Annotated in this window: 52 protein-coding genes, 2 tRNA genes, 2 rRNA genes and 2 pseudogenes; 10 read left to right on the top strand and 48 right to left on the bottom strand. The window is 36.7% G+C overall.

From position 1 onward, the window contains the following. Window positions 1-35: 35 nt before the first annotated feature. Window positions 36-893 (bottom strand): chemotaxis protein, encoded by an 858-nt coding sequence (locus BV906_RS15895; protein ID WP_087974610.1) that lies wholly within the window; start codon window positions 891-893, stop codon window positions 36-38. 345 nt (window positions 894-1,238) lie between these two features. Then, entirely contained in the window at window positions 1,239-2,099 is an 861-nt protein-coding gene (locus BV906_RS15890; protein WP_087974609.1) for a manganese catalase, read from the bottom strand. Between the two features lie 571 nt (window positions 2,100-2,670). Between BV906_RS15890 and BV906_RS15885 the strand changes: the two genes are divergently transcribed. Continuing rightward, window positions 2,671-3,489, top strand: coding sequence for a manganese catalase (locus BV906_RS15885; protein ID WP_087974608.1), 819 nt, complete (start codon window positions 2,671-2,673; stop codon window positions 3,487-3,489). A 308-nt stretch (window positions 3,490-3,797) separates the two neighbouring features. Here BV906_RS15885 and BV906_RS15880 read toward each other — a convergent pair whose 3' ends face one another. The 11 genes from BV906_RS15880 to BV906_RS15830 form a co-directional block, all read right to left on the bottom strand. Further along, the gene (locus BV906_RS15880) at window positions 3,798-4,955 is read right to left on the bottom strand and encodes a pyridoxal-phosphate-dependent aminotransferase family protein (protein ID WP_087974607.1); all 1,158 of its coding nucleotides are present in this window, start codon (window positions 4,953-4,955) and stop codon (window positions 3,798-3,800) included. A 1,212-nt stretch (window positions 4,956-6,167) separates the two neighbouring features. Further along, the gene (locus tag BV906_RS15875) at window positions 6,168-6,602 is read right to left on the bottom strand and encodes a Zn-ribbon domain-containing OB-fold protein (protein ID WP_087974606.1); all 435 of its coding nucleotides are present in this window, start codon (window positions 6,600-6,602) and stop codon (window positions 6,168-6,170) included. Next, entirely contained in the window at window positions 6,602-7,771 is a 1,170-nt protein-coding gene (locus BV906_RS15870; RefSeq protein WP_087974605.1) for a thiolase family protein, read from the bottom strand. Before BV906_RS15870 ends, BV906_RS15875 begins: the two co-directional genes overlap by 1 nt. Beyond that, on the bottom strand, window positions 7,771-9,738 hold the full coding sequence (locus tag BV906_RS15865; protein WP_087974604.1) for an acetoacetate--CoA ligase: 1,968 nt from the start codon (window positions 9,736-9,738) through the stop codon (window positions 7,771-7,773). The genes BV906_RS15870 and BV906_RS15865 overlap by 1 nt, the downstream gene beginning before the upstream one ends. A gap of 77 nt (window positions 9,739-9,815) precedes the next feature. Then, a complete protein-coding gene (locus tag BV906_RS15860; RefSeq protein ID WP_087974603.1) occupies window positions 9,816-11,327 on the bottom strand; it encodes a sodium:solute symporter family protein in 1,512 nt (503 codons plus the stop codon). 232 nt (window positions 11,328-11,559) lie between these two features. After that, entirely contained in the window at window positions 11,560-12,726 is a 1,167-nt protein-coding gene (locus BV906_RS15855) for an acetyl-CoA C-acyltransferase (RefSeq protein WP_087974602.1), read from the bottom strand. Window positions 12,727-13,143: 417 nt separating this feature from the next. Further along, entirely contained in the window at window positions 13,144-13,806 is a 663-nt protein-coding gene (locus BV906_RS15850) for a carboxymuconolactone decarboxylase family protein (protein WP_087974601.1), read from the bottom strand. A 191-nt stretch (window positions 13,807-13,997) separates the two neighbouring features. Continuing rightward, window positions 13,998-15,281, bottom strand: a complete 1,284-nt coding sequence (locus BV906_RS15845; protein ID WP_087974600.1) for an O-acetylhomoserine aminocarboxypropyltransferase/cysteine synthase family protein — start codon at window positions 15,279-15,281, stop codon at window positions 13,998-14,000. Window positions 15,282-16,149: 868 nt separating this feature from the next. Further along, complete coding sequence (locus BV906_RS15840) at window positions 16,150-16,338, bottom strand: hypothetical protein (protein WP_140322013.1); 189 nt, start codon at window positions 16,336-16,338, stop codon at window positions 16,150-16,152. Continuing rightward, a complete protein-coding gene (locus BV906_RS15835) occupies window positions 16,326-16,709 on the bottom strand; it encodes an MDR/zinc-dependent alcohol dehydrogenase-like family protein (protein ID WP_087974598.1) in 384 nt (127 codons plus the stop codon). Before BV906_RS15835 ends, BV906_RS15840 begins: the two co-directional genes overlap by 13 nt. Before the next feature lie 538 nt (window positions 16,710-17,247). After that, window positions 17,248-19,074, bottom strand: a complete 1,827-nt coding sequence (locus tag BV906_RS15830) for a V4R domain-containing protein (RefSeq protein ID WP_087974597.1) — start codon at window positions 19,072-19,074, stop codon at window positions 17,248-17,250. Between the two features lie 658 nt (window positions 19,075-19,732). Here BV906_RS15830 and BV906_RS15820 point away from each other — a divergent pair. From BV906_RS15820 to dmpG, 5 genes are read left to right on the top strand one after another with little or no spacing between them, the layout of a single operon-like run. Then, complete coding sequence (locus BV906_RS15820) at window positions 19,733-20,209, top strand: flavin reductase family protein (protein ID WP_087974595.1); 477 nt, start codon at window positions 19,733-19,735, stop codon at window positions 20,207-20,209. Window positions 20,210-20,232: 23 nt separating this feature from the next. Continuing rightward, complete coding sequence (locus BV906_RS15815) at window positions 20,233-21,069, top strand: FAD synthetase family protein (protein ID WP_087974594.1); 837 nt, start codon at window positions 20,233-20,235, stop codon at window positions 21,067-21,069. 19 nt (window positions 21,070-21,088) lie between these two features. After that, the gene (locus BV906_RS15810) at window positions 21,089-21,862 is read left to right on the top strand and encodes a 2-keto-4-pentenoate hydratase (RefSeq protein ID WP_087974593.1); all 774 of its coding nucleotides are present in this window, start codon (window positions 21,089-21,091) and stop codon (window positions 21,860-21,862) included. An 11-nt stretch (window positions 21,863-21,873) separates the two neighbouring features. Next, a complete protein-coding gene (locus tag BV906_RS15805; protein WP_087974592.1) occupies window positions 21,874-22,755 on the top strand; it encodes an acetaldehyde dehydrogenase (acetylating) in 882 nt (293 codons plus the stop codon). Window position 22,756: 1 nt separating this feature from the next. Further along, window positions 22,757-23,785, top strand: a complete 1,029-nt coding sequence (gene dmpG, locus BV906_RS15800; protein ID WP_087974591.1) for a 4-hydroxy-2-oxovalerate aldolase — start codon at window positions 22,757-22,759, stop codon at window positions 23,783-23,785. Between the two features lie 352 nt (window positions 23,786-24,137). Here dmpG and BV906_RS15795 read toward each other — a convergent pair whose 3' ends face one another. The 15 genes and pseudogenes from BV906_RS15795 to BV906_RS15725 all read right to left on the bottom strand — a co-directional run bounded on the left by BV906_RS15795 (window position 24,138) and on the right by BV906_RS15725 (window position 38,182). Continuing rightward, entirely contained in the window at window positions 24,138-25,025 is an 888-nt protein-coding gene (locus BV906_RS15795; RefSeq protein WP_245844219.1) for a fumarylacetoacetate hydrolase family protein, read from the bottom strand. 194 nt (window positions 25,026-25,219) lie between these two features. Next, on the bottom strand, window positions 25,220-26,800 hold the full coding sequence (locus BV906_RS15790; protein ID WP_176330377.1) for an MFS transporter: 1,581 nt from the start codon (window positions 26,798-26,800) through the stop codon (window positions 25,220-25,222). Window positions 26,801-27,112: 312 nt separating this feature from the next. Further along, a complete protein-coding gene (locus BV906_RS15785) occupies window positions 27,113-28,108 on the bottom strand; it encodes a VOC family protein (RefSeq protein WP_087974588.1) in 996 nt (331 codons plus the stop codon). Window positions 28,109-28,146: 38 nt separating this feature from the next. Continuing rightward, window positions 28,147-29,310, bottom strand: a complete 1,164-nt coding sequence (locus BV906_RS15780; RefSeq protein ID WP_087974587.1) for an acyl-CoA dehydrogenase family protein — start codon at window positions 29,308-29,310, stop codon at window positions 28,147-28,149. Next, complete coding sequence (locus BV906_RS15775; protein WP_176330376.1) at window positions 29,307-30,167, bottom strand: alpha/beta fold hydrolase; 861 nt, start codon at window positions 30,165-30,167, stop codon at window positions 29,307-29,309. Before BV906_RS15775 ends, BV906_RS15780 begins: the two co-directional genes overlap by 4 nt. Window positions 30,168-30,612: 445 nt before the next feature. Then, entirely contained in the window at window positions 30,613-30,891 is a 279-nt protein-coding gene (locus tag BV906_RS15770; RefSeq protein ID WP_087974586.1) for a recombinase family protein, read from the bottom strand. Between the two features lie 20 nt (window positions 30,892-30,911). Continuing rightward, a complete protein-coding gene (locus tag BV906_RS20290) occupies window positions 30,912-31,031 on the bottom strand; it encodes a recombinase family protein (protein WP_087974585.1) in 120 nt (39 codons plus the stop codon). Window positions 31,032-31,043: 12 nt separating this feature from the next. After that, window positions 31,044-31,262, bottom strand: a complete 219-nt coding sequence (locus BV906_RS15760; RefSeq protein WP_087974584.1) for a hypothetical protein — start codon at window positions 31,260-31,262, stop codon at window positions 31,044-31,046. 308 nt (window positions 31,263-31,570) lie between these two features. Beyond that, window positions 31,571-32,254 (bottom strand): DUF421 domain-containing protein, encoded by a 684-nt coding sequence (locus BV906_RS15755; protein WP_087974583.1) that lies wholly within the window; start codon window positions 32,252-32,254, stop codon window positions 31,571-31,573. Window positions 32,255-32,277: 23 nt separating this feature from the next. Then, window positions 32,278-32,856, bottom strand: a complete 579-nt coding sequence (locus BV906_RS15750) for a CBO0543 family protein (RefSeq protein ID WP_087974582.1) — start codon at window positions 32,854-32,856, stop codon at window positions 32,278-32,280. Between the two features lie 153 nt (window positions 32,857-33,009). Next, window positions 33,010-33,879, bottom strand: a pseudogene (locus BV906_RS15745) (phospholipase D-like domain-containing protein); the annotation flags it as partial. A 170-nt stretch (window positions 33,880-34,049) separates the two neighbouring features. After that, entirely contained in the window at window positions 34,050-35,162 is a 1,113-nt protein-coding gene (locus BV906_RS15740) for a Ger(x)C family spore germination protein (protein WP_087974581.1), read from the bottom strand. After that, window positions 35,149-36,252 carry a GerAB/ArcD/ProY family transporter gene (locus BV906_RS15735; protein ID WP_087974580.1) on the bottom strand — a complete coding sequence of 368 codons (1,104 nt, stop codon included), beginning with the start codon at window positions 36,250-36,252 and terminating at the stop codon, window positions 35,149-35,151. Before BV906_RS15735 ends, BV906_RS15740 begins: the two co-directional genes overlap by 14 nt. Then, window positions 36,230-37,720, bottom strand: coding sequence for a spore germination protein (locus tag BV906_RS15730; RefSeq protein WP_087974579.1), 1,491 nt, complete (start codon window positions 37,718-37,720; stop codon window positions 36,230-36,232). The genes BV906_RS15735 and BV906_RS15730 overlap by 23 nt, the downstream gene beginning before the upstream one ends. Before the next feature lie 219 nt (window positions 37,721-37,939). Further along, the gene (locus BV906_RS15725) at window positions 37,940-38,182 is read right to left on the bottom strand and encodes a DUF3953 domain-containing protein (protein WP_087974578.1); all 243 of its coding nucleotides are present in this window, start codon (window positions 38,180-38,182) and stop codon (window positions 37,940-37,942) included. A 257-nt stretch (window positions 38,183-38,439) separates the two neighbouring features. Between BV906_RS15725 and BV906_RS15720 the strand changes: the two are divergent. After that, window positions 38,440-39,838, top strand: a pseudogene (locus tag BV906_RS15720) (aldehyde dehydrogenase family protein). A 995-nt stretch (window positions 39,839-40,833) separates the two neighbouring features. Here the strand turns inward: BV906_RS15720 and BV906_RS15715 are convergent. From BV906_RS15715 to groES, 9 genes are all read right to left on the bottom strand, one after another. Continuing rightward, window positions 40,834-41,043 carry a hypothetical protein gene (locus tag BV906_RS15715; RefSeq protein WP_087974577.1) on the bottom strand — a complete coding sequence of 70 codons (210 nt, stop codon included), beginning with the start codon at window positions 41,041-41,043 and terminating at the stop codon, window positions 40,834-40,836. Further along, on the bottom strand, window positions 41,044-41,274 hold the full coding sequence (locus tag BV906_RS15710) for a helix-turn-helix domain-containing protein (protein WP_087974576.1): 231 nt from the start codon (window positions 41,272-41,274) through the stop codon (window positions 41,044-41,046). It abuts the gene before it with no gap. Window positions 41,275-41,372: 98 nt separating this feature from the next. Further along, window positions 41,373-41,552 carry a hypothetical protein gene (locus BV906_RS15705; protein WP_140322012.1) on the bottom strand — a complete coding sequence of 60 codons (180 nt, stop codon included), beginning with the start codon at window positions 41,550-41,552 and terminating at the stop codon, window positions 41,373-41,375. A 284-nt stretch (window positions 41,553-41,836) separates the two neighbouring features. Further along, window positions 41,837-43,402: an LPD25 domain-containing protein gene (locus tag BV906_RS15700; RefSeq protein WP_176330375.1), complete on the bottom strand. Its 1,566-nt coding sequence runs from the start codon at window positions 43,400-43,402 to the stop codon at window positions 41,837-41,839. Window positions 43,403-43,490: 88 nt separating this feature from the next. Continuing rightward, window positions 43,491-43,730 carry a hypothetical protein gene (locus tag BV906_RS15695; RefSeq protein WP_087974574.1) on the bottom strand — a complete coding sequence of 80 codons (240 nt, stop codon included), beginning with the start codon at window positions 43,728-43,730 and terminating at the stop codon, window positions 43,491-43,493. Window positions 43,731-43,742: 12 nt separating this feature from the next. Beyond that, window positions 43,743-44,030: a hypothetical protein gene (locus BV906_RS15690; RefSeq protein WP_087974573.1), complete on the bottom strand. Its 288-nt coding sequence runs from the start codon at window positions 44,028-44,030 to the stop codon at window positions 43,743-43,745. A 53-nt stretch (window positions 44,031-44,083) separates the two neighbouring features. Further along, window positions 44,084-44,458, bottom strand: coding sequence for a hypothetical protein (locus BV906_RS15685; RefSeq protein ID WP_087974572.1), 375 nt, complete (start codon window positions 44,456-44,458; stop codon window positions 44,084-44,086). A gap of 389 nt (window positions 44,459-44,847) precedes the next feature. Continuing rightward, on the bottom strand, window positions 44,848-46,482 hold the full coding sequence (groL, locus tag BV906_RS15680) for a chaperonin GroEL (protein WP_087974571.1): 1,635 nt from the start codon (window positions 46,480-46,482) through the stop codon (window positions 44,848-44,850). Window positions 46,483-46,555: 73 nt separating this feature from the next. After that, window positions 46,556-46,840, bottom strand: a complete 285-nt coding sequence (groES, locus tag BV906_RS15675) for a co-chaperone GroES (RefSeq protein ID WP_087974570.1) — start codon at window positions 46,838-46,840, stop codon at window positions 46,556-46,558. 516 nt (window positions 46,841-47,356) lie between these two features. Here groES and BV906_RS15670 point away from each other — a divergent pair. Next, window positions 47,357-48,061: a CPBP family intramembrane glutamic endopeptidase gene (locus tag BV906_RS15670; RefSeq protein ID WP_087974569.1), complete on the top strand. Its 705-nt coding sequence runs from the start codon at window positions 47,357-47,359 to the stop codon at window positions 48,059-48,061. 3 nt (window positions 48,062-48,064) lie between these two features. Then, a complete protein-coding gene (locus BV906_RS15665) occupies window positions 48,065-48,262 on the top strand; it encodes a YdiK family protein (RefSeq protein WP_087974568.1) in 198 nt (65 codons plus the stop codon). Window positions 48,263-48,300: 38 nt separating this feature from the next. Here BV906_RS15665 and BV906_RS15660 read toward each other — a convergent pair whose 3' ends face one another. Then, window positions 48,301-48,930 carry a redox-sensing transcriptional repressor Rex gene (locus tag BV906_RS15660; protein WP_087974567.1) on the bottom strand — a complete coding sequence of 210 codons (630 nt, stop codon included), beginning with the start codon at window positions 48,928-48,930 and terminating at the stop codon, window positions 48,301-48,303. A 154-nt stretch (window positions 48,931-49,084) separates the two neighbouring features. Here BV906_RS15660 and BV906_RS15655 point away from each other — a divergent pair, with 154 nt between their 5' ends. Beyond that, on the top strand, window positions 49,085-51,010 hold the full coding sequence (locus BV906_RS15655; RefSeq protein WP_087974566.1) for an ABC-F family ATP-binding cassette domain-containing protein: 1,926 nt from the start codon (window positions 49,085-49,087) through the stop codon (window positions 51,008-51,010). Between the two features lie 662 nt (window positions 51,011-51,672). On the opposite strand, the gene BV906_RS15650 is transcribed toward BV906_RS15655, so the two are convergent. The 10 genes from BV906_RS15650 to BV906_RS15605 form a co-directional block, all read right to left on the bottom strand. Beyond that, a complete protein-coding gene (locus BV906_RS15650) occupies window positions 51,673-52,935 on the bottom strand; it encodes an FtsW/RodA/SpoVE family cell cycle protein (protein ID WP_245844216.1) in 1,263 nt (420 codons plus the stop codon). A gap of 154 nt (window positions 52,936-53,089) precedes the next feature. Continuing rightward, window positions 53,090-54,100 carry a tRNA (adenosine(37)-N6)-threonylcarbamoyltransferase complex transferase subunit TsaD gene (tsaD, locus tag BV906_RS15645; protein ID WP_087974565.1) on the bottom strand — a complete coding sequence of 337 codons (1,011 nt, stop codon included), beginning with the start codon at window positions 54,098-54,100 and terminating at the stop codon, window positions 53,090-53,092. Beyond that, entirely contained in the window at window positions 54,097-54,546 is a 450-nt protein-coding gene (rimI, locus tag BV906_RS15640) for a ribosomal protein S18-alanine N-acetyltransferase (RefSeq protein ID WP_087974564.1), read from the bottom strand. The genes tsaD and rimI overlap by 4 nt, the downstream gene beginning before the upstream one ends. 1 nt (window position 54,547) lies before the next feature. After that, the gene (gene tsaB, locus BV906_RS15635) at window positions 54,548-55,246 is read right to left on the bottom strand and encodes a tRNA (adenosine(37)-N6)-threonylcarbamoyltransferase complex dimerization subunit type 1 TsaB (RefSeq protein ID WP_087974563.1); all 699 of its coding nucleotides are present in this window, start codon (window positions 55,244-55,246) and stop codon (window positions 54,548-54,550) included. Window positions 55,247-55,258: 12 nt separating this feature from the next. Beyond that, entirely contained in the window at window positions 55,259-55,708 is a 450-nt protein-coding gene (gene tsaE, locus BV906_RS15630; RefSeq protein ID WP_087974562.1) for a tRNA (adenosine(37)-N6)-threonylcarbamoyltransferase complex ATPase subunit type 1 TsaE, read from the bottom strand. A 9-nt stretch (window positions 55,709-55,717) separates the two neighbouring features. Beyond that, the gene (gene thiL, locus BV906_RS15625) at window positions 55,718-56,683 is read right to left on the bottom strand and encodes a thiamine-phosphate kinase (RefSeq protein ID WP_087974561.1); all 966 of its coding nucleotides are present in this window, start codon (window positions 56,681-56,683) and stop codon (window positions 55,718-55,720) included. A 393-nt stretch (window positions 56,684-57,076) separates the two neighbouring features. Next, a tRNA-Asp gene (locus tag BV906_RS15620) sits at window positions 57,077-57,153 on the bottom strand. Between the two features lie 68 nt (window positions 57,154-57,221). Continuing rightward, window positions 57,222-57,298 (bottom strand) — tRNA-Met (locus BV906_RS15615). A 27-nt stretch (window positions 57,299-57,325) separates the two neighbouring features. Further along, window positions 57,326-57,441 (bottom strand): 5S ribosomal RNA (gene rrf, locus BV906_RS15610). Window positions 57,442-57,560: 119 nt separating this feature from the next. Beyond that, a 23S ribosomal RNA gene (locus BV906_RS15605) occupies window positions 57,561-57,671 on the bottom strand; the annotation flags it as partial.

Genomic DNA, 57,671 nt, shown 5'->3' with positions numbered 1-57,671 from the left:
CTAACTTAATCTTCAAGAAGTACTCCTATATACTATCATTTATAGTTAATAGCTTTCCATGTTTTTACCAAACTATCGACAATCGGGATAATCACCTTATCGTCACTATCATAGTAAAGATGTGACAACGGATTCCAACTCGTTAATAAACCTCCAGCATTCACGGCAATATCTTTCGTAACCGCTTTTTTATATGCATCATTTACTCCTTTTAACGGAAAGGCTAGTACATCATCTTTATCATAAAAGTTCAGCCACTCACCTTGGATATTCGGATAATATTTAGGTATCATTGGTGATGGAACTGTAATTGGAGATCCAAAATCAATGTAGCGTAATGACCATAAAGCCATAGGGCTACCTAGTGTATAAAAATGAGTTAACGTTTCACATTGTTCTATAGGTGAATTACTTGTACGCTTTACTGTTTCGCTTCCCATGTTTTCACGCTTGTATTGCAGATCATAAAAGTAATTGCTTGCAACAATAGATCCTAGACTGTGGCTGATAATACATAAGGGTGCATTTGCTCCAGCCTTTTGTCGGAGTTTATGAATCGATGCAGCTACAATAGAATGCACTTTATCATAATTTTGATTCCCTAAGGCGGTTGGTTGATATGCTACGGCATCTGCTAAAAACTCAATCACGAACCGTCGCAATCTTGAATAATTTAAGTGCCTGTTATCCTGCAATCTTTTCCATAATTCCTCTTGTTCGGGTTCAAAAATGGATGACCAGAATACCGGTTCAAACACTAACTCCTTTTCTGCGTTGTTAATGGAAAGTTTTTTTGTAAAACCTTTAGAGATATGTGTAATTATTTCATCTGCAAAATTTTCAGTTGGAGTACCTGCACCATGAATAACTGCAACAGCAATTTTTTGAGTCACCGGACAACCTCCTCTGGAATTGTTATATTAATCGTACTTGAAACAAAGTCTAATTTTAAGATGAAAATGACCTATTTATTCATGTTAAAAATAAAAGCTCCACGATTATAGATAAGCAAATTTAGCCTGATAATCAGACACACGAAAAAGACCTCTCAAAAGTTCAGTGAACTAATGAAAGGTCTTTTTTAAGGTTTTACTATATAATCTATCAAAAAAGTGGGAGTTAGCAATCCGCTAATAAACAAACATTAAAGCTCTACCTTCAAGACTTTAAGGCGGTTATTACATCATGCCGCCCTTAAAAAGACTATCCTCGGGTAGCATTGGATAGCCTTTCCCTTTCTACTTCATGTCTGGATCTGGCAGATCGTCTGATTTTCTCAATGCCCAGAGGGGTGTGTTGAAGATATAAGGTGGTGCAGGTTTTAGAACAGGCGCAGGTGCGAATGGAACCGGATTTGCCACATAATTAAATTGTCCACATCCATCCATACTTGGTCCATGAGCCCAGCGTCCTTCAGCACTTTGATCACCACGTGAGAAATTAAATAGCGTATAGGAAACTTCCTGTTTTTCCAATTCTCTCGGGAAGGTGCTTGGAACGACAATATTTTCTTTTTCTTCCAGCTCACGTATTGCTGCATACCACTGATTCTGGTGCATTGTATCCCGTGCAAGCAGCCAGGAGAGCATATCTTTGACACCGCGGTCATTGGTCATCTCGTATAAACGGGCCACCTGCAGTCTTCCCTGGGATTCGGCATTTAAATTGGCTCTAAAATCTGCTAACAGATTCCCGCTGGCAATAATATAATCTGCCGTCCAGCGATTCCCAACACTGTCTGCCGGCATGGCGCCAAGACCTGAAACAATTTTATGCTGGACATTTTCTCCGCCTAAAATCGCAGCAACAATTGGATTTTGTGCTGCATCCTCTAATTCAACATCTGGAGCACCTTCAAGCAGTCTGGCAATCATCGTTGCAAGCATTTCGACATGCGCGATTTCCTCTGTTCCAGTATCCATTAATAAATCTTTATATTTCCCGTCTCCACGAACACTCCAGCCTTGAAATAGGTACTGCATGGCAACTGATATTTCCCCAAACTGTCCCCCAAGAACTTCCTGTAATCTTGCTGCATAAGTTGGATCTGGCCGCTCTGGTTTCGCATGATACTGTAATTCCTTTACATGAAAAAACATGAGTTCACATCCTTTTTTATGTTCTAGGTGAGTTATCTACCTCTTGTATTGATATTCACCTGAAACATGAAATATGTGTTCACATAAAAGGAAGTTATTGAAACGGCCTTTAATTTTTTTCTTTCAATAGTCCTATGAAAACAGTAAAGATGTCTAGTCTAAGTGGGCTATACAATGAAACCGAACGCATCGGGATATCCTGAAATATAATGATACCCTTATAATAATTCACTTACATAATGTCATATTACTAAGTGTAAGGAAAGAGGATAGAGAAGTCAGAAGAGCTTTAAGCTATATTAGAAGAAATAGAAATTGCGAATAGATAGAAAGCCTAATAAAAAGCGCGGAAAGCTGCTTTCCCGTCCCTCTGGTAACTCTACTTTTATTAGTCCATCACTACTCCACCAGGTTACTCTTTATATAGCAGTTGGCTTTACCCTTTGTAGTAAATGAGATAACAGCTATATTTGCTTTTTCTCCTCTGTTTTTAGAAATTACCTTTGTCTCTATTATTGAAAGAATAATTTATAGGTTGTTGGTTATTTTAAAAGGTAAAGGAGTGATTAGAATGTTTTTTCATATGAAAGAATTGCAGTACAATGCAAAACCTGATCGTCCCGACCCTGTCTATGCCAAAAAGCTGCAGGAAGTCCTGGGAGGACAATTTGGGGAGATAACGGTTATGATGCAGTACCTGTTTCAAGGTTGGAATTGTCGTGGAGAAGAAAAGTATCGTGATATGCTACTAGATATTGGTACAGAAGAAATTGCCCATGTAGAGATGCTGGCAACGATGATTGCGCAGTTACTGGATGATGCACCTGTTGAGGAACAGGAACAAGCTGCTAAAGATCCGGTTATCGGAGCTGTAATGGGAGGTATGAATCCCCAGCATGCCATCGTTTCGGGACTTGGGGCAACTCCCACTGATAGTGCTGGATACCCTTTTAATGCCCGATATACGATTGCAAGTGGCAACTTGTTAGCTGACTTTCGGGCAAACCTAAATGCAGAATCACAAGGTCGTCTTCAGGTAGTGAGACTCTATGAGATGACGGATGATAAAGGGGTGCGAGACATGCTTTCCTGGCTGATTGCACGTGATACGATGCATCAAAACCAGTGGATGGCTGCTATTGAAGAATTGGAACAGAAACAAAAACCACTTGTACCTTCTACGTTCAATCAAAAATATGAAAAGCAGGAAGTTTCCTATTCATTTATGAACTATTCGTTAGGAGAAGAAAGCAGTACAGGGAGATGGGCAAAAGGAAAAAGTATGGATGGACAGGGTAATTTTGAATATATACAAGAGCCTAAGGCTTTGGGGCAAAAACCGATACTTAAGCCGGCGCCAGGTTACATCCATGGAACACCTCCTACTTAATACTAACCAATCAATTAAAAGATGACTTCTTAATTTTAATCAGAAGTCATCTTTTTTGTAAATAATTAAGCTATTAAAGACTAATCTTTTCTCATATCAATATATAAGGAAGCGTCCTTTTGAATCTCAGCAAAAAAGAACTTTATTATTCCCTTTTACAATAAAGTGAATGACCATAGGAAATTCTATTATCTAGTCAATGTAGAAAAATGGACGAAGAATCCTTTCCTAGGCCCCCTAAAGCTTCTTACATGTGCATATTCCCAAGTAAATTTAACTGCATCAGTTGGACTCGCATATAAAATATGTTACTTTCTTATTGAGGACAAGTAAACATTCTGTGCTGCCTGTACTCCAGCTCCAGGCTTAAATTGATAGGAAAAATCTTGCAATCCTGCTTCCATTAGAGAAACTGCTTGAAGGACATCACTAGGGAAACAATATCCCATATGTCCAAATCTGAAGACTTTACCTTGAAGATGGTTAAGACCACCAGCAAAATCAAGGTGATACTTCTTCTTTAAATGTCCTAAATAGGTTGCGAGATCCAATCCCTCTGGTGTACGGATTGTAGTAATTGTTGGTGATGCAAACTCATCACTTGTTAACAATTCAATTGATAATGCCTTCATAGATTCTCGAACCATATTTTTCATGACATTATGTCGTTCAACCGTTTTTGAAAATCCACCTTCCTCCTCAATTAAATCGCACACAGCAGAGAGACCCATAATGAGTGAAACTGCTGGAGTGTTAGGCGTCATTCCTTTTGCTGCCCAGTCACGGTAACTTAAAAGGTTTAAATAATAAGCAGTAGAACCATTAGCCTCTATAACCTTCCAAGCCTTTTCACTTACAGCTAGAAGAGCAAGTCCTGGAGGAAGCATCATTGCTTTTTGAGAACCTGTTACTAAAATATCAATTCCCCATTCGTCCATTTCAGCAGGAGCTCCCCCAATACCACTTACGCCATCAACTATAAAGAGTGCATCTGAATGTTCACGAACGACTTCTGCTAATTGCTCGACAGGATTTAATATTCCTGTTGAAGTTTCATTATAAGTTGCAAAGACGGCCTTAATATTCGATATCGGTTTTAAGAAGTCAATCAGCTCTTCTTTCGTACAGGCTTCTCCCCAATTTTTTTCAAGATTATGTACTTTTAAACCATATTTTTCACATATCGATACAAAGTAATCCCCGAAGGCACCAACTGTGATGACGACTACTTCATCCCCTGGGGTAACAGTATTTACCACAGCTGCTTCCAATGCTGCCGTTCCACCTGAAGGTAAAAGCAAAATATCTTGCTTCGTCCCAAAAATAGGTTTGACACGTTCAGTGGTCTCACGATAAAGCTTAACAAACTCCTCTGAGCGATGGCTAATCATGTTTTGTGCCATTGCCAGTTCCACTTTTTTTGGAATTGGGGTAGGACCAGGATGTCTAAGAATATTTGAATACATAATTTTTTACTCCCCTCATAATTTGTCCTATCAAGAATTACATTCGTAATCCAATTCAATTAAGTCTTGATAGTCATTATCTAAAATCATCTTCAGCAACAGGTTGACAGATTAATTCACATACTTCCTCTGTATATAACAGTGATTATAAATTATGATACCATATTTGCATAGAAAATTTTTAATAAATAAAAAATATACTAATATACTATAAAGCACTAACGAGTAACTGTTAGATATGAAGCAGAGTAGAATTGAGAAACAATAGACTCCACGTTACAAGAGAATTAAAAAAGAAGCTTCCCAAAAAAAGTTTAGTCAACTTTTGAGAAGCCTCCATTAATTATCCTCAATGTTGGCAAAATGTTAGAATTTTACCCTCATCTTAGTAAAAACCCACTATATATCAAGGGATTGGGCGATTAATCCAGTTTCACAGGCTAGATGCTCCCGTCATAAGCAATACCTCTCCAAATCCCAAGTTCAGGGACTTTACAAGGTTTTGTTTATGCTTGCGCATCGGGCGAGCCTGTTACACTTTTTGATTTACATCATGCCGCCCGTGTTGTGAGCCAAGTTTTTCTATTGTTTCACAGGTATTAAATGCTTATATATCAATGATTTTGGTCAACTTCAACGAAGAATCGTTTTGTGCGATTGTTTCTTTTTCTTTATTCTTGTTACCTTTTTGTTACCCTTGTTGGAACTATAATGTATTTGGATTATTGATGATACTTTTGTATTTGTCTGTGTATTCCATATACCTACCCACGTGTTTCGGAAGTCTATGAAAATAAAATCGGGCATACATTCAACCTTTCATTTCAAACTAGAAAAAGCTTGTTTTCAAATGGCCTCATAAGAGATTATAAACGCTGTTGTACCAATATTTATAGCCAAATGACTTTCATATTACTTCATATTAAATCATTATTAATAGGCACAAATTAGGCATGTAATTATCTTAATCAGAAGAGACAAATTAATTTTTGTTCCTTCTCAATTACAATAACCTGATAACCAATTGCCTTGCTATACTTTCAAATTCAGGTGGAAGTTTTCAACTGTTGTATTTGGTCTAATGACCTCTACCCTGTCAATTCTAACAGGCGAATGGTAATATTTATGCAGGAATAGTTTCCAATAAATCTATTAGCATGAAAAAACAAACGTGAGAAGTATTCCCGATTTTTGGCCTAATCTACCCTACAATCAATCCCGAGAGCTGTCCCTTTCAAAAAATGGACGCCATATTTCGTTAACTTCTACAAACTTAACGTGCAACGCATCGCCCATTTTTAAATCTTCTGGTGAGTCTACCAGTAATTGTGTCAACATCGATGGACCTTCTTCAAGTTCAATGATTCCAAGTGGATATGGAGCGACGTCTTGCCATCCGGGATGACCTGGATGATGTACGACGGAATAGGTTTTGAGGCGCGCTTTGCCTGAAGCAGGTGTCCACTCAAGTCTGTTACTCCAGCAATGTGGACAGTGTGTTCGTGGATAAAACACATTTTTATCACACTCACCGCATTTTTGAATAAGAAACTCCCCGCTGGCCACACCTTCCCAAAAAGGTTTTGTGACAGATGTAATCGTTGGGCCTGGAACATCCAAATGCCGAAGCTTTTCTATTAAATTCATTATGCTTCCCCTCCTAACACTAACGCAGCAGCTTCACTCAAGGTTGCGCCATTACCTGTTACTAGCGCATATTTGGCATCCTTAATTTGACGTGAGTTTGCTTCATGACGCAATTGGCGGACTGCTTCAATAATATGTGACATGCCTCCAGCTAGGTCAGCCTGCCCGAACCCTAACTGTCCACCATGCGTATTTAATGGATAATCGCCATCAAAACCGAAAGAATGATGCTTCATCCATTCGCCAAACTGACCAGGTTCACAAAGGCGAGCATTCTCGATTGTCTGGGCCACGACACTTGTATAACAATCATATAAAGAAAGCAGATTCATATCCTCTACATGTAAGCCCGCTTGTTCTAACGCATGTGGAATTGCGAAACTTAAAGGTGCCTTTTCCAATGAGGGTGCCTGACTAACTGCACGATGGGTAACCTTTTCTCCAGCTCCAAGTATGTATACAGGCGAATGCTTATGGCGATTAATAATTTCTTTTTTCGATGAAACAATCACCGCTGTACCACCGCCAACCGGCATAACAATTTCAAACAAATGCAAAGGATCGACAATTAAGGGTGAATTTAACACATCCTCAACCGATGCTGGTTGCCTGTAAAAAACCGCATCAGGATTCAGCTGCGCATTTTTCCGAGCCCAATGCGCAATTAAAGCAAATTGCTCTTGCGTCGAACCGTACTCTTCCATATGCCGCTTTTTAAGGAGAGCATAGGAAGTATTCGCACCCGACGCACCAAATGGCACATCAAATTCACGAATCGGATTGCGGTTCGGTGAGCGCGGCGTTTTACCCTTTTCATTAATATTAGCAAGCACGCACACTACCGTTTCGCACATCCCTGCGTCAATATAAGCTTGGGCGCGCCACAGCATCCCTGCGCCTGTCGCGCCTCCTAAATCAACGACATTGGACATTCTAGGGCTTAAACCAAGATATTCACTAACTGTGGCTGGCACATGCTGTGGTGTTTCCCCGACTTGCGGACCAACGAGCAGGCCATCTATTTCATCTTTACTAATCCCTGCGTCAATTGCTGCGAGTCTCACGGACTCAGCAATCAAGCTTAGTGTTGTCGCTCCTTCTGTATATCGAACTGGTTTCAATTCACCGATTCCCACAATCGCAGCTTCCGACCTTTGACGTTTTCGCATTATACATAACTCCTTTCAGCCAATGTTGCATATTCCCTCAGACATTCTGGGTTTGCTAAAGATGCTTTATTTTTAACCTCTTGTCCGCGAACAATCGAACGAACGGCTCCTTCCACCTTTTTACCGTTATTCGTATATGGAATTTCTTTAACAACATAAATGCGGCGTGGCACATGACGTGGTGATGCCTTTTTCCTTACATTACGACGTATTTGATTAGCCAGATCTTCATCCACCTCACCATTTTCAGTCACGATACACAGTACAATTTCTTCATCATTTTCAATTGGAAAGCCAAACACAATTGAATCTTTAATTTGTGGAATTTGTTCTACCACACGATAAATTTCCGACGTTCCAATCCGAACCCCACCTGGATTCAGTACATTATCCGTACGACCATAAATAATCAACGAGCCGCGGGTAGTTTGCTCCACTAAATCACCATGCGTCCAAATTCCCTCACGCTCTGCAAAATAGGCGTTGAAATAACGTTCGTCTCCATCTTCTCCCCAAAAAGTAAGTGGCATGCTTGGGAAGGCTTGTGTACAAACTAGTTCGCCTTTTTTACCAATCACAGAAACGCCTCGTTCATCTAAAATATCAACTGCCATACCGAGCGCTTTACATGTAATCTCACCACGGTAAACAGGGTGAATCGGTGTCCCCATGACAAAGCATCCAATGATTTCCGTACCTCCGGAGATGGATTCTAATAAGACATCTTCTTTGATTGTGTTATAAATCCAATCATACTGTTCACTAATGAGAGGCGACCCGGAAGTTAGAACTGCCTGCAGTGCAGACAAATCATGATTTTTACCAACTTCATATCCGCATTTTTCCAGTGAATCAAGATATTTTGGACTTGTTCCAAAATGGGTAATCCCGATTTCTTCTGCAATTTCCCACAGAATACCGATGCGGTCCTTTCGTATCGGTGATCCATCATAAAGCAAAATTGCTGCATTGCTCGCAAGGCCAGATACAAGCCATGGGTACATCATCCAGGCCGTACTTGTATACCATGATAAAACATCACCCTTCTTCACATCACAATGCAGCTGATGCTCCTTCACATGCTGAAGCAAAACACCACCGACAGAATGAACAATGCATTTTGGCAAGCCTGTCGTTCCGGATGTATATAAAATATAGCTGGGATGATGAATCGGAACGCGCGTGAAAGTTGGCTCGTCCACCCTATGTGCGAGTAACTCACTCCATGTTAAAATTTGCACACCAGACTCGACCTGCAGCTCTGGTGTTTCTGACAAACTGACAACCGCAGACAAGCTTTCGAGCTCTTTGCTAACCGTCGACACATTTTCTCGAATATTAAAAGGCTTTCCATTATATTGATAATCAAGAGAAGCAATAATTACTTTTGGTTGAACTTGTCCGATGCGATCGATAATCCCTTTGGCACCAAAGTCGGGTGAACAAGAGCTCCAAACCGCACCAAGTGAAGACGTTGCAAGTAGTGAAACCAATGATTCCAAGCCATTCGTCACAATACCCGCGATACGATCGCCTTGCTCCACGCCAAGCATACGTAAACCAGCTTGCGCCTTCGCAACCAGTCTACGTAACTCAGCCATATTCAAAGTCTGCTGAACACCTTGCTCATTTGCCTCATAAACCGCAACACGAGAGCCATCTCCACGTAATAAATTTTCTGCCAGATTTAAGCTCGCTCCAGGAAACCATTTTGCACCTAACATAGCCCCATCTTCTGCAGGAACGAAGGCTGTTTCACCCTTTTCCCCAATAATGTTGGCAAAATCCCAAACCTCTGACCAAAACTCTCCAGGCTTTTCAATCGACCAGCTATGTAACCGATCATAGGACTCAACTGGAATTCCCACTTGTTCCGAAAACTTTTTTATATTTGACTCAGAAACTCGTTGTTCGGAAGGCTGCCATACTATATTGTTTTCGCTAATTCTCGATTGTTGTTCTATCATTTCATCTCTCTCCTATCCCTTTAAAAAAACAAATGTTTTGTTATAGCCGAAAATACCAACTCTAGAAGACCAGACAACTACGATGATTTTTTAGAAATCGTAATGGATTCCTGTTGACTGGTTGTTGCATCTTGCGTCAACAAGCATGTAACGATCATCACAACAAACGCAGAAATTGACGCAAAGAACATCGCCAAGTATATATTTCCAATGATATCTTGACTGGTGAAAATTACATACAATACCGTACCAGTAACTACAGCCGCAATCGCACCAGCTCCATTTGCTTTCTTCCAAAAATATCCTAAAGTAACCGGAGCGAGAATTCCGCTGATAATTGCTGAAAAACTAAATTGTATTAAAATCGATAAGGACTCCGGACGGTCTAACGAAATATATAAGGTGAGTAAACCTACAAATATCAGGGACACTTTAGCTACTCTTACGGAATTTCTATCTAAAACGTCCGCTGCAATCGGCTTCTTCGATATGATTGGTGCTAATACTTTATAAAAATCGTTTCCGATACCAGATGTAATCCCCAGGTAAAGGCTATCCGTACTTGATAGAATTGCTGTGATAATTCCTACAATGATAATCGCCGCAAGGATTGGTGGAAATGATTCAATCACATAAGCTGGAATCGCAGCATCCGAACTAGATAAAGACGGAAAAATCACTCGTGCTGCTAACCCACCAAGAACCATTAACGTTGAGATAAAAAATAAAACAATCCCTGCCGATAATGTGAATGGAGCAAGCTGCTCTTCACTCTCAAGTGACAATACTTTATTTAATAGATGTGGCATTAACACAAAGCTAAATAATAAGAATTGCACGGCCATTACCGCGAGTATACTATCATATGGACCACCAACAGATAGATATCCTGTCAAATTCGGGTCAATCGCCCCAAGCTTATTTGTCAGCTCTCCAAATACATTCCATCCTCCACCAATCGTCCAAAATAACGAAACAAAAACAAGGATAGATGTGATAGCCATCAAAAATCCTTGAAAACCGTCTGTGATCATCTGTGCGTAGGCACCACCAAGTCCGATATATAGAATCGTGATTCCTACACCAATGATAATTCCCCAGTAATACGGGATGTTCAGAACAGATTCAAAGATTGTCGCGAGTCCTACGTTTTGACCGACAATATAATATACATTGAATAAAATTAATACAGCCACAATGACTTGAAGTGCTTTGCTATTGTATCTTCTACCAAGCCATTCTGGTAATGTGGAAACTCCACCAAACTTTTTGTTGTACCTCCAGAATGTTTTGGCAAATAAAAGTAAACCAATCCACGAAACACCAAAGCACCCTAGTGTATACCAAAGCACGGATGTACCATATTCATAAGCAAGTCCGGGAACACCAATAAATAAATTGGCGCTTGAATACGTAGTTGCAAAACTTGCGCCGACAAGTACAGGACTTACCTTCCCACGGGCAGTTGCAAAGCCAGCCATCGACTTACTATGGCGGCCCCCTCTCTTCCCAATCCAAACAATATATCCAAAATACACAACTAGTAGAATGATAATTGTCCAAAATAGAGATTCCGTTACTGTAGGCATTATTTTTCAGTCTCCTTTCCCTCTTTTCCATAATAATTTTTCCATATTATTAAACCAACTACCCAGCATAAGGCGAGCAATACAAAGTATGTTAATATCATGATCGTTACCCTCCAATTTACGTCATCCATTCAAATGTTTTGTTTATAAAAATCTTCGGTCTATTCTGTTTGCACCCCGTCTAAAACGAGGTCTACTGCTTACATATTTTTTTATATACTAGATTTCAGTTTTACCAGCTTTTTGGAACTTCTATTAAAAGAGCCATTCCTTGACCGCCACCTCCGCAAAGTGAGGCGATACCTTTTCCACCACCACGACGTTCTAATTCTTTTGCAACAGTTAAGGCAAGTCGGAAGCCAGTTCCACCAAGCGGATGGCCAAGCGCAATCGCGCCACCATTGACATTCACTCTTTCATAGCCAATGCCAAGCTCACGGCAACTTGCAATGACCACACTTGCAAAGGCCTCATTGATTTCAAATAAATCAATATCGTTTAATGTTAGGTTTGTTTTCTCCAAAACTGCTTTGATTGCTTGGGCAGGCTTAGTATGTAAGCTCGTATCTGGACCAGCAACTTCTGCCCAGCCTAGAATGCGTGCCAACGGCTTTTTACCAAGTGTTTCTGCTTTCTTTTCGGATGAAATAATGCCAACGCTTGCGCCATCTGTCATTTGTGAAGCATTTCCCGCTGTGATTGTACCTTCCTCAGCAAATGCAGACCTTAGTTTTGCTAATTTTTCTAAGTTCGAATTTGGTCGGATGCCTTCATCGCTTGAAAAGGTTTTTCCATTCAGCGTGATAGGAACAATTTCATCTTGCAAGCAACCTTTTTGCAGCGCAGCCGCCGATCGTTCCTGTGACAACTGTGCATATTGATCCTGTTCTTGTCTATCAATCTTAAAATCTTTATTTTTTAAATCAGTTAACACACCCATCGATTCATCAGCTAACGAGCACCATAATCCGTCGTTCATTAATGTATCCGTTAGTTGGAGGGACCCCATTGACAGTTCCTTACGAATTGGAGCAGTGTATGGGGCATTTGTCATCGAGTCAAAGCCGCCCGTGATGTATAATTCTCCTTCGCCAAAATGAATACGGCGGACAGCGTCGGAAACAGATGCTAAGCCAGCTAAACATACATTGTTTAAAGTAATTGCAGGGACAGATAAAGCTACACCAGCATCCGTCGCAACTCTTCTAGCCGGATTTTGACCCTGTCCCGCTTGAAGCACCTGTGCGAGTATTACCCCATCAGCTTCTTTTGCCGCGGGTACTCGACTCACTAACTCTTTAACAGCTAAAGCCCCTATTTCCTTTGCCTCTAATCCTGATAAAAATCCTTTCCACTTCCCAAAAGGTGTTCGAACTCCTTCTAAAATAACCGTATTCATATCAATCAATCCTTTCGTATAAGCTGCTCATTTTATAAAAAAAACCCTCTTTCCAAAGAAAGAGGGTTTACTTCAGACATTTCTGCCTGCTGAGGTAGAACCATTCCCCCCCCCAAGAGGAGCGGTCGCCGGGCCGTCATAGGGCCTGTGTCTTCCCAAAGTTTTTCTACAAATATACATGGGCTTTTCATATATCCAGCAATGAATCATGATAATAAAACTTAGAATTAAGCCATAGACACCCGGCTGTGGCATGTTATAAGCGCCTAACTTTTTAATTTTTGATCACTATCTTTCTAAGTAGACCTTAGGTAATTTTCCTGGTATTAATTATTTCCTGATTAAAATCTGCTTTATTTATATAGATCTAATCCTCTATATCATTCTAAAAACGAATGTACATGATAAAAACGCTTATTAACTTTCTGAATCAAATGCATTTAAAGCATTAACACTGTGAGCCAATGCTGAACCTGCTTTTAAAGCTGTTGCGACCATAATAGATTCTGCAACTTCTTCTTTAGTTGCATTTGCATGCTTTGCCCCTTTTGTATGAACGTCAATACAATATGGGCATCCTGTTGTGTGAGCAACCGCAATAGCGATTAATTCCTTTTCTTTAACGCTTAATGCTCCCTCTTTCATTGATTTTTGATCAAAATCAACAAATGAGCTGAAAATATCTCCATTAAGTTTTGAGAATTCTTTTAATCTGCTAAAGTAAGAGGCTTTGTATAAATCTTCGTCCCCATTTCCATCATAAGCGTTTAAAGCATTTACACCATGAGCTAGTGCTGAGCCAGCTTTTAATGCAGTGGCAACTAAAATTGCTTCTGACATTTCTTCCTTAGAAATATCTTGTGATTTTCCGTTTTTTACATGAACCTCGATGCAGTATGGACATCCTGTTGTATGAGCTACGGCAATGGCGATTAATTCTTTTAACTTTATTGTTAATTTCCCTTCTGATAACGCAAGTTTGTCAAATTGTGCAAAAGCTTTGAATACTTCTGGTGCTAGGTCGCTTAATTCTCCAAGGCGATTGAAATAAGACTTTTTATATAATCCATCATTACTCATCATTAATTCCTCCTGATATATATCTTACTTGATGAAACTCTCTTTATTTTTCGCTTTTAACTGTTGTAAACATATATACCTGCTAAGGGTAGGCTCTATTTTCAGTTCACCAAAGAACCAAATATTAAAATTATACTAAGCTAGAGCTTGTTATATTAAAAAAATATTAATAAAGCCTGCTACCTATAGTATTAAACCTGTTGTGCTTTTGTAATTGCTTGATCCAAATCAGCAATAATATCTTCTACTGCTTCGTGGCCAATAGATAAGCGAACAAGATCTTCAAATACGCCTGCAACTTTTAATTCTTCAGCAGATAATTGCTGATGGGTTGTAGAAGCCGGATGGATAATTAACGATCTTGCATCCCCTACGTTTGCTACATGTGAGAATAACTCTACGCTGTCAATTAAGCGACTACCTGCTTCACGACCACCCTTAATGCCAAATGTCAAGATAGAGCCGTAGCCATTTTTTAAGTATTTGTTGGCAAGTTTATGTGTTGGGAAATTTTCAAAAGCATTGTAGTTTACATACTCAACCGATGGGTGGTTTTGTAAGTATTCAGCCACTTTCAGTGCATTATCGTTTTGTTTGGCAACACGCAAATGAAGCGTTTCTAAACCTTGCAGGAAATTAAATGCTGCATCCGCACTTAATGTTGGACCGAAATCACGTAGTAATTGAACACGCAGTTTTGTGGCAAATGCAACAGCAGCTGTGTCAATTCCATAACGTAAACCATGGTAGGATTCATCTGGTTCTGTAAAGCCGGGGAAACGGCCTTGTGTCCAGTCAAATTCACCCGCATCAACAACTACCCCACCAATTGTTGTACCATGTCCGCCAATCCATTTTGTTGCTGAATGTACGACTACATCTGCTCCAAAGTCAATTGGGTTTGAACCATATGGTGATGGAAAAGTATTATCGATAATTAACGGTAAGCCATACTCATGTGCAATATCTGCTACTGCTTCAATATCTAAAATATTTAAACTTGGGTTACCAACTGTTTCTGCAAAAATTGCTTTTGTTTTTTCCGTAATTGCTGAACGGAAGTTTTCTGGATTTGTTTCATCCACGAATGTTGTTTTAATACCATAATTAGGTAGTGTATTCGTAAATAAATTATATGTACCGCCGTAAAGTGAGCCAGCCGCAACGATTTCATCACCTGTTCTAGTAATGTTTAAAATAGAAAATGCGATTGCAGCCATCCCTGATGAAAGTGCTACTGCAGCAGTTCCTTTTTCTAATAATGCTACACGTTTTTCAAATACGTCCACTGTTGGATTCATAATACGTGAATAAATATTACCTGGTTCCTGTAATCCAAAAAGACGTTGTGCATGAGCAGTATCTTGGAACTCATAAGACGTTGTACGGTAAATCGGTACAGCGATTGCTCCTGTTGCAGGATCAGGCTGTTGTCCACCATGTAATAATAGAGTTTCTGGTTTAAAATTTGTCATTGAATAATTCCTCCTAGTTAGAAAAGTGAATTAGATATCCTATTCGACGTATAATAGTTTATTTAATAATTCAATGTTGATTAGTATAACATTAGAAAATCATTATAGCGTAATACTTAAAACGTATCACTTGATATAGCTTTAAACTATAGCAAGTTTTCTCTCCCATAAAATAATCCTAAGATCAATCACGAAAATTTAGGGTGATTTTAAAAATATGAGATGAAATTAAAAACTCTGATTCTTTTAGAAAATGGCCCAGTTGTGCAATAGGGTTTTGATAAAACTATTTCAACAAATCTTCCCCTTAAGTACATTAGTAATATAAAAATAGCTCAACTTTTGCACCAAATAGATTAAGTAGTATTTTTCACAATCTCTTCTAACCTTAATATAACTCCAATTTGAATGTGTTGCTCCAGAAGCTGAATGATTAGAAAAAGACCCCTTCTTATAAAAGAAAAGCTCACGATTCTGCAATAAATTTTATGTAACCGCTCTTTAATAGGAGTGTTAAGGAGAAATCACTTGAAAATTAAAAAACTATCCACAGAGAGCTATGTCCAAATGGATAGTCTATCTAATCTCACTCTTTATCTTTTTTATTTATATAAATTAGCAATGTCTACTTTTTCAATTAGTTATAAGCTTTAATCAATTTCTGTGCCATTCCTGTTCGTGAAGATGTTTCAATTGCATCAAGAAGCTGATGGTGAGCTAGAGCATGGGCAAAATCAGGCGTAAAGTTGGTACCTTCACTAATATCCTTTGCAAATTGTGCATATAGTCTTCTTGTATTACTTGATACATCTTAATTCACAAAGCTATTGTAAATCTACTAAAAGGCGCCCTTTTACTTCTCCACGTTTCAAGCGTTCAAAAAACCATTGCCAATTTCTTCAATTGTAATAGTCGATAAAACAGGGTCGAGTTCTCCTGTAGCCATTAGTTCATAAACACCGGCTAAATCATCATTGCCTCCACCCACTGAGCCTAAAAGTCGAACATGTTTATTTATTAATTGATTAGTATTAATTTCAGCTTTCAAACGTCCCATGCCAACTTGTACGACACGACCGTAATTAGTGACAGCTTCGATAGCACTTGCTGTCGTCGTACCATACCAGAAAAGTCTATGATTAAGTCTAAGCCTACATCAGCCAGTTCTGTGATATCGGAAACAACTTTTTTAATACCAATAGATTCAGCTAATGGCCAGACGTCTTCTTTTACTTCTGCTGCATACACTTCTGCCCCTTTTAAAACGGCAATACGAGCACCGATTTGTCCAAGACCTACAATACCAATAATTCCAAATTTTTCACCCGGTTTGACTTTTCCTATTCCAACAACAGCATGGTGTGCAACTTTACCGGCATCTGTAGCAGCTGCAGCTTTGATGAAGTCAACTGAATCAGGAATTTTCACAACTCCATTATTTACATTTTTAGATGCGGTATTATAAAGATAGGGCTAGAACTTGATATGGAGAGGTTTTATACAATTGCTTTTTTCCGGCATGCGACCAGGAGAATTAACTGCGTTAAAGAAGTCTGATTTAGACTTTTAAGAATAATACGATAATAATTAGTAAAACATTATACAATGAAACAAGTAATATAAAGCCTACAAATTAGATACAAAACGAATAAAGCAAGAACAGTTGATATGGATGAGAAAATAATGTCAATGCTTAAAAAGTTAGTTCAGAGAAATGAGAGTGTAACAGAAGTATCGACTACAGCAGCTCATATAAAAAATTAAATAGGAGCAGGGAGTACAGTGAGGACCTTTCTGCATTCCTGAACCATTTGCTTACCTCCTTAACGCTGTGCCGCACTTCTTGTATGTTCCCTCATAGCAACAACTCTTTGTATTCTACAAAGTCAACTAGAGATTTTAATATTCAAGATATACAACTGACTTGTTTACAATAAACATCAATGAATAATTAATTATCCAATAATTAAATTTTAATTTCACCAATGGAAATAAGTGATTCTATTATTAATAATAAATAAGAAGCGTTTGTGAAGTCTTTTAAATCTTTTTCGATTATTTCCTCAATTTTACGTATACGATATTGGATACCTCCTATAGATAGCGAAAGATCCTTCATTGTTTTTTCTAACTTGCCTCCATTTATAAGATAAATGTATAAGGTATAAAGTAATTCTTTATTTCGGTCCTCTGAATCCAATAACCGTCCTAGCTCTTTGTTTGCAGTATTCTTTAAATCATTAACATTAATTCCTTGGAGGAAAGTTCCTAGTAATCCTAATTCATCAAATTGAATAACATTTTGAGAGCGAGGTAAATTTACAGCTTGTTCTGCTTGTTCTAATGAACTATGAAAATGAGTTAAATCATCAAATACACTACTAATTCCTACTTTATAATTGTATTCGTTATCTATTTTCTGTGAATGGGATAATACTTGATTTATTCTTTTTTGAAAAGATGTTTTATTAACAGAAAAAATTAAAATTACAATTTTATCTTTATAATTACTTAATAATCCATCTAATGAGTATATTTTTAATGTGTTAGAGATTTGTATTACTTTTTCATACAAGTCAATAGGGGCATTAGTAGATTCTTTTGGGCTACATTCAAACATTAAAGTTATATAAGGATCTGTTATTTCATTTGTAATATATTTTAATTGTGAAGAGATTTCATCTATAGAAATATATTGCTTCTGTATTAAACGATCGAGTATATTAATTTTTAATCGTTCTGTTGTCTCAAAACTAATTTTTTCATTAATAAAACATAATGTAGATACAGTAGACAATCTTTCTAAAAATAAATAATCATTTTTATCGTACAACAACATATCTTCATAAACAAAATAACAAGTAAAAAGAGCTTTATCATCTAAATAAATCGGTGTACTCATCAGGTAAGAGTTATTAATTTGTTCTACATTAGTTCTATGTTTTCTTTCTTTTATTATTTTTTTATTGCTAATTAATTCATTATATTCAACTTTGTCAATACCATACTTACTAATAATATTCCCGTTCAATTCTTCAATTACAATAGGAACTTTTAAAATTTGATAGGCTGCTTTCACGACTTCATCGATACTGTTTTGCTCGATAACAGATTCCGTTAATTGCACATGAAAGTCCGTAATTCTTTCGAGAAGTTTCTTCTGGGAAAGTAGTGTATCATATGTAATCTCTAACTCGTTTAAAATAGATTGATCATCATAAATGGGTAAATAATCTTGTGAATTTCGTTCCCAGTATTCCTTTGTATTCACTTCGAATGTACAATCTGCGTCACCTTTAGAACGACAAGTTAATTCTTTAACAAATATTTCTTGGTTAAATATTACAGATAAACTCCCACTAGCATAACCACTTAAAGTATAACAAGTACATTCATCTGCGATTCCAAAATGCTTTAAATGCAATTTTACTTCAAAAGAATCTTTCCACTTGCCGGGATCTTTCGACTTGGCTGCTTTTTCATTAAATATTATTTGATTATCTTCTATATTTGATCTTGGAATGTCGTATTCAACATTAGAAACATGACCTAAGCTCACATGATTATTAGTAATTGATTCTACGATACCTAAGATGTCGTTAATAGGCTTCGTAGAATCAATTACTTCCTTTGCTTTATTCTCTCCTAATACTTTTCCGAAACGCATTAAGAATGCTTTGGCTTTTTCTTTTCCCATATGTTCAAATAAAGCTTTTCGTAAGATACCGAATGATTCAGATGTAATCACTATGTCGGAGTGATCAAAGTTGTCTAAATGAGTAATTTCATTCATAATACAATCTCTCCTTCCGATGAAAGCGTTTACCTAATTACCTTATATTAGTCCATATATTATTATTATACAACAATAAAAATTATGGTTATAGTCTAAGATTACAATAAAATAACATTAAAAGTACTAAAATGTCATTCTGCTTATCCACGGAAATTAAAACAAGATTTCTTGGAAATACATTCTTAATATTTTATTAACTAAGTAATTGCCTTTCCAAAAAGCCATACGATAGAATAAAACAATTATTTTTACTGAAAATATTTGAGTTTTCAATAATTCCTTATCTTGTTTAGAGATTCTATATTGGATAAGATTTAGATAGTAATAAAAATGACAATGCCGTAGTAAGAATGCCTGGGGCCGAGGATATTTTGCTGTTTGTAGATGTTTTATTAGAAGATGACTCGGTGGTGCTGCAATAATTAAAAACAACACTATTGAACCTACTTCGATAACTGTAAGCGTTATCAAACTCACTGCTTCTATATAAGAGAATACAATATTCTCTTATAGTCATAATCTATTTGGTTATGAGGGCGCGACTATGGAGTAACTAAGTCAGCATATTAGACGCATCGATGTTTATTTTTGTGGTTGCTGGGATTCTAATTGTCATTTAAAGAAACATAATAAAAAATTTAAAGGTGGGTTTATAATGGATGATCGTTTATTTCGAAATGCAATGGGAAGTTTTGCAACAGGGGTTACTGTGATCGCAACGGAAACAAATGCAGGTGCACATGGAATGACAGCGAATGCCTTCATGTCGCAGTCACTGGAACCAAAACTTGTTATTATCTCATTAAAAGAAGATGCACATATGTTAACAAAAATTAAGGAGAGTGGGCAGTTCTCCGTTAACGTCCTTTCTGAAAATCAACAGGATTTATCGAGGATTTTCGCTGGTCAGGTGCAGAGTGAAAAAGAAATCATGTTTGATTATTTGGACGGAAAGCCGGTAATTCCCGGTGCCATTGCACAAGTTGCCTGTAACGTTAAATCAGAATATGTCGAAGGCGACCATATCATTTTTATAGGGCAAGTAACTGATATTCATTTAGAAGAAGAAGAACCACTCATTTTCTCTAAAGGAAAATACCGCACATTGGAAAAAGCAGTAATCGCAAAATAATTGTCAGGAGTGAGAAAATCCTTATGAAAACAATACATTTAAATTCCAGTAATTTCACGTACTGGAAACACCGTTCAACACCAAATGTTATGGCACTGGGTTTTTTTGATGGGATTCATAACGGACATAAAAAAGTGATTAAGACTGCCGGTGATGTCGCAAAAAAGGGAAATCTTCCACTGGCAGTAATGAGCTTTTTTCCACACCCAAAAACGATTCTATCAAAAGGCAATACTACGTTTGATTATTTAATGCCAACTTCAAAAAAAGCATCCATTTTAGAATCCTTGGGTGTTGATACGTTTTATGTGGTGGAATGTGATAAGGATTTTCTTTCTCTTCTTCCAAAACAATTTGTATCAGACTATCTACTTAATTTGAAGGTGGTGCATGCAGTAGCAGGTTTTGATTTTTCTTATGGACATCGGGCTACAGGTAATATTGATCGAGTTAAGAAAGATTCCCACGACCAAATTGACGTTACAAAAGTCAAAAAGATTGATTTCCATGGTAAAAAGATCAGCTCAACATGGATACGCGAGCTCATCTCTAATGGAGAAATGGAACAGTTATCAAATGTTCTAGGAAGATACTATGAAACCGAAGTGTACTGGGACGGGCAGTGTTTCAAATTAGCACCGTATTATATGCTCCCCGCCAAAGGAATGTATAAAGTAGCGATTAAAATAAATGAAAGAGTTCAAGAAACAGAAGTCGTCATTCCTAAAAATCAGAATAGGATCTACCTAACAGAAAAATTAATACACAGGTTTATTCGGAGTGATAAAGTAGAGATTATTTGGTCACATCAAATACCTGTTGTACAAGAAATTCATTCTAGCAGTGCGTTTACTGTATAGCTTAAAGGAGAGTTAATCGATGAACATAGAGAAAGCTGTTCATGCACTTATTGAAGTAGAGAAATCAAAAGAAACTATCGAAGCATTTACATCACAGGGAGAAATAACAAAAGACCAAGCTTACCAAATACAGTTAGCTATTATTGATTACAAGAAAGAAAAAGGTGCGAAAGTGGTGGGTAAAAAAATTGGGCTAACAAGTAAAGCAATGCAAGACATGTTAGGAGTAAGCACTCCTGATTATGGCCACCTTCTAGACAATATGATTTACAGTGAAGATATGGCCATCTCGTTAGACCAATTTATCCAGCCGAAAGCAGAATTCGAAATCGGTTTTGTATTAAAGGAGCAACTAAAAGGACCTGGAGTAACCATAGAAGATGTTATAAAAGCAACGGATTATGTTGTACCAGCTATTGAAATTATCGATAGCCGAATACGAGATTGGAAGTTTAAATTTGAGGATACCGTAGCAGATAACGGATCATCAGCTGGTGCAATCATCGGAAGAGACTCCAAACCATTGACTGAAATTAATCTATCAGAAGTAAAAATGTCATTATATAAAAACGATGAATTCATTGATTCTGCGTACGGTTCGACTGTAATGGGCAACCCACTTGAAGCAGTTGCATGGCTGGCAAATGAGTTAGGTGTCTATGATATTTCACTGAACGCTGGAGAGATCATTCTGGCTGGGGCTTTGTCCAAAGCCATTCCAATTGAAGACGGAGATCAATTTAAAGCTGAATTTGAAAATCTGGGAACCGTTTCAGCAACGTTTATAAAATAAGGAGGGTTTATATGTCAAAATGTAAAGTTGCTATACTCGGTTCAGGTAACATTGGAACCGATTTAATGTATAAAATTGAACGATCAGACGTATTAGAATTAACAATGGTGGCAGGAATTGATCCTAATTCAGAAGGGTTGCGTCTAGCGAAAGAACATGGTTACCTTACTACAACCAAAAGTATCGATGGACTTCTCAAATATCCGGAAAAATTTGAAATGGTATTTGACGCAACATCTGCAAAGATTCATCAATCTCATAGTGATAAACTCACCTCAATAGGAAAACAAGTGCTTGACCTAACACCAGCTGCAATTGGACCATTCGTTGTGCCATCAGTGAATTTGGATCAATTACAAAGCGAACCAAATGTTAACTTAGTTACATGTGGTGGTCAAGCTACCATTCCTATTATTCATGCGATTAATCTTGTCTCCCCTGTTTCTTATGCAGAAATTGTTGCGACGATTTCAAGCAAAAGTGCAGGACCTGGAACACGAGCAAATATTGATGAATTTACACTGACAACAGCAAATGCTATTGAAAAAGTCGGTGGTGCAAAAAAAGGAAAAGCAATAATTATTCTAAACCCTGCTGAACCGCCAGTTATGATGCGTGACACGATTCATGCAACCATAGAAGAAGAAGGTAAAGAAGCTGAAATCCTTCAATCTATTAAAGATATGGTAAAGGAAGTACAAACATACGTTCCTGGTTACCGCATGAATACAGAACCTCAAATTTCAGGAAAAGAGATTTCTGTCTTTGTTGAAGTCGAAGGTGCAGGAGACTTCTTCCCTACTTATTCTGGTAACTTAGATATCATGACAGCAGCTGCAACGAGAGTAGCGAATGAATTAGCATTACAACGAGCTAAAGAAGGAGTGAATTAAGATGAATAACCGCAGTTTTGAGATTGTGGACGTAACACTCCGTGATGGAAGCCATTCCATGAGACATGCGTTTACTAAAGAACAAGTAAGAGAAACGGCAAGAGGATTGGACAAGGCTGGCGTGAATTATTTCGAGGTATCACATGGAGATGGTTTAGGTGGGTCTTCCATGCAATACGGTCTGTCCAAAGTAGATGAGCTAGAATTAATTGAAGCTGCAGCGGCTGAATGTAGCCAGGCAAAAATATCCGTTCTGCTAATACCTGGGATTGGAACGAAGAATGACCTAAATGACGCTGTAAAAGTAGGCGCAAACATGGTACGTGTAGCAACTCATGTGACAGAAGCAGATGTGGCTAAGCAGCATATTACGCTAGCGCGCGAACTAGGCTTAAAAACAATAGGATTTTTAATGATGGCACATATGGCACCCATTGAAAAACTCATCGAACAAGCAAAGTTATTTGAAAGCTATGGGGCAGAAGTTGTTTATGTAACCGATTCAGCTGGTGCACTCTTACCACATGAAGTCACGGAAAGAATTACTGCACTAAAAAATGAACTTTCTTGTGAAATTGGATTCCATGGCCATAACAACCTATCGATGGCCATGGCAAATACACTTGCTGCAGTACAAGCAGGAGCCACGTATATCGATGGTAGTTTACGTGCATTAGGTGCAGGAAGCGGTAATACGCAAACAGAAGTAATGGTTGCCGTGCTTGAAAAAATGGGATATCACACAGGTGTTGACCTTTATAAAATTCTTGACGTTGCTAATGACGTTGTTGCAAAATTTATGCCACGCCCTCAAGAGGTTACTGGTTCAAGCTTAATGATGGGTTATTCTGGAGTGTATTCTAGTTTCCTTCTACATACAGAAAAGGCTGCGAAAAAGTTCAATATTGATGAAAGAGATATCTTAGTTAAATTAGGTAAAATGCAAGCAGTCGACGGCCAGGAAGATCTTATTTACGAAATAGCTGCGAGACTTCAGCCTTTGCTAAGTGAATCAACATATGACATCTAAATATGCCGCTAATATGAAATGCGTACAACATTGATTTATATGTAGGTAAATAATCAGTTATAAAATACAAGCCTTTAAGTCCGTTAGTTAAGATTATCTCTTTTCTAAGAACTTAAGGGCTTTTTTCGAGTTTCTAGAATTCAAAGATTCAGGACATTGGGTAACAATCTAAAACGATGAACGGAATGCCTCAACGAATTTTTTTCAAAAGGAAAAAATCATCCAATGTGAATCTGCTATAGAACCCTTCACCTATCTCCATAAGCCAATATGAACAAGCAGCACAAATTAGTAACGTTCTCTGTGCTGCTTGTTTTAACATTTGACATTCATATGATATGAACTAATTAACTTATTTACGAATAAATGTGTTTTTTAATGTACCGATTCCTTCAATTTCAATGATAGTTTCATCTCCGTGTTGTAAATACTGTCTTGTACTAGGATCCATTCCTAAAATAACCCCCTCCGGAGTCCCAGTTAAAATAATATCTCCAGGTCTCAACGTCATATGACTAGATAAATAAGAGATAATAGATATGCAGTCATAAATCATTTTTGACGTATTTGAATGCTGCCTGATTTCTCCATTTAGATATAATTGAATATCCAATTGCTGTGGATCGTCAATCTCGTCCGCTGTCACTAACACGGGGCCGATTGGACAATATTGGTCAACAGACTTCCCGAGCATCCATTGATGTGTTCGCATTTGCCAATCTCGAGAAGAAACATCATTTGCAATCGTATAACCGAATACATACTGTAATGCTTCTTCTCTAGTAATATTTTGAGCTTCCTTTCCAATCATAATCGCAAGCTCAGCCTCATAATCATTTTCTAATGAATCTTTAGGCATTACAATTGGTTCATTGTGCGCATGCAAGGAATTATTAAATTTATTAAACAATACTGGATGCTCTAAAACATCCAAATTGGATTCATCTGCATGTTCCTGGTAGTTAACGCCTACACAAATAATTTTTTCAGGTGAACTTGAAACAGGTAAATACTTTAATTCTTCTTTAGAAACAACATAACGATTAATTGACTTTTCTTTAATCTTACCTAATAATTCATCAACAAGGTACTCTTTACCAATGATTGATTCGATATTATCTGGAAAAACAACTTTAAAATCCTCTGCAGCAGTTGTTAAGTCAATTATTCGATTTTCTAGCTGAAGACCAATATGACCTTTATCATTTATCGAAAAACGTAGCAAACGCAAAATAATCACTCTTTCTTATTTTTTATATTTTAACAGTCAATAATTTTGATAGAATCGATACAAGTTTTGTATAAAAGAAAGCAGTATAAAATAATTTTTCTACTGTTATAAAATTAGTGATCTGTTAGCTCTTAACCCTAATCTGTTAGTTACCTGCTTCCCGTGCTTTTACAATTAGCTCTAGCTCAACATCTGTAAACCCTTTAACTCTTTGCAACATCTTCTTTTAAGATAATTGTATTCTGCTCCTGTTCTAGTTTTGGAGATTTCTTTAATAAAGTTAAACTTAATATTATAATGAATAAACATAATCCAAAGCAAACGAGAGCAATAGTTTGTATAGCGAATTCAGTACTTAAATTGTTAATCTGATAAACCAGTGCTTCAAACGTAATATTAGCTGATGAAAGAGCAGACGATAGAGTAGAAGAAATTTCGCCTGTTGTGTTCGCCGTTAAAATATCATTTGATAGTTTAGCGTTAATACCATTATCTGCCGCAACTACTGCAATATTATTTTCGAAGCCTTTTGACTGCGAAATACCGTAAAGTGTTGAACCAAATGTTGCACCAAGTGGTAGGCCTAAATCTTTAAATAATGTGAATAAGCCTGTACCAACACCTTTTTTCCCTTCTGGCGCTTCCGTAATAACAATTTTCATTAATGCAGCATTTATGCAGCCTGAGCATATCCCAATAAAGACCATAACTAATAATACGTATGTTAAGCTTGAACTCATATTTACAAAGTAGAAAATAGTTACACCAACGAGTGATGAAGCTAAGGCAAAAATAATCAAATATACTGGGCGGTATTTATCTAAATATCGTCCAATAAATGGCGAAATAATTGCTGCTATACTAAAATTTACAGTTGTAATTAAACCAATTCCTACGGCTGTCCAGTCTGCACGGTTAGCACCATAAAACATTAGGGTGTAAAGAATACTTAACATAATTATATTTTGACCTGTAATTAAGATAGCTGAAACTGCAATACCTCTAATTTTTAATACAGATAGATCTAATGTAGGTGCTTCACTCCGACGATCATACATTAACAAGCTAGCTAAAATCACGAAAATTAACCCGAATTGAATGAGCGTAAACGGTGAAAATAATCCGAAGAATCCGATTGACATAGGTATAGATACAACGGATGCAATGAATACCATAAAAATGACTGCCCCAGTATAGTTGAGTTTTGTTTTCGCCACTTGTAGTGTAGTCGAAGGTACGAAAATTGCTACTAGTAGGAACCCAATAAACGCTAGTGTACCACTTGTAACGAAAATTGCGCGCCAGTTAAACGTTTCAATAAGGAAGCCTGAAATAAGACCGCCTGTACCTGTCGCGATATAAATAAATAGCATGAAAATACCAATTGCACGCCCACGCTTTTCCTCGGTAAAAATATCCGAAATGTAAGCAAATACATTTGGGAATATACAAGCATACCCAAAACCTTGAATAACTCGCGCAATTAAAAACACAGTTAGAGTTGGGCTAAACGAAGCTAAAAATTCGGATAGCGAGAAAATGAGCATACCTGCTACAACGATTTTTTTGCGTCCAATTTGGTCACCGAGACGACCAAATAATGGTGCTAAAGCGATTGCTGTAATATAATAACATACGGTCACTATACCCACAAATTGTGTAGGTAGTGCAAACTGTTTTGCAATGTATGGGAGTGCAGGTGTTAAAAAGGCATTTGCTTCTAACGTAACGAAAATACCAGAAAGTAACACAATAAATATAACCCATGGTGAACGTTGTTTCATATACATACCTCCTAAGTTTTTTAACGGTAAAACGATAAATCAATAAGCAAAATTATCCATGAAATATAAACGTATGAGATAGACTTTAGCAGGCGCCAATTTATTTAGTACGCTCACCTCTTCAAACATTAGACTTTCATTCGTTCCCATGTTGCATAATTGGAAGGGCCAATATAGCAAAGCACTGGCTGACCGCAGAAATGGAGCTATCGTTCCATGTCCATAATTTTAATATAATAAATACAATTTTTATAAATTGGTAAAAGAAAACAGTAGAAAATATTTTTCTACTGTTTTTAAATTAGTAATCTGTTAGATTTTAATGCTCATCTCTCCACCAGCATTTATTGTAGGCTTATCTAGTTCTGATGCACCACCAGTTTGCTCGCCCCAATACGTTACTGCAAATTCAGCCTCTTCTATCGACCACTCAACAGGTTTCCAATCTGGTTCGAGAATTAAATAGCTGTTAGAGAATAGCTCCAATCTTAAACCGCTTCCAGGATCAATTACATAAAGATATACAGCTTGAGTAATTCCGTGTTTCCCTGGTCCGACAAATTTAAATCCTTCTTCAGATAACATATCGGCTGCGCGTAAAATATCTTGTGCATTATCTGTAAAATAAGAAATATGATGCAATTCATGTGGTGATTTCATATCCGGTGTTGACATAACTGCGATATCATGAACAAGGGGGGTTACACTTAACCATGCAGATCCAATAGCATCATTTGGTAACTTAAAATATTCCCGTACTTTAAACCCTAATTTTTCTATTAAGAAATCAATAATTAAATTTGCATCCTCGTTCGTTCCAATATTGACGTGATCAAAACGACGAGGTGAAATTCCTTTTCTCCAGGCTTTGTATGTTTGATTTTTTAGTCGTGCTTTACGAGAAGGGTCTGCAGGTGTTTGATCCATCTCGAAATATAGCTCAAAATTATGACCAGTAGGCAATTGAAAACGAATCGCTTCACCTTGACCAACTTCAACTCCTGCTGGGACTTTCTCTATTTTAACTTCTGCCTCTTCCAGTAACTCAGTAAAATAGCCAACATCTTCAGGACGTTTCGTTTTGAATGCAATATGATCCACTCGTGATTCGTCTCCGGCAGTTAAAGATAATGTATGATGTTCAAAATCTCCCCATGCACGCAAGTAATGTACACCATCAACTTCTTCTGTCTCTTCTAATCCAACTACTTCCTTGAAAAACCAAAGTGATTTCTCTAAATCCGTTGAAACAACAGCAACATGTCCTAATTTCGCAATTTCAGGTAATACTCTGTATTCCGTTTTCATTTCAAAACCCACCTTTTTGTATTTTTTTTGCATAAAAATTACCCTAATGAAAATACGTCAAATCCTAACTCACTTTTACCGTAATTTTCTAGGGCGTCTTCATAAAGTGACGTCATATGTGTCGATAAATTAATCATATCCCGTGAGATCATTTCAATAGGATGCCCTTTAATAGCTACAAATGCACCCAAAGTAACCGTTGCTTTTATGACAATATCAAGACATAGTTTGATAACTTTAGCTCGTAGCGCTTGAGTTGTAGCTGGTTTATATTCATCAATTTTATCTTCTAGTAGACTAATATATTCTTTCATTAACGCTTCTGCTGCTTGAAAATTTATCGCCATTTCAGCAAGGACGCGCTGAAACTTAGGAGTCTCACCTTTTAAGCTTCCATCCATTCTTCTTACATTTAAAATATGTTTTTTATATTCGGAAATTGTACGTTCCGCTCCACCAAGGGCGACCGCAGGGAACCCAATGAAAAATGCAGACATATATGATGGTTTATAATAAAGATAGTCCGACTCTATTGCTTCATTAAAAGCTTTCTTTGATGGAATGTCATTGAATCGAAATGTCAGATCTTCTGGAATAAATAAATCCTTTATCACAATTGAATTACTTCCTGAGCCTCTTAAACCTAAAGGGTTCCAGTTTTCAATAATTTCGAGTTCAGAAACCTTCACAACTAAACCGAGACGCTCTGGTTCAGGTTCCCCGTCAAAATGATGTATTGCTGCTACAGCAACCCAATCGGAATAATTGATACCGCTTACAAAATCCCATTTTCCATTAATAATGAACCCACCTTCAACTTTCTCCGTTTTTCCCATAGGTGCAAAAATATCCGCAAGTAGTGCATCAGCATGGAAAATTTCATCCATGCGATGTTTTGGCAAGAAAGTTGCCCAAGAGTTATGCAGTGAATAGAAATATGTTAGCCATGATGCAGACATATTGTAATAGCCTACTTTCTTAATCATATCTGTGAAAGTAGTAAAATCAATTTGTGGTTCTCCATAAATTTTAGGCCAGATTAGGCGATTAATGTTTTCCTCTTTAATTAACTGGACAACATTTTTAGAAATTGTTGCATTTAAATCTGCTTCTAGAGCTTCTTCTTCTGCTAGTCTTCCAATTTTCTCAGCGCTTAGCATTAATTTGTTGTAAATTCCAGTATCTTGGACTTGTACTGTCATTCGACTTGCTCCTTTCTGTTAAGGAATGATTCTAATATTTCATGAAAGCGATCAGCTTTTTCAATTTGTACCCAATGACCACATTCCTTCAACAAAACGAGTTCTGCATTAGGCAAATGCTCCATTAACCTGAGACTAGATTCTTTTGGTACAAAACTATCTTCATAACCATGTACTAATAAAATCGGTTGCTCCATACGTCTTAATGCACTCGTTGGAATCTGCATTTCAAATGGCGTTTGTGGAAATAATTTGGGATAAATTTCTTTATAGCCTGGCTGCATTACTATTTCATATCGTTGTTTAATAATTGATTCAAGTTCATCCCCTAATACTGATTCATCGTATAGAAACCAAGTAATTAAGTTTCGGAAATCCTCATATGTAGGATTTTTATAGAAACCAGACATTCGAACTATTTCTGGAGTAGGACTTACATCAGCAGTAGGAGCACCTCCACTTCCCATTAAAATCACTTTTTCGAAGCGATCAGACGAATGCATAACTGCATGCAGAGAAATTATTCCACCCATTGAATTTCCAATTAATGTTCCTTTTTCAATGCCGTAATGATCCATTAATTGTAATATTTGCTCTATACGTAAACGAGTCCATTGCCAAAAGGTCAAATCAGTATCTTCTGGAATTTCTGTTTCGCCAAAGCCAACTAAGTCTGGTGCAATGACATGGTAATTTTCACCAAAATGCTCTAAGACATTTTTCCAGTTCGTTATACCATTTGCACCTGGCCCTGAACCGTGTAAAAAAATTAAAGCTTCTTTATTACCAACACCTGATTCATAAAATACAGTTTGAAAATCACCTGTTTTTAAAGTTTTTCTTTGATATTTAATCATTACATCCCCTCCTTAACTTCAATTATAATTAACATTAATATTAATTATAATTGTTGTAATTATTGACTTTTTCTAATTTTTCAATAAAGATAATTGTTTTCGCAACTACTAAATTTCTAGTTGCTAAAGGATACAAAAAATAAATGCTGGGAGCAGACCCTTTGGTTGGAGTTTGTAGTGCTAAAGTTATGAATGAAAAGTATGGAGGCTAATAGAATACCTGCTTCAAGGGCTAAAGAGTATTTTGATAATTTGAGAAAGCAAGAAAAGATACCGATCCATGAAGTTAGAGTAGAAAATCTAATTTTAGGGGGTACTTTTTGGCTAAATATAGTGAAGAATTTAAAATAAAGCTCGTCACCGAGTATTTATATGTAGGATATAAATTATTGGCCAAAAAATATAATATGGGTAGCGAAACATCCATAATTGAATGGGTGAAAGTCTATAGAGCAATAGAAATTCCTTGTCGCTGCCTTTCTAAGATTTTCAATCGGTCTTGCTCTGCATTGTAAGACAATAGTTCTCTTGCTAAATTCATGATTAACTTGCCAAATTCATCCTGATATTTTGTTGTATCTAAAATAGGCATATCAAGAACAACAATATCAATTCCTCGTTCAATAAATTCATTCCACTCTTTATCAATTTCTTTTTTATTACGGCCGAGACGATCTAACTCGGCAAAGACAACAATATCCTTTTCCCTAATAAATTTTTTCATCTTCCTATATTCTTCACGTTCTAATCTTTCCCGGACTTTTTATCGACAAAAACCTTTTCACATCCATAATCATTTAGGGATTGGACTTGCCTTGCTATATTTTGTCCTTTTGAACTTACGCGTATATAACCGACTTTCATAAAATTATCCCTCTAATCTTGAAACTCTCTATTACCTAAATAATTAATGACAAATGCCCAAAGCTCTTTAGATACTTCAATTTCATATTCCTCTATTACTGGTTTGTAAGATTGTAAAGCCTCTTTTAACCCTTCTTCCGAAATGTATGTCCTTTTAGTTGCATGGTTAAATTCATTAACTCGCTCAATAACAAATTCATTATTATCCTTATAAATCTTTAACGTTTTCATATAATCACCCTTTATTTTCTAATATATCAGATTGAACACTAAAAACCTTAGTGAAAAGCTAGATCACTCCTGTTCAATTTGAGCATACTCTAATTGAACAATAATAATAAAGGTAGTTTCCTTCATATAGAGGTAGCGTCAGGAAAATGCGGATTTACAACGTTAAGGAAATCAAAATATAAAAAGTCTAATTTCTCGGTGTTATAAGTGAAAAATTAGGCTTTAATTACTTCATTAAAGCGCCTGATTGTTGAAGACTAAAGTTTATATTCACCAAGAAAATTGATATGCTCTTATCCTAACAAATTTTATTTAGGACTTACATGTATGCCTTCACTCTCTCGCCAATCTGCGTAGAGTATACGCTTTACATTATCATATCCATTGGTAGTTAATTGGTTATCTAACCACTGTTGATCAAATCCGAGTTCATGTAAATTATCCCATAAAATTTCCCCATCTATAATTAACGATGTTGGGAGGTCTACTGGACTTTCTGGAAGATTGAGATCTTGCTTGTCTGGTTTTTGATACTTGGATTTTAATAATAAACTTAATTGCCCATTAGCTTCCAATATACCGTATTTGACTTCGCGAACTGAAAAGACATTATTTTGACGGAGTATACTCAATACTTGATTTACATCCAATTTGTTCTTTGTAAGTAACTTTCTGTCCATAACACCATCTCGAATGATTATGTTAGGATTGCCTAATAAGAGAGAACGTGTCGATTTATTTTTTAGAGTCATAAACTCTATTCCCAACATAAGAAACGTCCACAATCCGATGGCATATAAAAAATGAAAAATCCCTACCTTATCTTCATAAATGGTATTTCCTAAAAAATCTCCAAGTACTAACACAAAAACTAAGTGAAACGGGGTTAACTGATAGATGGATGTTCTGCCTGTTATGATAATGATAAAAAATAAAGTGGCAAAACCAACGATGACTTTGATCGTCAGTAAACCAATATTAACTTCTTCCAAAGTTTTTTCCTCCAATTTAAATTTTACTTAGTTGTAAGATCTTGAGGTTTAGATAAAGAGGCTAGTTTTAGTATTAAAGCTCGAGTTACAATTCCAACAATGATGTAATATATGAATGAATATCTGTATCTCCACTCTAAATAGTTAACAAGTTTGACCCACTCGCAAAAGGGTTCACCTATAAAGGCATATGTTAGTGCCATAATGATCTGGGCTAAAATAAAAGATTTCCATGTTCTAAAATATTGATATAACAACATGTAAGCTACAGGTACCATTGAAAAATCAAAAGGAAAGGCCCGAGGAATAATAGGTAGGAATGCAATGGGGTAATCCCAAAAACTATATTGTGCACCAACTACGTCTAATAAGGTTGTTGTCAAGATAATTATGGTACCAAATAACAAAATTTCTAAAATAATGTCTCGTTTAACAAGTTTAGCCCATATAACCCAAGGCACAATTAAAAAAACTACTAGAATCCACCATTCCCAAGTTAAAAACTCATTTTTTAGCCAACCATTTAATTCTAAATGATAGAGCTTATCTTCTAATAAACGTATTTCCTTTAGATTTTCAAATATATTATTTATTGATATCACCCCTATATTTAAAATTAAAAGGTAACAGATATTTTTGAATTCAAACTCTTTGAGCTGCCTTTTTAGTATTATTAATAATGAATTTCCATCGTAAATAACAAAAATTTTTAAATCTAGATTTAAGATAGAACAATAAAAACAGAATACATCAACTTATAATAATGGAGAAAGCAGGCGAGCACCCTGTTCAACAATGCGCTCGGTCAGGGATCGTTGCAACAAGTCTTCAATTCTTAATGGTACAGAATCAGTAAGATCCCTCTCGAACTGCTCTGTGAGTTCCCTTGCCACATCAGCACTGTACACGACTTGACACACCTCATAATTCAGGCGAAAACTTCTCATATCATAGTTTGCTGCGCCTACTTCTGCAATTTCCTCATCAATGATCATCAGTTTCGCAGATAACATTCCTTTATTGTACTGGTAGATTTGGACCCCAGCTTCTATAAGTTCCCCGTAATAGGTATGACTTGAAAAGCCCACGCTTTTTTGATCAATGTGGCGAAGAACCAGCAATCTTACGTGCACACCACGAGCCACAGCTGTCTTTAATGCCATGATAATATCTGTTTTTGGTACAAAGTAGGGTGTTGTTATATCAATAGTCTTGGTCGCCTGTGTTATACATATAAAGTAAGCTTGACGAATAACTGGGGTAGGAATTCCAGGGTTTCCTTCCAACGTATGGATGTACGCTTTTTGCAATGTCCCTGTCTTTGGGTATATGTCCATCTCTTTACCATCTATGGTGCTCAACTCTGACCCCAATTCGGCTGACCATCTGGAAAGATCTACTCTTCCGATTGGATTGATTTTCGTTACCTCAGATTTTGTTTTCAGATTTGTTTTCGATTTTATCCGTTCCGGCACAGCAATATTCCAATGAACGTCAAAGACAGTCTGCAAATCGACTGATGCTTCTCCTGTTATTTGTAAATGAGTATCCCTCCAGAAGCCAACGTCAGGATTCAATCCTGTATATTCATATCCAACGTTCATGCCACCAGTAAAAGCTTTCTTTCCTGCAAAATATCGATTAAAGCAAGTGCAAGATAGCGTCTAAAGTGACAGGCATACATATGCTCTTTTTTTATGACTGTGTCTCCGTTGTATCGCTGTTATGAATAGAAGTCTAATAAAAATAGGTCAAAAAATAATATCAGAAAGAAAAAGGTGATCAACTTCAGTGATCACAAAATGATTCCACTACTTCTAACATTGACTTTTACCTTTGGATTAACAAGGATATGCTCATAATAATTTTCTCCCTTTATTTCTTTCCATATAGATGGATGAAAGGCAATGAGTTCTCTGCCTAATCCAAGTACGTCACTTTGATTCACTGCAAGTTTTTTGAACAGAGCATCCGCTTTTTCAGTGAGAATCTTTGATAATCGATTTTCCAAAAAATTGATCATTTCCTGCTTATCTAAATGGTCTGGAGGATAGTCAACAATCTCTACGTCCAATTGCAGCATAATATCAGCATGTACCTTTTCTTCTTTTTCCAACCTAAGTTTTCTTGATACGCTTTTTACATTATAGCTGACGGATCCGCCAGCTTTTTTATCTAACTGTTCTGTTAAAAGTGCTTTTTTGGATTGTGTTTCCATAAATAATAATAGCAAAGTACTTTCAGCAGGGGAAAGAAACTGTCCGGTAAAGCTGTGGTCATGAAAAAGAGCAGCCCCATTTATTTTAATTTCATTATCTTCCTCGTCCTTGCTCAGATAAGGGAGCATGAAATCTTTTCCTTCATCAAACAAATAGGTGCGAATCGATCTTAGTGTAATATCCTGGATCTCCGAATGTATTTCACTGCTGTGAATCAATTCGTACAGATATTCCCCTTTTTCAACTTCATTTTCGGATAAATGGGTAATTATCTCATTTGCACTGTTATCTGTCACAGCAATTTTGGCGTTTAAATCCACCCTTGGATCCCGGTAAAGAGGATCCATCACATTGTAGATATCACCTTTGGCGACGTCGATTCCTAAGATTAAAGTTCTTCCTTTTGCTGGATCGTAATTACCAGGTACGCTTTGATCAATTGTCATGCTTGCTTCTTTTATCGAACCTCCTTTTCCAGTTACCAGTTCATTCGATATGGATATTTCCCCCCTGCTTGACTCACTAATATTCAGATCTCTAATAATTGAAGTTGTTTGATAATCACCATTCTCATTCAAGTCAAAACCTGATACATACACAGTACGGGAATTCTTTAGAAGTCTTTCATCCCAGCACCCAGCTAGTAATGGAAGAATAAATAAGATCAAGAAGAGCTCAGTTTTTCCCATAGGTCGATGCCGCCTCTCTTTTAAAAATAATTGTTATTAAAAGCAGTAGGATAGGGATAATAATGCCGAAAATTAAACATAAATGCTTTAACCATTTTTCAAGTAAGGTAATATCCATATAATAAAATATTATCGAAACGATAAGGACGAATGTTCCAGATAGTATCACAGCAAATTTATGTTTGATATGGATTAATTTACTTATTCCCATACTTGCTGAGAAGGTGTAGCTAATAATAGTAGTAAAAACTATCAGACCCCAGAAAGAAAGAAATATTAAATCTAATCGGCTTAAAATTCTTATTTCCATCGCACTTAGTATATATAGAACCGGTTCCGACGTGGTTTTTATTTCTTCAGGACTAAGCATTACGGTACTTAGAATCACAATATACGTTAAAAAAATGGTTACAAATAATACTGCTAAAAAAACTCCTTTCAGTGCTGAAATAGTTTTAGACTGCTTTATAAAAGCAAAATAAATAAGTAATGTTTCAAACCCTATGAAGGATATCATTGAATCACTAGTGCTTTTAAGAATATTCCATCCACCACTGGAACCAATAGGGAAGAGATAGCGAACATCTATGTATGGATCACCATAAACCAAAAACGTAATGAAGAATAAAAACAGAATGAATATGAATAGTAAAGAAAATAAAGATACCAAATTTTTTATATTACAAATACTTCCGTAAATAAGTAGAACGAATGCTATCAAAAATAATATCCATGCTGGAGTTTCAGGGAGTATCCATCGTTTCAAGGTATCCACATATATAATGAAGATATAACAAATCACTGTGAGCAGGTAAATAATATATAAAAAATTTAATATAGTTCCAGAAGTTTCTCCCAAAATTACTTTAGAAAAATCAAATAAGGTAAGATTGGGGAAATTCCTGCAAAGTAACCAAATAAGCAGTACAATTAGTTGAATAAAAAATCCAGAAATTAAAATGGAAATCCATCCGTCACTGCCTGCCGCGTCATGTGTTTGATGAGGTAATGATAACAAGCCTACACCAATCATCGTTTGCACCAGCAGAAAAAATAAATTTACAGAACTAATACGGCTCTTCACTCTCATCTAGTTTCCACTTCCTTGATCGTTTTTCTTGCTTATAATGAGGAGAATTTTTAGAGTGTTTATACATCATCCAAGAAGGAACACGAATGATAGTATCTTTAAAATCCTCCATGTTCAATGGAACAAAAGGTGAAAAATATGGAAGACCGAATGAAGTAAGGCGTGACAAGTGAATTAACACAAATAACACTCCAACGACAATTCCTAAAAAGCCGAATATAGCTGCCAATAGCATTAAAGGAAATCCTAATATACGAATCGAGCTGCTCATTTCTAGATTTGGTTGAACAAATGATGAGACTGATGTTAATGCAACAACTATAAGCCCACCATAGGAGACAATTCCTGCCTCAACCATTGCTGTTCCTACAACTAGCCCTCCGACGATCCCAAAAGTCGTGGCGACGGAAGGTGGCAGTCGAATGGAAGCTTCTCTAAGCAACTCTAAGGAAAGCTGCATAATCATTAACTCTATAAATGGCCGAAATGGTACGTAGCTCAACGAAGACTGCAGCGAATAAACAAGCTCCAAAGGAATTGCTTCATAATGGAATGAAACGAAAGCAATATATAATGCCGGTAGAATTAGTGCAATGATATAGCTGAATAGACGTATAAATCTAAAAAATGAACCTAACCACCAACGGGTAATATAGTCATCCGGTGTTTGAAAGAACGTCATAAATGTTGCTGGCAATATAATTACAGTAGGACTTCCATCTATAATTAAAGCGACCCTTCCGTCCTTTAAATTTGCTGAAGCTCGATCTGGCCGTTCTGTAAGTAAAAGCTGGGGAAATGGAGTAACTGTATGATCTTCAATGCAATCCTGAATATCTCCTGCTGATCGGATGGAATCAAGCGTAATACTTTTTATACGTTGTTCAACCTTTTTGATGATTTCCGGATCTGTCACATGATCCAAATAAATTAGTGATACATTCGTTGTTGTTGAGGAACCCAATGTATAATTTTTAACCGTGAAATCGGGTGATTTTGTTACAGTACGGAGTAAAAAAATGTTTTTGTCTAAGCTTTCAACAAAACCTACTTTTGCCCCAAGGATTGTTTTTTCTATGATAGCCTCTGAAACTTCTCTATCGGTTGATGCGTTCGTTTTCAGCAGGAATCCTTCACTATTCCTGCCTTTTTTTATTAGCAGACAATAACCGTCTAATAATCCGTTGATGGCTATTTTATTACTTTTTGCAGTGCTGATCTCCTGGCTATATAGTTCATTTAAAATATTGTTGTTTTCCATTTTTATAAGCGGTTTAATTATTTTTGATTCAAGCTTTTCCTGATCAACTAATGAATTGATGTAAAGGATAATATAGATTTGATTATTGCTATGTATTTCACGGTCTTTTAAATCGCTGGTATGATTTAATTGACTTTTGATATTCTCTATGGAGAGATTTTCCTGATTTATCAAAGACTTTTTGGATTTATTTCTTTTAAGTCTCATCCCTGCACACCCTTTTTACCGCCACTTCTTGTTAGTAGTATGTGGAATTTGAATACAATTATGCAAATAGAAGATGGAAGTTGTTTCAAAGAGAATGCAAGGACATCAGTGGGACAAATTACTTGAACATCAACGCTCAGCAGCCCCATAAGCCATATTCCACAAATTGGCCCAATAATTGAGTTTTGGAGGCTATACTTTATTCCGTTTTTGCACCAGTTAGCTTAAAAATAAATCTTGTATAGAAACTAAAAAATTAAAGAAAGCAACTATAACCAATAGGTATCCAACCGACTTTTTTTCCTTTTTAATTTCTTCTGCACCCATTGTTAATAACAATGCCCCCAATAAAAACAACATAATAGATGTTAAGTTCATACCGTCTATTATTTGACCAAGAATAGATAGTGCAATAACTGATATGGCAAGAGTAATTTTAAAAATCGTCTCGTGTAGCTTCAACTTCTGTTGTTATGGTTTCAAGATTATTAATTTTAGGTATTCTTTAAATTTGGTTGAAGGGTCTATGTATTAGCCCAAAGTTCCCTCCAGTAATCTTAATGTAACAACGGTTTTGCGAGTATTGAAATAATCCTACGGAAGCACAGGGACAGGCGTTTTTTTTACGAAATAAAGAAATACTTGGATTGTGGTGGGATTGATAGGGAAGTTTATTTAATAAGGAATAAATCATGTATGAAGGAAAGGAGAAAAATTATATGAAACTTTATGAAAATCTTAACAAAAATTTTATCTCTGGCGAATGGCGTGATGGCCAAGGGAAAACCACTTATGAAGTGAAAAATCCCTATAATGATGAAGTTCTGCAAGAAATAAAAATGGCTAGTAAAGAAGATATAGATGAGGCTTATAAATCTGCTGAACAGGCTAAAAAGGNGTGAGTTTGTTAACCATTTAATTAGGGAAGGTGGCTCATCCCATCTGAAAGCTAACGTCGAAATTGACTTTGTTATTGCAATTACAAGGGAAGCAGCTTCTTTTCCACTAAGAATGAGTGGGGAAATCGTCCCTTCCCTGATCCCAGGAAAGGAAAATAGGATTTACCGTAGTCCTCTAGGGGTAGTCGGTGTAATAGGACCATTTAACTTTCCAATGTATCTTGCCATGCGTTCGGTTGCACCGGCACTTGCTGTCGGTAACGGGGTCGTACTGAAACCTGATGATCAGACAGCTGTAACTGGCGGAATATTGCTTGCAAAGGTATTTGAAGAAGCTGGATTGCCGAAAGGAGTCTTTAATGTTGTGGTTCCAAACATAGAGGATATCGGCGATGCATTTGTGGAACATCCAATTCCACGGTTAATTTCATTTACAGGGTCTACTCCGGTAGGACGGCATATCGGTGAAATTTGTGGAAGAAATATTAAAAAAGTTGCTCTTGAGTTAGGGGGGAACAACCCACTCGTAGTGCTGGAAGATGCGAAAGTGGAAAATGCGGTAAACTCGGCATTATTCGGTAAGTTTATGCATAATGGACAAATATGTATGGCCATAAATCGAATTATTGTTCATAAGGATATATATGAGGAGTTTGTTGAGAAATTTGTTGAAAAGGCGAAAAAGATTAAAGTGGGCAATCCAAGCGAGAAGGATAATCTAATCGGTCCTTTGATAAATCGGCAGGCAATTGATAGGATACTCGAACAAATCGAATCAGCTAAAAAGCAAGGGGCAGAAATTGTGTTGGAAGGAAAAGTAGAAGGGAACGTCATGCACCCTTATATACTAACAGGTTCGAATGATGTTGCAACTGCTCAGAACGAAATGTTTGGGCCGGTGGCAACTATTATTTCTGCTGAAAGTGATGAAGATGCAATTCGCATTGCAAATGACACCCCATTTGGTCTAAGCGGGGCGGTTCACGCAGGTTCCCCGGAAAGAGGTGTGGAGGTGGCCAAACAGATAACCTCTGGTATGGTTCATGTGAATGACCAAAGCGTTAATGATGAGCCATTGATTGCATTCGGAGGGGAGAAAGCATCTGGATTGGGCCGATTTGGAGGGAAATGGTCACTTGAAGAGTTTACAACTGTCCAATGGATTTCTGTCCAAACCGAAGAAAGGGAAAATCCTTTCCATACAGATTATTTGGAGTGAAAATCATGATAATAAAACGCCTTTTCGCATAAACAAAAGGGCAGACACAAAAAGTGATTATAAAATAATGGAGATAAAGGAATTGATTAAGCCAACCTCTTCTTGTTTTATGTATATATAAGTAGGCGTCAAATAATCCCCATCTAAAAACAGGTGGGGATTATTTGACGCTTATGTACAAAATTTCCTGAATTGTTGGCGGTACCCCTAATGCAAAACAACGATAAGAACAGGTGCAAGATAGCGTCTCAAGTGACACCTAGTCATCTTAACCATTATAGATTCATAAGAACGGCCTAGATTTTTGGCAATGGTCGTAAGTTTACATAATCCTACATTTTCTTTTAAATACGCTATTTCATCCGAAGTCCAATTTCGTCTCAATTCTTCTCACTGAAACCTTTCAAATTCAATATCATTTTGAATGAAATTTAATATAGTAAAAAAGCAACACCACCTCAGCTTGTAAAATGGAAAAAATGTGACAAATATTAAAGACTGTTCAATACCGCATTCACACAAGCCAATTAGCAGCTTAATACAAAACTCTAACTTTCGGAGGTCACCTCACCATCGTCCCACTCCCGCTCATGACTTGTCTCAATGCCCTTCATAAAAACTGAGATGATGGACTGTCCTGCAGCTCGCTTTGATTGATGGGTATATGGGTGTTTTATAAGGTAGTGCAGTACTCCTAGTTTTCGCTAAAATATTCCACAATTAATTTGAGACACTACTGGGATAGTTGACCTGTACCTCTGGTTCTTCGGGCGAGGTACTGATGTGAAGTAATAGTAGCTTCAACTAGTGATTACTGAATTATTGGCCATGAATACTGTATTCTCAACACCGAATACCGATTTCTTATTCACGACGAGAATTCGACTTTTTTAGATTGAAATTCCTTAGTGTACAAAATTTCAATAAATGTTGGTAATACCCAACATGCAAAATATCAATTAAAATAGGTGCAAGATAGCGCCTAAAGTAACGATTTATGCAAATAATACATGACAGACTTTTGGAAAAATATTAATTCCAGGTTCAACGATCAACTCATACTCATAAATGATAGGTCTATATGCTTCAACAGCTTCAAGCAATCCATTTTCAGTAATGTACTGGCTTTTAAAGGAGTGGTCAAATTCATTAATGCGTTCGATTACAAATTCATTATTTCCTTTGTAAATTTTCAGTTTCTTCACTTATGACATCCTTTCCCTAGAAAAGTAATTTGAGACAACCAATTCACCCTCCCTAATCGCTAACCACTCTCTTTTTATTAAATCTTTTATCACTTCTTTTATTTCGTTGGTATCACGTCCTGCACGAAGTTCTAATTCTTCCAAAGAAGGAGATCTCCCTCGTTTGTTGTGGTGTTGAATGATAGTGATTAGCTTCCGTTCAAAGTCCTTTAAATCCTTTGCTGATTCCATAATTATCTCCCTATAACCTCCCAGTTTAGTTACTACTTTTCCGCAGCTGTTCCTCTAAAAAATTTTCGCATGTTAAACGTTCCCAATATTTTGTTCCACTAATTGTAATATTTGGCTTTTGGAACGATGCCACGTTTAATATACATATTTAATTTCGCTTTATCATAGTTCAATCCGTTTTCAGATAAAAACGCTGCAAAACGGCTTTGATTTAAATAATAATCACCTTCCGTAATAATTGAATGGGGCGGTTCTTGAATTAAATATGTGTCCTTCAAGAAAAGGAGATGAATCATCTCTAAGCTAAATTCAAGCCAAAAACTATGAAAAGGACTACCATTCAGCTGCAAGAACCTTCGCAAAAAAGGAGGTAGACCTAAAAATGAAGGGGGTTCTGAAATAGAACACCCCCTGTTCCAAACAAGAACACCAGGATAATTAGATACTCTACAATGATCATATAATGTAATATTAAACTATTACCACCCTTTTTAAATAGGGGTGAACTCCCACTATGAAAGCCCTGTTACACTTACAGTAAGTATAACAATAAATAAATTTTTCACATCATTTCCATGTCTATTTCTTGTAGTTTTCTCTTTGCGTTTTTACCTTTTAACCATTCTTCAATATCCTTTTTCTCGTTTTCAAGTAAAAAATCATAATAAGTATCATCAAGCATCCTTTGTTGCTCTTCTGTAAGGTTTCCTTCTTTTCGTACCTGATGATGAGGATTCAAGAATTCACCATCCCCAATATCTAACCGATCCATACTAACAACTCTCATTTTCGAAATGTCGGTTTCGGGAAACACAATATGATAACGAGTTTTGTAGTATCTACTGTCACCTTGATACTTTTCTTCCAATTTCCCCATGATTTCATTACCTTTAGCAAAATCCATCATTAAATCAGATCCTAACTCTGGTGCCTCTGACCATTCAATAAATATTTGTGATTTCTCCATATCTAAATCATATCGTTTTAACCATGCCTTACACTTTACAATGTGATCAAATTCTTCAGTCCAAGCGTCATTCGTTGAGTTATCCATCCCAACAACTTCATCACCATCCACAAGATAGTACAAACCTTTTGTATGAACTTCATCCAAATTATTAATCACATAATCCATTGCCTCTTTATTTACTTCTGTCAGTTCTGAAATATCTTCCCTACCTTGAATAGCTTGCAAAAACTCTTTTTCCTTATCAATACTTTTTGATTGCTCCTTCACCAATTTAGGCTCCATAATCTCAATAAACTCAACTGCTGCTTCTCTCACTTCTTCCAATAACTTCGCTTTATCTTTTAATTCCTTTCCTTGTGTCCAGTTAGCAAGGTAGCCCAAAGAATAATCACTCGTATCAATACCAAAGTACGATGCAACTGCATAAGCCGTCATTTCTGCTTGGAATTCCTTTTCCTCTGACGAAAGGTTGAAATGCTTCTCAGGTGTACCATGCAACTTAGCATGAGCTAATTCATGTATTAATGTTTTCACATTTTGCAATTCACCATTACGTGGATTTAAACCAATATGATTCTTTCTATCGCCTATCCCCTGATAAAACACACCTTTCGCAGACCCTAGTTCTTCCCATGGATCACCAATTGTGACATCTAGTTTGTTTCCGACCTTTCTCATCGCTTCTAATATATCTTGATAGTTTGCAACATCACCCTCCAGCCATCTATTCGGGAAAATATCAGGAAGATCACTAGCCTTTGCATCTGTTTGCGATACATCAAAAACATTTCCTCTGCCAAAATACAATTCACTTTTCTTTTTCTTTAAATCTCCCTTTTTTAGCAACTCTTTTTCCTGTTCACTCGCCTTTTTAATACTTTTCCACTTACCGTCTGTATTTTTAAATTTCGGCTGCGTCTTGTTTGGCACTAGAATTTTAATTGCTTGTTCTCCTTTTTGAACTTGAAAGCCTTTTTCCTGCCAAAACTTATAACTTCCTACTGCCTGTACATCTCTAAATTGATTTTGAATAAGGGCAGTATTTCGTAATGAGTATTGATAGAACTGCATCATAAACGCTAAGTGCTCAGCCATTTGTTCAGGTGTTTCAAAATAGGATTCAATGGATTGGTTCATTGTTTCCGTTAATTGCTTCACTTCTTCTCGTTTTTGCTCAAATGTTTTTCTCTTCAGGAAAAATCATCCTTTCATAAATTAAAAAGGACTCCCATCAGGAAGCCCACAATTACATTTCCATATCAGCTATTTGTGCTTTACACTTGTTATCCAATAATTGATTCTTCTTTTCTATTAGCCACATTTGTTTTGTATCCCTATCTAATAAATCTCCATTCGGTACGCTTGGATCATGTTTAATAAAAGAGACATCCTGTATGGCTAGTTGTTCAGGACTATTACCTAGAACTGTTCCGTGCTCTTTTTCCTTGTTCCAAAAAGAAAGGCAATCTTTATAAAATTCGTCCAAAACTCGTTGTGTTCATTGATTCTTTGATTGGCTTTCTCCCACTTCAAATCCTGTAGCATAACCAATCACCCCTGCATCTACAACATAAAAAAGTTTATCTTCTTCAACTTCTGCATAGCCATCCTCAATTTTAACAGGCTGTATATCATGTGATTGAATATAATCCTCTAATTCAAGGATTGCTTTAGTTCGGTCTTCCAGTGACAAATAGTCAAATTCAATGTCTAATTCTAACCCTTCAATCAAGTACACTTCACCCCGACCAATATAAATTCGGGATTTCGCTAATCCGTTATTCAATTTCACTCATCCTTCCTCATATAAAAATTAAAATGTCTTCCATTAGGAAGCCCTCACATTTCCATTTCATAATTCTTCGCCTTTACTTGCTTCTTTTCCTCATCATGAAAGTATTCTTGTAAATCAATCTGTAAATCAGCACTTTCTAAGTTCATCACCTGAAGGTCGGTATGATGGAAAATATTACTTTGTAACTCATGAAATTTTTCATCTGAAAGCACATTATACATATAAACAACCATCAAATCATCATATTCTGAATCAGGATCAGTCGGACAGATATATAAATCCTCTTTATCTTCATAGTCACCATTTAACACCCAAAGCGAAACTTCTTTGTCTGTTTCAGTATTGGTAATATATAAATCTGCAACTACCCCAATAACATTTTCATTGTTTGGTTCAATTCTTGCTTTATATGAATCCATTCAATACCATCCTTTTTTATTATTTTCATATGCACAAACAAATCCACCAGAAAAAATAAGTTTTCCTTTCATTCAAATTTACCCCTTTCAAGTGCAAAAAAAGACCTCCAAAAATATTGGAGGTGATTTGTTAAAAGATAATTTCTTATGCTGGTTCGCCATCTAATATGACAACTCTCCCCTTATGGGCCATGAAGATCCTGATACAACCTTAAAAGTTTATACACACGTTACAGAGAAAATGAAAATTAAATCGATTGACAATATAACTTTGATGAATGAAGATATATTACAAAAATTATCTTTTTAAAAATAAATGTTACCTTTTCGTCAAAAAAACGAGGTCTGCCATTAGGCAAACCCCGTCATATCAATGTTATTTAAGTGGGCTACATCATGCCGCCCATTCCACCCATGCCGCCCATATCAGGCATTGCAGGTGCTCCACCGCCTTCATCAGGCTTGTCAGCTACAACCGCTTCTGTAGTTAATAGCATTGCTGCTACAGATGCTGCGTTTTGTAGTGCAGAACGTGTTACTTTAGTAGGGTCAACGATACCCGCTTCAACCATGTTTACCCATTCGTTAGTTGCTGCGTTGTATCCTACACCAACTTTTTCACCTTTCAGGCGCTCAACGATGATAGATCCTTCTAGACCAGCATTTTGTGCAATTTGACGTACTGGTTCTTCAATTGCACGAAGAACGATTTTCACGCCAGTTGCTTCGTCACCTTCTAGTTTTAGTTCGCTTACTTTGTTGTAAACGTTGATTAGTGCTGTACCACCACCGGATACGAAGCCTTCTTCAACTGCAGCACGTGTAGAGTTTAATGCATCCTCGATACGTAATTTGCGTTCTTTCAATTCTGTTTCGGTTGCAGCACCAACTTTAACTACTGCTACACCACCAGATAATTTAGCAAGACGCTCTTGTAATTTTTCTTTATCGAATTCAGAAGTTGTTTCTTCTGCTTGTGCACGGATTTGTGCAACTCGTCCGCTTATTGCTTCAGGGCTTCCAGCACCTTCAACAACAGTCGTATTTTCTTTTGTTACAACAACTTTAGAAGCACGGCCTAATTGTTCAATTGTTGCAGATTTAAGATCAAGTCCAAGATCTTCAGTGATAACCTCTCCACCAGTTAGGATAGCGATGTCTTCAAGCATTGCTTTACGACGGTCACCGAATCCTGGAGCTTTAACTGCTACTGCGTTAAATGTTCCGCGGAGTTTGTTTACAACTAATGTTGCAAGTGCTTCCCCTTCAACATCTTCTGCGATTAGAAGAAGTGGTTTACCTTGTTGTACTACTTGTTCAAGTACTGGCAATACTTCTTGGATATTACCGATTTTCTTATCTGTGATTAGAATGTAAGGATCTTCTAGAACTGCTTCCATTTTATCTTGGTCAGTAACCATGTATGGAGAAGAGTATCCGCGATCAAATTGCATCCCTTCAACAACTTCTAATTCCGTGTTGAAGCCTTTAGATTCTTCAATTGTAATAACACCATCATTACCAACACGTTCCATCGCTTCAGCAATTAGGCTACCAACTTCATCATCAGATGCTGAGATAGAAGCAATTTGTGCGATAGATTCTTTGTTTTCAACTGGTTGTGAAATAGTTTTTAATTCTTCAACTGCAGTTGCAACAGCCTTCTCGATTCCACGGCGAATACCTACAGGGTTTGCACCAGCTGTAACGTTTTTCAAACCTTCATGGATCATTGCTTGTGCAAGTACAGTTGCTGTAGTTGTACCATCACCAGCTACATCATTTGTTTTTGATGCAACTTCAGATACAAGCTGTGCTCCCATATTTTCAAAAGCATCTTCAAGTTCGATTTCTTTAGCAATCGTTACACCATCATTTGTAATTAGCGGTGAACCGAATTTTTTATCTAAAACTACGTTACGTCCTTTTGGTCCTAAAGTTACTTTGACAGCGTTTGCTAATGTATCCACACCGCGAAGCATAGAACCACGTGCGTCTTCACTAAATTTAATATCTTTAGCCATAAGAAAATTCCTCCTTTAATTAAATCATGTTATTATTTATAAAAATAAGTAAGTAGTTAAATGTATGTTTTAGTTAGCTAACTACAGCTAAAATGTCATTTTCACGAAGAATTAAGTATTCTTTACCTTCATATTTCACTTCAGTGCCAGCAAATTTAGAGTAAATGATACGGTCACCTTCAGAAACCTCAAGTGCCACTTTTTCTCCATTTTCAGTTACTCGACCAGAACCTACTGCGATAATGCGACCTTCTTGTGGCTTTTCCTGTGCCGAATCCGGAAGTACAATTCCGCTTGCAGTTGTTTCCTCTTGCTCAACAAGTTCGATAACAACACGATCTCCTAGTGGTTTAATCATGTAGAATGCCTCCTTAATTCCATATCTTTATTTTAGTTTATTAGCACTCTCACATGGTGAGTGCTAACTCCTAATTAATATAATAATTAATTTATCCGAAAAATGCAAGCAAAGTATGTTTTATTTTTCCATCTTTTTAATACTATATAAGAAGAGAAGATGTTTTTAACTTAAGATGTCTCCTAAAAGCTTGGCATTACAGTCGCTTGTCCCATCGAAAATATGCTATTTTTGGCACAAAATCTTAAACTACGAATTGACTGCCGATTGATTTCCAAAGACGTGTGCTTTTTCTGCCGTCCGGGATCCCTCCGGGCGGATGCGCATTGTATTTCCCAGAGCGGTTACCGAAGTTTCTTATTTTAATACACAGTTTATCTCAACTCTGCGATAACTTAAAAAGCAAACATTTCGGAAAGTGCCTTACTTAAGGACATACGATTATAATGCATCATCTAAATTATGTTAGAATGGATGATATGAAAACGCACAAAATGATTTAAAGGAGACGTTCATTTGGCTAGAAGATACTGGTACGTAATTCTCACATATATTATCGTTCAATATTCCGTCATCATAGGTGCACCATTACTCTTAAGCATATTACCCATTACACCTTTCGACGCTGCTATTTATTGGACAATCTTTAGCTTTATCGCAGGCCTTGCCGTGATACTTATTATTATGAAGCCTGATATGCAGATGGAAAGTGCAAGAAACGCTGCATCTGTCGGAACCGTTGTGCTTTGGTCTGTACTTGGTGTATTTATGGCTTTATTCTCTCAAGGAATTGCTGCTATGATTGAAATGGAATTGTTTGGGATAGACCCTGGTTCTGAAAATACTCAACAGATTATGGATATTAGCCGAGCAGCTCCATTATTCATACTTATTCCAGCCATTATTGCACCAATATTGGAGGAATTAATTTTCCGGAAGATTATTTTCGGTTCACTTTATAAACGAATGAACTTCTTTTTCGCCGGATTACTTTCCGCTCTCATCTTTGGATTCATCCATGGTGAACCACAGCACATCTTAATATATGCTTCGATGGGCTTTGTATTTGCGTTTCTATATGTAAAAACAAAACGGATAATTGTCCCAATTCTAGTTCATGCTGGTATGAACACAATGGTTGTTATGGCACAATATTCAATGACTCCGGAGGAATTTCAGAGGCAGCTTGATCAATTACAAATGATTTTCATTGGAGGATAATTTATGGGTAGGTCACTATTAATCAAAGCATTTATGTATACTCTGATGGGAATGGCATTTATATACTTTGCTGTACAGAGTAATGAGGGATCGGTTTGGAATGTGGTTACGCTAATCTTTGCAGCAATAGCTGCCTTGGATTTCTGGGTTGTATTTAAACTAGTGGGGCAATATTTTCAAATCAAAAATAAAAAGGAGTAGAATGATTTGATTCTGCTCCTTTTCTAATTCTATATGGATTATTTCTCTAATGAATAATGCTTTAAAAAATAAACAAGTGCCTGCAATTCAACGGCCAAATCTATATGATGGACACGTATCGATTTCGGGACGGTTATTCTTGCAGGGGTAAAGTTAAGAATTCCTGTAATTCCGTTTTCAACCAGCTTATTAGCAATTGCATCCGCTTCATCAGCTGGTAAGGTTAATATAGCAACTTTTATATTAGCTAATTTTTCCAGGTCATCAATATGATAAACTGGTATATCACGGATTTCTTTACCTACTTTTTCTGGATCTGCATCAAATGCTTTTGTGATACGGATATTATTGTTTTTCATGAAATTATAATTAAGAAAAGCTGTACCGAGATTACCAACTCCAATTAATGCAACTTCTGTAATTTCATGTTGATCCAATGTACTCCGGAAAAAGCCTAATAAGTATTCAACATTATAGCCATAACCTTTTTTGCCTAATGCCCCAAAATAGGAAAAATCCCTTCTTATTGTGGCAGAGTCAACCTTAACTGCTTCACTCAATTCTTTCGATGACACTCTTTTCTTGCCTTGCTGATTCAAGTTATTCAGGAAACGATAATATAAAGGCAAACGCTTTGCTGTCGCTTGCGGAATTTTATTTTGATCCATAAACTTTCCTCTTTTCAATCCTATTATATATGACGAAATATGTTCTTTCATCTATATTAACAGAAATTTAACAATAAGTCGTGATATTTTTCACAATCTGAGTTGCTTCACTAAATAATTATAAGATACACTATGAAGGATGGGGTGAATAGAAATGATACTGATGCAATTAAACGGCATTTCCAAATCATTCGGTGCGGAAGAGATTTTAGCCAATATTAAAATAGAAATAAAAGATAATGACCGGGTTGCCATTGTAGGTAGAAATGGTGCCGGTAAATCAACATTGCTTAAAATTATGGCTGGTGAATTATCGTATGATGAAGGTGATTTCTTTAAGCCGAAAGAACTTACGTTTGGATACCTTTCACAGCATATGACATTGGAGTCTGGCAAAACAATCTGGGATGAGATGATCGACGTATTCGCCCAGTTGAAATTGCAGGAAAAACAGCTTCGTGCTTTAGAAAAGGATATGGAGAATGCCTCCAATCTAGCTGGTGAGGAATATGAAAAGCTGCTCAAGGATTATGATAAACTCCAGTTGGCTTATCAGTCTGGTGGAGGATATACATATGAATCAGATATAAAATCTGTGCTAACCGGATTGAATTTCGCTGATTATGATTATAACAAACCAATTATGGAACTTAGTGGAGGTCAAAAAACAAGACTTGCCCTAGGGAAATTATTACTCCAAAAACCGAAACTGCTAATCTTGGATGAACCAACAAACCATCTGGATATTGATACACTGTCCTGGTTGGAAAATTACTTAGTCAGCTATCCAGGTGCCATCGTCATCGTTTCACATGATCGCTATTTTCTCGACAAGACAGTAACTATTGTTTATGAAATTGCTCGTCATAAAACGAGAAAATATCATGGGAGTTATAGTAAATATTTGGAACAAAAGGCTTTAAATTACGAGCAGGAATTAAAAGAATTTGAAAAACAACAAACTGAAATTAAGAAACTGGAAGACTTTGTACAGAGAAATATTGTACGAGCTTCTACTACGAAGCGAGCACAAAGTCGGAGAAAACAGCTTGAAAAAATGGATCGAATTGACCGGCCACTTGGTGATGAATCCTCCGCATCCTTCTCGTTTCAGATAGATAAAAGAAGTGGAAATGATGTATTAAAGATTGATCAACTGAGCTTAAGTTATGAAGATGCTAAAGAACCAATTTTTTCCAATATCAAATTACATGTCAATCGCGGGGAAAGAATTGCTCTTGTTGGCCCCAATGGCGTTGGTAAAACAACGTTACTAAAAGCAATATTAGGTACATTAAAAACTGATAAAGGGACAATTCAAATCGGCACTAACGTTCAAATCGGTTATTATGACCAGGAACAGGGAGAGCTTGACTCCTCTAAAACTATTTTGCAAGAATTATGGGATGATTACCCTACAATAAACGAAAAGGATATCCGCACGATTCTTGGCAATTTTCTATTTTCAGGCGAAGACGTTCTTAAACCGGTTCATACATTAAGTGGTGGTGAAAAGGCTCGACTTGCTTTAGCAAAATTGAAAATGCAAAAAGCGAATCTGCTAATTTTGGATGAACCAACAAACCATCTGGATATTGATAGTAAAGAGGTTCTGGAAGCTGCACTAAACGATTTTCCAGGTACCATTATCTTTGTCTCGCATGATCGCTATTTCATCAATAAAATTGCCGATCAGGTTGCTGAAATGCAGCGCTCATTCATTACCATGTATCTTGGAGACTATGACTACTATTTGGAGAAGAAAGAAGAAGAAGCTGAATTAGAAAGACTACAGATAGAAAAGGAAAGTGCGCCTGTACCAGAAAAGAAAAAACTAAGTTATAAAGAAGGTAAACAACAACAGAGTGAAGAGCGTAAAATTAAGCGTCGTATTGCTGAACTTGAAGAATTGATAGAGCAATTGGAAGTGAAAATTTCCCAATTAGAAGTAGAAATGACAAAACCTGAAGTTTATCAAGATCATGAAAAGTCAATGGAACTTACTGAAAAAGTGAATGCTGCCAAACAGGAATCAGAACGGCTAATGGAAGAATGGGCAGGGTTACAAGAAGAAGTTTAATAAAAAAGGCAGTATCATATAGCGCAACGAGTTCACTTTTCGAGTTCCAAACATACTTTTAGCAACCGAAATAGCATTTAAAATCATATACCAAATAGCAGATTGGGAATAGATGTTCTTAATCTGCTATTTTATATTTAAAGAGTCCGTTATTTTATCAATTAAAATAAAAAGACCCGGTAGGTATTATGAGCACCGATCCTTATTCTGTTTAACTAGTTCTGAAAGAGAACCTTCAACTAAAGGTATGTCTATCGTTTATTAAAATATCCTTAGATAAGTCGTTCATCTAATCTATGAGTGACCGTTCGCTTAGATTTTTACCTTGTTCAGTCGTTCATCTACTCTATGAGTGACCGCTTGCTTAGATTTTGGCTTTGTTCAGTCGCTCATCTGCTCTATGAGTGACTGCTTGCCTAGATTTTTACCTTGTCGGTCGTTCATCTGCTTTATAAAGAACTGTGTTCTAATGTTTATTTAACTCATCATTTTCGTTAATGTAATAACGAACAAAAAAAATAACTGACTATCATAAAAAACTAGCAGAGCATTTGTGAATGCTCTGCTAGTTTTATTACAAATCTTTATGTCGTTCACCTTACTTTTTTCTGATATTGCACCCTTAAATAGAATCCGTTATATACAGAGATACTACCTTTTTTCTACTTAAATAAATAATCATTTTGAATTGTATACTCTACTGCTACCCGATAAACGACACCTAATCCCAGCATAGTAGATAATACCGAACTTCCTCCATAGCTGATCAGTAATAATGGAATCCCTGTAATCGGCATAACCCCCAAGGTCATTCCAATATTTTGGAAAACATGGACTAATAGAAGACTTAAAAATCCAAAACAAAAGTATGCACCAAATGGCGAATGCTTATAAATACTTAACCCCAATGTGACAAGCTTATACAGCAAAATGAAATATAAAAAGATAACAAGTGCACTTCCGATAAAGCCAAAACTTTCCCCAATTACTGAAAAGATAAAGTCTGTTTGTGCCTCAGGGTAGTATACTTCCACCCCACTCATCCCTTTTCCAAAAAGCTGACCTGAACCAAGCGACATTAAAGCACGGTCAAAGTGAAAACTCGCACCCTCAGAAGATTGCGATGGATCAAACCAAGTCATAATCCTGTCAATCTGATATGCCCTACTCCCAGCAAGCTCACGCGCCATATCGGGGAACTTTACAATTAAACCTAAAACAGAAGCCCCGAATGCAGAGATAAGAACAACCAGACCCATAATCATTTTCCAACTGATCCCTGATATAATAATCATCATTCCTAGAATAAATAAGTAAACCATTGATGTACCAAAATCAGGTTGAATTAAAATTAGAAATACTGGTACGATCGTAATTAAAATGAGTTTTAGCAATAACATTGTATCGCTTTTTAGATCTCCACTTACATATTTTGCTTTATGCCTACTAATAACTGCTGACATGTAGAGTATCGTTGTAATTTTTGTGAATTCAGCAGGTTGTATCGAAAATCCCGGTAAAAAGTTAAACCAACTTTTAGCCCCATTAACTGGATCGGCTATGGATTCTGGACTGATATACAATATAATTAGTGCAAGAATACTTACACCATAAATATATACACTCGCCTTATATAGCTGTTCCAAATCAAGAAATTGTATGGCAGCGACAATACAGACTCCAGCAATGAACCATACTATCTGCTTCAGTACAAAGTTTTCATCTTCATACTGTTCCAGTTGTTGCGCATTGAAAATTGCTAGCAAACTAACACAAACGAATAAAGTAAATATGAATATTAAATCCGTCTGCATAAAATATGATTGTTTTTTATTCATAACAACATCACCTAAATTTCTTTCCGCTTCTTCCCTTGTTTCTATCTTGAACTTCTGTGGATAACGATGCATATCCACAGGTTTCATTTCGCTAAAGTAGCTTTATATAAGGTTATTAACAAAGTTATGCACATTATACACAGATTCCCTTATTTTTATCAACAATATTTACCCACAATGAAAATGTATATTCTACAGTTATCCCTACTAGTTATCCACACACTTGTGAATAACCTGTTAATTACTTTAATGGTAATGATGCATTGGCATTCAAATCAAGCCCTGAACGTCTTCCTTGTTCATATGCAATGGTTCCAGCCGCGGCAATCATTGCAGCATTATCAGTACATAGTGTAATATCTGGAATTAGTAATGGAATTCCGGTATCCAGAAAGACTGCTTCCAATTCTTTTCTTAAACCTTTATTTGCTGCAACGCCACCTGCTACAATAACCTGATTTACATTATATTGTTTTGCTGCCTTTACTGTTTTTGCAGTCAAAACTTCCACCACACTAGCCTGAAAGCTTGCAGCGATATCTTCATCTTTAAGTGTTTCTCCACGTTGCTTGGCATTGTGGATCTTGTTAATAACTGCGGATTTTAATCCACTGAAACTGAAATCATAACTTCCTTCTTCCAGCCATGCTCTCGGGAAATTAATTGTTTTTTCTCCATTAGTAGCTAATCGATCAATATGTGGCCCACCAGGATATGGCAGGTTAAGCATCCTTGCCACCTTATCATAAGCTTCTCCAGCTGCATCGTCACGTGTTTCTCCAATTAACTCATAAGACCCATGTTCCTTCATCAAAACAAGCTCGGTATGCCCACCTGACACAATTAAAGCCAATAATGGAAACTGGAACTCCTTTTCCAACCGATTGGCATAAATATGACCTGCAATATGATGAACACCCACCAAGGGCTTTTGTTTAGCAAATGCTAATGCTTTAGCTGCATTTACACCTACGAGCAGCGCACCAACAAGACCAGGTCCCTCAGTTACTGTAATCGCATCAATTTCATCCCACGTTACTTTTGCATCCTGAAAAGCCTCTTCAAGTATAAGTGTAATCTGCTCTACATGGTGTCTTGAGGCGATTTCTGGAACAACCCCACCAAAACGTTTATGACTTTCAATTTGGGAAGCGACAACATTTGTAATAATTTCTGTTCCATTTTTCACAATAGCTACAGCAGTTTCATCACAACTCGTTTCTATTCCTAATATTAATGTATTTTTTTTCATATTAAATTCACCCACATAACGATAGCATCTTCCTGATTATCTGTATAGTAATTTTTTCGAATTCCACCAGGAACAAGACCGAATTTCTTATACAAACCTTGTGCAGGGTAATTGGACTCCCGAACTTCCAGAGAAAGCCGTTTAACTCCCATTTCCACTGCGTATTGTACAGCATAGCCAAAAAGCTTCTCACCAAGTTTATTCCCACGGTAACTCGGTAAGATTGCTACATTGGTAATTTGTGCATCATCAATCACAATCCAAATCCCAATATATCCAACAATTACTCCGTCTAGTTCCATAACAAAATAATGGGCATGTTTATTATCAATCAATTCCTGATAAAAAATATCCGTTGTCCACGGTGTCGCAAATGAGGCGCGTTCCACATCCAACACTTGAAGGATGTCTGAAAGTTCCATCTTCCTTATTGTCACTATTGCCATACTACTTATTTCCCTTTTGTTGCTTCAACCAGTTTGCTTCAGCTTCAGCAAGACGTAAGTAATTCGGTGTTAATTCATGTGTAGAATCCGAATCTTTGTTTAAACCAGCCAAGCCTAAATGGCCTGCTTGTGGAATATGGTATGGACCCTCAGGAATAATTGCATGGTCTCCTAATATTTGCTGAATTTTTTCTTTATAAATAGAAATATCAGGACTTAAAAAAACAACCCTTTTCTGATCTTCCACAAGCTTTTTTAAAACATCATCCATTAACAGATTTTTTTCCTCCAGAACGCTCACAAGCTTATTATCTTTCCATTGATATAAACCTGTAAAAACCAAGCCCCTTCTCGCATCAAAAAAAGGACAGATATACTCAGGAAAGAACCGTCCTTGGTATGCCAGCACTTCCAAGCTGGAGACACCAACAACTGGGATGTCTAAAGCCCATGCCATTGTTTTCGCTGTGGAAATGCCAATTCGGACACCTGTATAGGATCCAGGTCCTTTAGCAACCACAATTCTATCAAGCTGTTCCGGCTTTAATGCAATCTCATTCATCAAATTATCGATTGCAGGCATTAATCTCACGGAATGGTTCTTCGTGAGATTGGTCATCACTTCCCCAACAACTTGGTCATCTTTCAATAAAGAAACACCAAGAACCTGGTTGGAAGTATCTATTGCAAGTATATTCATTCCAGTTAACTCCTAACTCATCAATTCATTAACAACCCATTTAAAGTGTGTACCAGTTGGTGTAAATTCCAGTTCTCTACTATGATCATCCATATAACTGATTTTAATATTCAATCTTTCTTCAGGCAGGAACTCCTCAATAAACTGTGCCCATTCCACAACAGTAATCCCATTACCATGAAAATATTCATCAAAACCAATATCTTCTTCTGAATTCTCAAGTCTGTAGACATCCATATGATATAAAGGAAGTTCACCTTCATATTCCTTTATAATTGTAAAAGTAGGACTGCTAATATTACGCTTCACACCAAGTCCAGTGGCCAGGCCTTTTGTAAAAGTAGTTTTACCCGAACCTAACTCACCTTCAAGTGTAATTACGTCACCAGGTTTCAGCAGCAATGCAAGCTTTGCTGCAAGGCTAATTGTTTCATGCTCAGTGTTTGTCTGAATCTTTACCACGTCATTCACCTACTTTAAGTGTGTATAACCCTTTTTCTTTAAGATAATATCATTTTTATTATTTTGCTTTAAAAATACATGTCCACCCCTATCTGAAGTGGTAACATATCCTATCTTAGAAACGATTGTATTCGTAAGATCTGCGATTCGCTTCACTTCTTCCCAATCTTCTCTTGGTACTGTGCCCATCAATTCGAAATCTTCCCCACCATATAATTTCCATTTATATTGCAAATCTAATGAGAATTGATTATATGCAGCACTAGTGGGAAGTAATTCATCCACCAATGTAATTGTAACATGTGAGGCTTCAGCAATCTCATTGGCTTCACTTGCTATTCCATCACTGATATCATTCAGTGCTATTCTAGATAAATTACTTAATCCACTTGCAAATTCTACACGTGGCGATGGCATCCGATGTCTATTTATAAAATAAGTGGGTTCAAAATAGTCATCGGGATTTGTTAATATATGAAATCCTGCCTGCGAATCACCTAATGTCCCTGTAACAAATACAATATCATCTTGTCTAGCTGCACTTCTGAAACGTGATCGTTCTCTCATGGTATACCCAATAACCGTAATCGAAATAGAAAGTTCCTTACCTGAAACAGTATCTCCACCAATTAGATCTATCTTGTACTGTTCTGCTAAACTTTTCATCCCATTAAAGATTTGAACAAGTTCCTCTTGATTCCATTCTTTAGGAATTACAATCGAAACAAGATAAAAGGCAGGCAAAGCCCCCATTGCAGCTAAATCGCTGATATTTGCTGCAAGTGCACGATAACCGATATGAAAGGATTCCATTGTCTCTTTAGAAAAATGAACATTTTCTACAAACGTGTCCACTGCTGTGACAATATCCATTGAAGTTCTGAATACCGCCGCATCATCACCTATGCCTTTAATTAATGATGATTGATTATAGGTTTGCTGCTTTATTGAATCTATAAATGAAAATTCGTCCATCATGATCACCATTCTTTTTATTAACTATAACCATGATAGCAAAAAGAATAGGAAAAAGGAAAAATAAAAAAGGATTGTAGAAAAGATTGAAGATTAATTTTATATGTTGAATTTTGGAGAAGATAACTTTCACTTCATTTATGGGCGCGGGAGTTTTGCTAGTGGTTAGGCCACGTGCCCTTAGGTTGCATAGGCTTGATTCCGTGAATTAGCCTTATAATTCCACGATTCCAGTTATTAATTCTGCGGATTGCATTATTTTACCGCGAATTTAAGATTTATTCCGCGACTCCTAATTCCCACATATAACAAAGAAAAGTAGCCTTAGAAATCAAAAAACACATGTTTCGTTTTCCGAAATCATGTGTGAAATAAACTATAATAATATATGTATGGCGGTCCGGACGGGACTCGAACCCGCGACCTCCTGCGTGACAGGCAGGCATTCTAACCAACTGAACTACCGGACCAAATTTACAAATAAGATCAACACCCAGTAATTCATCTGAACCTGGATAGAAATTTATTAATATTTAATTGGTTGCGGGGGCAGGATTTGAACCTACGACCTCTGGGTTATGAGCCCAACGAGCTACCAGACTGCTCCACCCCGCGATATGAGGAATTATAATAAAACTAAAAGCCTGGCGGCGTTCTACTCTTGCAGGGGCAAAGCCCCAACTACCATCGACGCTGAAGAGCTTAACTTCTGTGTTCGAGATGGGAACAGGTGTGACCTCTTCGCTATTGCTACCAGACCTTCCTTAAAAATAAGGACAAGTTTTATTATATACATTTTCATCTAAAAATGCAAGGTATTTTTTAGTTTATACCTTAAAAACTAAATAAGAGTAAATCAACATATCAATAAAGAAGTTTAGTTAAGTCCTCGATCTATTAGTATCCGTCAGCTACACGTGTCACCACGCTTCCACCTCGGACCTATCAACCTCATCGTCTCTGAGGGATCTTACTCACTCGAAGTGAT

The sequence above is a fragment of the Oceanobacillus rekensis genome (genome assembly GCF_002153375.1).
GTDB classification, from domain to species: domain Bacteria; phylum Bacillota; class Bacilli; order Bacillales; family Amphibacillaceae; genus Oceanobacillus; species Oceanobacillus rekensis.
This window is presented reverse-complemented; position numbering and strand designations above follow the sequence as displayed.

What these genes read in the sequence shown, in the direction of transcription:
- groL (WP_087974571.1), bottom strand. Translation starts at nt 46,482, where the DNA reads ATGGCTAAAGATATTAAATTTAGTGAAGACGCACGTGGTTCTATGCTT.
- thiL (WP_087974561.1), bottom strand. Translation starts at nt 56,683, where the DNA reads ATGGACGAATTTTCATTTATAGATTCAATAAAGCAGCAAACCTATAAT.
- BV906_RS15865 (WP_087974604.1), bottom strand. Translation starts at nt 9,738, where the DNA reads ATGATAGAACAACAATCGAGAATTAGCGAAAACAATATAGTATGGCAG.
- BV906_RS15850 (WP_087974601.1), bottom strand. Translation starts at nt 13,806, where the DNA reads ATGAGTAATGATGGATTATATAAAAAGTCTTATTTCAATCGCCTTGGA.
- BV906_RS15665 (WP_087974568.1), top strand. Translation starts at nt 48,065, where the DNA reads ATGGGTAGGTCACTATTAATCAAAGCATTTATGTATACTCTGATGGGA.
- groES (WP_087974570.1), bottom strand. Translation starts at nt 46,840, where the DNA reads ATGATTAAACCACTAGGAGATCGTGTTGTTATCGAACTTGTTGAGCAA.
- BV906_RS15855 (WP_087974602.1), bottom strand. Translation starts at nt 12,726, where the DNA reads ATGAATACGGTTATTTTAGAAGGAGTTCGAACACCTTTTGGGAAGTGG.
- BV906_RS15650 (WP_245844216.1), bottom strand. Translation starts at nt 52,935, where the DNA reads ATGAAACCTGTGGATATGCATCGTTATCCACAGAAGTTCAAGATAGAA.
- BV906_RS15660 (WP_087974567.1), bottom strand. Translation starts at nt 48,930, where the DNA reads ATGGATCAAAATAAAATTCCGCAAGCGACAGCAAAGCGTTTGCCTTTA.
- BV906_RS15770 (WP_087974586.1), bottom strand. Translation starts at nt 30,891, where the DNA reads ATGAAAAAATTTATTAGGGAAAAGGATATTGTTGTCTTTGCCGAGTTA.
- BV906_RS15815 (WP_087974594.1), top strand. Translation starts at nt 20,233, where the DNA reads ATGAAAACAATACATTTAAATTCCAGTAATTTCACGTACTGGAAACAC.
- BV906_RS15790 (WP_176330377.1), bottom strand. Translation starts at nt 26,800, where the DNA reads ATGAAACAACGTTCACCATGGGTTATATTTATTGTGTTACTTTCTGGT.
- rimI (WP_087974564.1), bottom strand. Translation starts at nt 54,546, where the DNA reads ATGGCAATAGTGACAATAAGGAAGATGGAACTTTCAGACATCCTTCAA.
- BV906_RS15870 (WP_087974605.1), bottom strand. Translation starts at nt 7,771, where the DNA reads ATGCGAAAACGTCAAAGGTCGGAAGCTGCGATTGTGGGAATCGGTGAA.
- BV906_RS15810 (WP_087974593.1), top strand. Translation starts at nt 21,089, where the DNA reads ATGAACATAGAGAAAGCTGTTCATGCACTTATTGAAGTAGAGAAATCA.
- BV906_RS15820 (WP_087974595.1), top strand. Translation starts at nt 19,733, where the DNA reads ATGGATGATCGTTTATTTCGAAATGCAATGGGAAGTTTTGCAACAGGG.
- BV906_RS15685 (WP_087974572.1), bottom strand. Translation starts at nt 44,458, where the DNA reads ATGGATTCATATAAAGCAAGAATTGAACCAAACAATGAAAATGTTATT.
- BV906_RS15830 (WP_087974597.1), bottom strand. Translation starts at nt 19,074, where the DNA reads ATGAATGAAATTACTCATTTAGACAACTTTGATCACTCCGACATAGTG.
- BV906_RS15780 (WP_087974587.1), bottom strand. Translation starts at nt 29,310, where the DNA reads ATGACAGTACAAGTCCAAGATACTGGAATTTACAACAAATTAATGCTA.
- BV906_RS15875 (WP_087974606.1), bottom strand. Translation starts at nt 6,602, where the DNA reads ATGAATTTAATAGAAAAGCTTCGGCATTTGGATGTTCCAGGCCCAACG.
- BV906_RS15730 (WP_087974579.1), bottom strand. Translation starts at nt 37,720, where the DNA reads ATGAGACTTAAAAGAAATAAATCCAAAAAGTCTTTGATAAATCAGGAA.
- BV906_RS15785 (WP_087974588.1), bottom strand. Translation starts at nt 28,108, where the DNA reads ATGAAAACGGAATACAGAGTATTACCTGAAATTGCGAAATTAGGACAT.
- tsaD (WP_087974565.1), bottom strand. Translation starts at nt 54,100, where the DNA reads ATGAAAAAAAATACATTAATATTAGGAATAGAAACGAGTTGTGATGAA.
- BV906_RS15805 (WP_087974592.1), top strand. Translation starts at nt 21,874, where the DNA reads ATGTCAAAATGTAAAGTTGCTATACTCGGTTCAGGTAACATTGGAACC.
- BV906_RS15710 (WP_087974576.1), bottom strand. Translation starts at nt 41,274, where the DNA reads ATGGAATCAGCAAAGGATTTAAAGGACTTTGAACGGAAGCTAATCACT.
- BV906_RS15885 (WP_087974608.1), top strand. Translation starts at nt 2,671, where the DNA reads ATGTTTTTTCATATGAAAGAATTGCAGTACAATGCAAAACCTGATCGT.
- BV906_RS15775 (WP_176330376.1), bottom strand. Translation starts at nt 30,167, where the DNA reads ATGATTAAATATCAAAGAAAAACTTTAAAAACAGGTGATTTTCAAACT.
- BV906_RS15840 (WP_140322013.1), bottom strand. Translation starts at nt 16,338, where the DNA reads ATGGGACGTTTGAAAGCTGAAATTAATACTAATCAATTAATAAATAAA.
- tsaB (WP_087974563.1), bottom strand. Translation starts at nt 55,246, where the DNA reads ATGAATATACTTGCAATAGATACTTCCAACCAGGTTCTTGGTGTTTCT.
- BV906_RS15890 (WP_087974609.1), bottom strand. Translation starts at nt 2,099, where the DNA reads ATGTTTTTTCATGTAAAGGAATTACAGTATCATGCGAAACCAGAGCGG.
- BV906_RS15845 (WP_087974600.1), bottom strand. Translation starts at nt 15,281, where the DNA reads ATGACAAATTTTAAACCAGAAACTCTATTATTACATGGTGGACAACAG.
- BV906_RS15740 (WP_087974581.1), bottom strand. Translation starts at nt 35,162, where the DNA reads ATGGGAAAAACTGAGCTCTTCTTGATCTTATTTATTCTTCCATTACTA.
- dmpG (WP_087974591.1), top strand. Translation starts at nt 22,757, where the DNA reads ATGAATAACCGCAGTTTTGAGATTGTGGACGTAACACTCCGTGATGGA.
- BV906_RS15735 (WP_087974580.1), bottom strand. Translation starts at nt 36,252, where the DNA reads ATGAGAGTGAAGAGCCGTATTAGTTCTGTAAATTTATTTTTTCTGCTG.
- BV906_RS15760 (WP_087974584.1), bottom strand. Translation starts at nt 31,262, where the DNA reads ATGAAAACGTTAAAGATTTATAAGGATAATAATGAATTTGTTATTGAG.
- BV906_RS20290 (WP_087974585.1), bottom strand. Translation starts at nt 31,031, where the DNA reads ATGAAAGTCGGTTATATACGCGTAAGTTCAAAAGGACAAAATATAGCA.
- BV906_RS15655 (WP_087974566.1), top strand. Translation starts at nt 49,085, where the DNA reads ATGATACTGATGCAATTAAACGGCATTTCCAAATCATTCGGTGCGGAA.
- BV906_RS15860 (WP_087974603.1), bottom strand. Translation starts at nt 11,327, where the DNA reads ATGCCTACAGTAACGGAATCTCTATTTTGGACAATTATCATTCTACTA.
- BV906_RS15880 (WP_087974607.1), bottom strand. Translation starts at nt 4,955, where the DNA reads ATGTATTCAAATATTCTTAGACATCCTGGTCCTACCCCAATTCCAAAA.